Annotated in this window: 44 protein-coding genes (2 of these 44 cut by a window edge); 12 read left to right on the forward strand and 32 right to left on the reverse strand. The window is 63.5% G+C overall.

Annotated features, from left to right (window positions below; genetic code table 11):
* A protein-coding gene (locus AC1RJY_RS00280; RefSeq protein ID WP_238324560.1) for a histidine phosphatase family protein crosses the window boundary here: on the forward strand, positions 1-234 show its end. The gene continues 447 nt to the left of window position 1, outside the view; 234 of the gene's 681 nt are visible here — the last part of the coding sequence; the start codon falls outside the window, past its left edge; its stop codon occupies positions 232-234.
* 23 nt (positions 235-257) lie between these two features.
* On the opposite strand, the gene AC1RJY_RS00285 is transcribed toward AC1RJY_RS00280, so the two are convergent.
* From AC1RJY_RS00285 to AC1RJY_RS00305, 5 genes are read right to left on the reverse strand one after another with little or no spacing between them, the layout of a single operon-like run.
* A complete protein-coding gene (locus tag AC1RJY_RS00285; RefSeq protein WP_014921218.1) occupies positions 258-1,049 on the reverse strand; it encodes a DeoR/GlpR family DNA-binding transcription regulator in 792 nt (263 codons plus the stop codon).
* Between the two features lie 23 nt (positions 1,050-1,072).
* Positions 1,073-1,927 (reverse strand): class II fructose-bisphosphate aldolase, encoded by an 855-nt coding sequence (locus AC1RJY_RS00290; protein WP_498600866.1) that lies wholly within the window; start codon positions 1,925-1,927, stop codon positions 1,073-1,075.
* Positions 1,909-2,877 (reverse strand): 1-phosphofructokinase family hexose kinase, encoded by a 969-nt coding sequence (locus AC1RJY_RS00295; protein WP_014921216.1) that lies wholly within the window; start codon positions 2,875-2,877, stop codon positions 1,909-1,911. Before AC1RJY_RS00295 ends, AC1RJY_RS00290 begins: the two co-directional genes overlap by 19 nt.
* Positions 2,874-3,809: an ROK family protein gene (locus AC1RJY_RS00300; protein ID WP_014921215.1), complete on the reverse strand. Its 936-nt coding sequence runs from the start codon at positions 3,807-3,809 to the stop codon at positions 2,874-2,876. Before AC1RJY_RS00300 ends, AC1RJY_RS00295 begins: the two co-directional genes overlap by 4 nt.
* A gap of 10 nt (positions 3,810-3,819) precedes the next feature.
* Complete coding sequence (locus tag AC1RJY_RS00305; RefSeq protein WP_210064300.1) at positions 3,820-4,737, reverse strand: SIS domain-containing protein; 918 nt, start codon at positions 4,735-4,737, stop codon at positions 3,820-3,822.
* 275 nt (positions 4,738-5,012) lie between these two features.
* Here AC1RJY_RS00305 and AC1RJY_RS00310 point away from each other — a divergent pair, with 275 nt between their 5' ends.
* A complete protein-coding gene (locus tag AC1RJY_RS00310; protein ID WP_498600869.1) occupies positions 5,013-9,410 on the forward strand; it encodes an endo-alpha-N-acetylgalactosaminidase family protein in 4,398 nt (1,465 codons plus the stop codon).
* Between the two features lie 66 nt (positions 9,411-9,476).
* Here the strand turns inward: AC1RJY_RS00310 and hutI are convergent, their stop codons facing one another.
* From hutI to tdh, 4 genes are all read right to left on the reverse strand, one after another.
* Entirely contained in the window at positions 9,477-10,706 is a 1,230-nt protein-coding gene (gene hutI / locus AC1RJY_RS00315; protein ID WP_498600871.1) for an imidazolonepropionase, read from the reverse strand.
* Positions 10,707-10,717: 11 nt separating this feature from the next.
* A complete protein-coding gene (locus AC1RJY_RS00320; protein WP_498600873.1) occupies positions 10,718-11,815 on the reverse strand; it encodes an NAD(P)/FAD-dependent oxidoreductase in 1,098 nt (365 codons plus the stop codon).
* Between the two features lie 285 nt (positions 11,816-12,100).
* Positions 12,101-13,294 (reverse strand): glycine C-acetyltransferase, encoded by a 1,194-nt coding sequence (locus tag AC1RJY_RS00325; RefSeq protein ID WP_210064304.1) that lies wholly within the window; start codon positions 13,292-13,294, stop codon positions 12,101-12,103.
* Positions 13,295-13,372: 78 nt separating this feature from the next.
* Entirely contained in the window at positions 13,373-14,419 is a 1,047-nt protein-coding gene (gene tdh, locus AC1RJY_RS00330) for an L-threonine 3-dehydrogenase (protein WP_498600875.1), read from the reverse strand.
* A gap of 107 nt (positions 14,420-14,526) precedes the next feature.
* Here tdh and AC1RJY_RS00335 point away from each other — a divergent pair, with 107 nt between their 5' ends.
* On the forward strand, positions 14,527-15,444 hold the full coding sequence (locus AC1RJY_RS00335) for a LysR family transcriptional regulator (RefSeq protein WP_498600877.1): 918 nt from the start codon (positions 14,527-14,529) through the stop codon (positions 15,442-15,444).
* A gap of 11 nt (positions 15,445-15,455) precedes the next feature.
* Here AC1RJY_RS00335 and AC1RJY_RS00340 read toward each other — a convergent pair whose 3' ends face one another.
* From AC1RJY_RS00340 to AC1RJY_RS00360, 5 genes are all read right to left on the reverse strand, one after another.
* Entirely contained in the window at positions 15,456-16,649 is a 1,194-nt protein-coding gene (locus AC1RJY_RS00340; protein WP_210064306.1) for a Gfo/Idh/MocA family protein, read from the reverse strand.
* 17 nt (positions 16,650-16,666) lie between these two features.
* Positions 16,667-17,719: a LacI family DNA-binding transcriptional regulator gene (locus AC1RJY_RS00345; protein WP_498600879.1), complete on the reverse strand. Its 1,053-nt coding sequence runs from the start codon at positions 17,717-17,719 to the stop codon at positions 16,667-16,669.
* A 56-nt stretch (positions 17,720-17,775) separates the two neighbouring features.
* Entirely contained in the window at positions 17,776-19,434 is a 1,659-nt protein-coding gene (locus AC1RJY_RS00350) for a type 2 periplasmic-binding domain-containing protein (RefSeq protein ID WP_011774176.1), read from the reverse strand.
* 66 nt (positions 19,435-19,500) lie between these two features.
* Positions 19,501-20,424 (reverse strand): carbohydrate ABC transporter permease, encoded by a 924-nt coding sequence (locus tag AC1RJY_RS00355; protein ID WP_498600881.1) that lies wholly within the window; start codon positions 20,422-20,424, stop codon positions 19,501-19,503.
* Between the two features lie 41 nt (positions 20,425-20,465).
* Positions 20,466-21,500 (reverse strand): ABC transporter permease, encoded by a 1,035-nt coding sequence (locus tag AC1RJY_RS00360; RefSeq protein ID WP_498600883.1) that lies wholly within the window; start codon positions 21,498-21,500, stop codon positions 20,466-20,468.
* Between the two features lie 409 nt (positions 21,501-21,909).
* Here AC1RJY_RS00360 and AC1RJY_RS00365 point away from each other — a divergent pair, with 409 nt between their 5' ends.
* The gene (locus AC1RJY_RS00365; protein WP_498600885.1) at positions 21,910-22,923 is read left to right on the forward strand and encodes a formylglycine-generating enzyme family protein; all 1,014 of its coding nucleotides are present in this window, start codon (positions 21,910-21,912) and stop codon (positions 22,921-22,923) included.
* Here the strand turns inward: AC1RJY_RS00365 and AC1RJY_RS00370 are convergent.
* The 4 genes from AC1RJY_RS00370 to gatC all read right to left on the reverse strand — a co-directional run bounded on the left by AC1RJY_RS00370 (position 22,920) and on the right by gatC (position 26,963).
* A complete protein-coding gene (locus AC1RJY_RS00370) occupies positions 22,920-23,477 on the reverse strand; it encodes a DUF5666 domain-containing protein (protein ID WP_011774172.1) in 558 nt (185 codons plus the stop codon). The two genes, AC1RJY_RS00365 and AC1RJY_RS00370, sit on opposite strands and share 4 nt — an antisense overlap.
* Before the next feature lie 107 nt (positions 23,478-23,584).
* Positions 23,585-25,093 (reverse strand): Asp-tRNA(Asn)/Glu-tRNA(Gln) amidotransferase subunit GatB, encoded by a 1,509-nt coding sequence (gene gatB, locus AC1RJY_RS00375; RefSeq protein WP_011774171.1) that lies wholly within the window; start codon positions 25,091-25,093, stop codon positions 23,585-23,587.
* Entirely contained in the window at positions 25,093-26,661 is a 1,569-nt protein-coding gene (gene gatA, locus AC1RJY_RS00380; RefSeq protein WP_498600886.1) for an Asp-tRNA(Asn)/Glu-tRNA(Gln) amidotransferase subunit GatA, read from the reverse strand. Before gatA ends, gatB begins: the two co-directional genes overlap by 1 nt.
* 5 nt (positions 26,662-26,666) lie before the next feature.
* Positions 26,667-26,963, reverse strand: a complete 297-nt coding sequence (gene gatC, locus AC1RJY_RS00385; RefSeq protein ID WP_011774169.1) for an Asp-tRNA(Asn)/Glu-tRNA(Gln) amidotransferase subunit GatC — start codon at positions 26,961-26,963, stop codon at positions 26,667-26,669.
* Between the two features lie 511 nt (positions 26,964-27,474).
* On the opposite strand from gatC, the gene AC1RJY_RS00390 reads away from it, so the two are divergent.
* The gene (locus AC1RJY_RS00390) at positions 27,475-27,759 is read left to right on the forward strand and encodes a hypothetical protein (protein ID WP_210064308.1); all 285 of its coding nucleotides are present in this window, start codon (positions 27,475-27,477) and stop codon (positions 27,757-27,759) included.
* A 157-nt stretch (positions 27,760-27,916) separates the two neighbouring features.
* On the opposite strand, the gene AC1RJY_RS00395 is transcribed toward AC1RJY_RS00390, so the two are convergent.
* Positions 27,917-29,431: a CitMHS family transporter gene (locus AC1RJY_RS00395; protein WP_498600887.1), complete on the reverse strand. Its 1,515-nt coding sequence runs from the start codon at positions 29,429-29,431 to the stop codon at positions 27,917-27,919.
* A 198-nt stretch (positions 29,432-29,629) separates the two neighbouring features.
* Between AC1RJY_RS00395 and AC1RJY_RS00400 the strand changes: the two genes are divergently transcribed.
* Together AC1RJY_RS00400 and AC1RJY_RS00405 are read left to right on the forward strand one after the other, a co-directional pair.
* Positions 29,630-31,330 (forward strand): sensor histidine kinase, encoded by a 1,701-nt coding sequence (locus tag AC1RJY_RS00400; protein WP_498601240.1) that lies wholly within the window; start codon positions 29,630-29,632, stop codon positions 31,328-31,330.
* A complete protein-coding gene (locus tag AC1RJY_RS00405) occupies positions 31,323-31,982 on the forward strand; it encodes a response regulator (RefSeq protein ID WP_011774165.1) in 660 nt (219 codons plus the stop codon). Before AC1RJY_RS00400 ends, AC1RJY_RS00405 begins: the two co-directional genes overlap by 8 nt.
* Positions 31,983-32,052: 70 nt before the next feature.
* Here AC1RJY_RS00405 and AC1RJY_RS00410 read toward each other — a convergent pair whose 3' ends face one another.
* Positions 32,053-32,445 carry a RidA family protein gene (locus AC1RJY_RS00410; RefSeq protein WP_011774164.1) on the reverse strand — a complete coding sequence of 131 codons (393 nt, stop codon included), beginning with the start codon at positions 32,443-32,445 and terminating at the stop codon, positions 32,053-32,055.
* A 57-nt stretch (positions 32,446-32,502) separates the two neighbouring features.
* On the reverse strand, positions 32,503-33,015 hold the full coding sequence (locus AC1RJY_RS00415; RefSeq protein WP_011774163.1) for a GNAT family N-acetyltransferase: 513 nt from the start codon (positions 33,013-33,015) through the stop codon (positions 32,503-32,505).
* 457 nt (positions 33,016-33,472) lie between these two features.
* On the opposite strand from AC1RJY_RS00415, the gene AC1RJY_RS00420 reads away from it, so the two are divergent.
* The 5 genes from AC1RJY_RS00420 to AC1RJY_RS00440 are packed head-to-tail and all read left to right on the forward strand — an operon-like array spanning position 33,473 to position 38,655.
* Positions 33,473-34,582: an ABC transporter substrate-binding protein gene (locus AC1RJY_RS00420; RefSeq protein WP_498600890.1), complete on the forward strand. Its 1,110-nt coding sequence runs from the start codon at positions 33,473-33,475 to the stop codon at positions 34,580-34,582.
* A gap of 2 nt (positions 34,583-34,584) precedes the next feature.
* A complete protein-coding gene (locus tag AC1RJY_RS00425; RefSeq protein WP_011774161.1) occupies positions 34,585-35,517 on the forward strand; it encodes an ABC transporter permease in 933 nt (310 codons plus the stop codon).
* Entirely contained in the window at positions 35,493-36,221 is a 729-nt protein-coding gene (locus tag AC1RJY_RS00430; protein WP_498600892.1) for an ABC transporter ATP-binding protein, read from the forward strand. Before AC1RJY_RS00425 ends, AC1RJY_RS00430 begins: the two co-directional genes overlap by 25 nt.
* 32 nt (positions 36,222-36,253) lie before the next feature.
* A complete protein-coding gene (locus AC1RJY_RS00435; protein ID WP_011774159.1) occupies positions 36,254-37,621 on the forward strand; it encodes an LLM class flavin-dependent oxidoreductase in 1,368 nt (455 codons plus the stop codon).
* On the forward strand, positions 37,621-38,655 hold the full coding sequence (locus tag AC1RJY_RS00440) for an aldo/keto reductase (RefSeq protein WP_014921192.1): 1,035 nt from the start codon (positions 37,621-37,623) through the stop codon (positions 38,653-38,655). Before AC1RJY_RS00435 ends, AC1RJY_RS00440 begins: the two co-directional genes overlap by 1 nt.
* 21 nt (positions 38,656-38,676) lie before the next feature.
* On the opposite strand, the gene AC1RJY_RS00445 is transcribed toward AC1RJY_RS00440, so the two are convergent.
* The 11 genes in view from AC1RJY_RS00445 to AC1RJY_RS00495 are tightly spaced (at most 45 nt apart) and all read right to left on the reverse strand, a layout consistent with a single transcriptional unit that may run on beyond the window.
* The gene (locus AC1RJY_RS00445; RefSeq protein ID WP_498600894.1) at positions 38,677-39,885 is read right to left on the reverse strand and encodes an AAA family ATPase; all 1,209 of its coding nucleotides are present in this window, start codon (positions 39,883-39,885) and stop codon (positions 38,677-38,679) included.
* Between the two features lie 10 nt (positions 39,886-39,895).
* On the reverse strand, positions 39,896-40,720 hold the full coding sequence (locus AC1RJY_RS00450; RefSeq protein WP_498600896.1) for an inositol monophosphatase family protein: 825 nt from the start codon (positions 40,718-40,720) through the stop codon (positions 39,896-39,898).
* Entirely contained in the window at positions 40,717-43,023 is a 2,307-nt protein-coding gene (ligA, locus tag AC1RJY_RS00455; protein ID WP_498600898.1) for an NAD-dependent DNA ligase LigA, read from the reverse strand. Before ligA ends, AC1RJY_RS00450 begins: the two co-directional genes overlap by 4 nt.
* 37 nt (positions 43,024-43,060) lie before the next feature.
* Positions 43,061-47,503, reverse strand: a complete 4,443-nt coding sequence (locus AC1RJY_RS00460; RefSeq protein WP_210064314.1) for a type VII secretion EssC family protein — start codon at positions 47,501-47,503, stop codon at positions 43,061-43,063.
* Complete coding sequence (locus AC1RJY_RS00465) at positions 47,500-48,204, reverse strand: hypothetical protein (RefSeq protein WP_011774153.1); 705 nt, start codon at positions 48,202-48,204, stop codon at positions 47,500-47,502. Before AC1RJY_RS00465 ends, AC1RJY_RS00460 begins: the two co-directional genes overlap by 4 nt.
* 45 nt (positions 48,205-48,249) lie before the next feature.
* Entirely contained in the window at positions 48,250-50,022 is a 1,773-nt protein-coding gene (locus AC1RJY_RS00470) for a serine/threonine-protein kinase (protein WP_498600900.1), read from the reverse strand.
* Positions 50,019-51,902, reverse strand: coding sequence for an FHA domain-containing protein (locus AC1RJY_RS00475; protein WP_498600902.1), 1,884 nt, complete (start codon positions 51,900-51,902; stop codon positions 50,019-50,021). Before AC1RJY_RS00475 ends, AC1RJY_RS00470 begins: the two co-directional genes overlap by 4 nt.
* On the reverse strand, positions 51,889-52,815 hold the full coding sequence (locus AC1RJY_RS00480; RefSeq protein WP_011774150.1) for a PP2C family protein-serine/threonine phosphatase: 927 nt from the start codon (positions 52,813-52,815) through the stop codon (positions 51,889-51,891). Before AC1RJY_RS00480 ends, AC1RJY_RS00475 begins: the two co-directional genes overlap by 14 nt.
* Positions 52,812-54,416 (reverse strand): RDD family protein, encoded by a 1,605-nt coding sequence (locus tag AC1RJY_RS00485; protein WP_011774149.1) that lies wholly within the window; start codon positions 54,414-54,416, stop codon positions 52,812-52,814. The genes AC1RJY_RS00480 and AC1RJY_RS00485 overlap by 4 nt, the downstream gene beginning before the upstream one ends.
* On the reverse strand, positions 54,406-56,892 hold the full coding sequence (locus AC1RJY_RS00490; RefSeq protein ID WP_498600904.1) for a transglutaminase TgpA family protein: 2,487 nt from the start codon (positions 56,890-56,892) through the stop codon (positions 54,406-54,408). The genes AC1RJY_RS00485 and AC1RJY_RS00490 overlap by 11 nt, the downstream gene beginning before the upstream one ends.
* Positions 56,889-57,671, reverse strand: the 3' portion of a protein-coding gene (locus AC1RJY_RS00495) for a DUF58 domain-containing protein (protein WP_498600905.1). Its footprint extends 621 nt past the window's final position; the window shows 783 of its 1,404 coding nt (coding positions 622-1,404); its start codon lies off the right edge, out of view; it ends in the stop codon at positions 56,889-56,891. Before AC1RJY_RS00495 ends, AC1RJY_RS00490 begins: the two co-directional genes overlap by 4 nt.

A 57,671-nucleotide genomic window follows, 5' to 3' on the forward strand; every position in this document is an offset into this window, starting at 1 on the left:
TACGCTCCGAACACGCTCCTGGTGACGCACGGGCTGACCATGCGCCTGTTCTGCATGCGCTGGTTCCACTGGACAGTGGAGTACTTTGAATCGCTGAATAACCCTGACAACGCCGAGCTGCGCACCTTGATCAAGAACGACGACGGCCAGTACAGCCTGGATGTACCGTTCAGCCAGTGGGTGCCCAGGGAGGTAGACGACTCGGTGCTGCACGCACCAAGGATGCGCTTCTAGAGAGTGGTCAGCGGCCCAAAATCCTAGCCGGCAGGTGCGACGATGACTTCTGTGCCCTTGGCTTCGAACGCCGCTTTGTGCTCGGCGCTGATGCCGGAGTCCGTGATGAGGTGCCTGAAGTCGTAGCCTGCCATCGCGGCAAAGGAGCGACGACCCACTTTGGAAGAGTCGGCCACCACGTAGGATTCCGTGGCGCGGCGTGCCATCACGGTGTTGACCATGGCTTCGCCTTCATCGGTGATGGTGGGGCCGAGGTCCGGGTCCACGCCGTTGACGCCAATGAACGCAATGTCCAAAGCAACCTTCTGCATGATGACGTCCGTGTAGGGTCCCACCAGCTCATAGGAGCGCGGGTTGAGGATTCCCCCGGTGACCATGATCTTGATATTGGGTCGGACCGCAAGCTGCGAGGCGATGTTGATCGCGTTGGTGACCACGGTAAGGGTGGGCGTGTGGGATGGCGCGTTGAGGTCCTCGCGGGTGGACAGCAGCTGAGCCAACGCCGTGTTGGTGGTACCGCCACTGAGGCCAATGACTGCACCGGGACGGATCAACGCCGAAGCAGCCAGGGCGATTTCCTGCTTGGCCTCAGCATGGTCGTCGCGGTTGTAACGGCCGGGGAGGTCGTAGGCAACGGACCCGGTTGTGGCGCCACCACGTGTTCGGCTGAGCAACCGCTGCTTGGCCAGGCTGTCAAGATCCCTGCGGGCCGTGGCAGGTGACACGCCCAGGCGGGTCACGATGTCCTCGACTTCCACATGGCCGGACTCGGCCAGGAGGTCGAGTATGGCAGTCAGCCGATCGGTGCGGGTCATGACAAGCCTTTCGCGGGTTCCAGCTAATTCGCTTTGGCGAACAGCGTCAGCATACGTGCAGACTCCAGCACAAGGGCATCCCGGCCGGCCTTGATGTATTTCCGGGAATCCACCACTGCAGGGTTGGCATCGAGATACTCACGGACGGCGCGGGTAAAGAACCCGTTCAAATGTGTGGATACGTTGATCTTAGTCATACCCGCGCGGATAGCGGCTATGAGCATGTCATCTGTCACACCGGAGGAGCCGTGGAGGACCAGTGGTTTTCCCACTGCAGTCTTCAGCCTGGTGATGAGGTGCAGGTCCAGCGCGGCGCTGCGTTCGGTCATGGCATGGGAGGAGCCCACGGCAACGGCGAGCGCGTCCACGCCGGTTGCCTCCACGAATGTCTGGGCCTCGGCGGGGTCTGTTCGGACACCGGGGGCGTGGGCTCCGTCCTTGCCGCCCACTTTCCCGAGCTCGGCCTCCACGTACACGCCGCGCGCGTGGGCGTACTGTGCAACCCGTTGCGTGACTTCCACGTTCCCTTCGTAGGGCAGATGCGCGCCGTCGTACATGACGGAACCGAAACCAAGGTCCACTGCGGCCAGCGCGAGGTCTTCGGATTCTGCATGGTCCAGGTGGAGGGCAACAGGCACCGCGGCTGAACGGGCGATTGCCAGTGCTGCCGCCGCGATGGGCTCGAGTCCACCGTGGTACTTGGCGCAGTTCTCGGAAATCTGCAGGATCAGTGGAACACCGGCTGCTTCGGCCCCTGCCACCAGGCCTTCGGCGGTTTCGATGTGGATGATGTTGAAGGCGCCTTGACCCGTCCCCGCAGCCGCGGCCCTGTCCATGAGTTCCCGTGTATTGACCAGGGTCACCGGGTCTCCTTCCATGTCACGATCAATTGGTCTTGAAGTTCCTGGTACCGCGGCGAGATTTCCCCCGCGGCGGGCATGAGAACGGCTGCGGCCGACCACGCAGTGGCCCGGCGAAGAATTTCGCGTGGCTCGGTAATGCCTTCGGCGAGTGCGACGGCGGCAGCGGCCACACCGGCGTCGCCCGCCCCTGTGGGGTTGCCACTGAGCGCTTCCGGCAGACGGGCGCTCCAGTAGCCGCCCGGGGCGGCGTGGTCGAAGGCAAGCATGCCGTCCGCGCCGGCGCTGACGAGGACCATGCGGGCACCCATGTCGATCAGAGCCAGGGCCGCTGCTTCAAGGCTGGTTTCCCCCGTCGCTTCGGCGAGCTCGTGATGATTCGGTTTGAGGATGTCGGCGCCGGCTTTGGCCGCAGCGATGATTCCGGGCCCGGAGGTGTCGATGATGGCCGGGATTCCGGCGTCGTGGGCCAGGCGCACAAGTTCCGGGTAGAAGTCCGCGGGAGCGCCCGGCGGCAGGCTTCCGGAACCGACCAAGACGGAGGCCGGCAGGTTTCGGTTCCCGCTCACGGCCTCAACCACGGCGATCCGGAGTGAGCGCCAGTCGTCGGGAAGGAGCGCTTGGCCCTCCTCATTGAAGATGGAGGTCTCTCCCGCGACGGTATCCACCAGTGCGATGCTGCGGCGGGTCTCGGCGGCGACTCCCACCAAGGCATGCGGTACTCCGCTGGTCCATAGTTCAGCCGCGAGGGTCTGCCCCGCCGCACCGCCGGTGGGTGCAATGGCGAGCACGGGGTATCCGAGTTGGTGAGTGACCCGGGCTACGTTGATTCCTTTGCCGCCTGCACGGCTCAAGGGCGTGGGCACGCGGTGGCTTGAGCCCTCGGTGATCCCTTGAACCGTGTAGGTCATGTCGATGGCCGGATTGGGAGTGACGGTGATAATGCGGTTCACGTTGGCTCGCTTCATTGTGCGCCTCCTAACACTGCCCGGGCATTCAGGGCCGCACCGAGCAAGCCTGCGTCCTGTCCCAGCTGGGCACGGATAAGTTGGGGCCGACGCTGGAAGTCCAGGATCCCGTCAACCCGTTTGCGGAGCGGCTCGAGCAGTTCGTCGCCGGCTTCAGCGAGGCCTCCGCCGATTACCACGGCTTCAGTACCAATGATGTTCACGCATTGGCAGATGGTGAAAGCAAGGGCATCAACGGCATCGTCCCAAACGCGTGCAGCGACTGAGTCTCCTGCCCCTGCCCTGAGCAGTACTCCGCGTGCACCGTCCACCGTGTTTCCCGATGCCCGGTGGTACCGCTTGGCAATAGCCCCGGCTGAGCCCACTGCTTCCAGGATGGTGGAGCCGGTGGCGCCTGGGGCGGCGTCGGGGTCCGGTACCTGGGCGTGGCCGAGTTCGCCGGCGAAACCGCCGGCGGTAACAGCCTTTCCGCCGGAGAACACGGCTGCTGCGATGCCGGTACCTACCACCATCACCACAACATCGTTGAACTCTTTGGAACCGCCGAAGCTGTGTTCCACAGCCGCAGCGGAACGGACGTCGTGATCGAACGCGACGGGGATGCCGAGCCGTTTTTCGGCTTCGGCTTTGAACGGGAAGTTACGCCATCCGAGGTTGGCGGAGTAGATACCCACTCCGGCCACGGAGTCCACGATCCCGGGGACAATGATGCCTGCTGCCTTGGCGGGGGCTTCCGGAAACTCCGAGGCCAACTCTGCTTTAAGCTCAGCGAGCCTGTCCAGGACCGCTTCGCCGGGGCGGGCCGGATCCAGCGGCGTAGGGACGCGGCGCATGCCCAGGACAGTTCCCCGGGCGTCCACCAAACCAGCCTTGATATCCGTCCCGCCAACGTCGAATGACAGGACCGGTGATTTTGCGGCTCCGAGAACCATGACGGGATGCCTAGGCGGAGGCGTCGAGAATAACGGAGCGCGTCAGGTTGCGGGGCAGGTCCGGATTCAGGCCACGGACGCGTGCACGCTCCAGGGTCACCTTATGGACACGTGCCAGTTCAGCCAGAGGGTGCTTATCCGTGCTGATGTAGAGCGCGCCTGTGACGGCCATGTCAGCGTCCAAGCCCTCGGGCTGGTTTCCGAACAACCAGGTGACGCGGCCGGGGGCGGCGATGGAGATGGGGCCGTGGCGGTATTCCATTGCGGGGTAGGACTCGGTCCAGCCCTGCACGGCTTCGCGCATCTTAAGGCCGGCTTCGTGGGCCAGCCCAACCGTCCAGCCGGTGCCGAGGAAGGTGAATTGCTCGGCATCCAAGAGTTCCTGGGAAACCTCTGCCGTCACTGCGTCACGGGCATCCGCGATTGCCTGCTGTACATCAATGTCAAGGCTGGTCAGCAAGTAGACCAGCGCCGTGGTAGCGAATCTGGTCTGCACCACGGAGCGCTCATCGGCGTACTGAAGGCCGACTATGGCGTCTGCCAGGTCAATAATCGGCGATGAGGTGTCGCCGATGATTGCAACAGTGGGGACGATCCCCTTCAACTCAGCCAGAATCTCAAGCACCTCAGTGGTGGTACCTGACCGCGTGATGGCCACAACGGCGTCGTACTGGCGGTCGGGGCTGTTGCTGTTCAGGAAAGCCTCGGACGCAGCGAACGCATCCGTGACCCCTTTACCGGCGGATTCGCGGGCAGCGGCGTAGCTCTGGGCCATGAACCAGGACGTGCCACAACCGATCACGGCAATGCGCTTGCCGTCGGCGGGAAGCAGCTGTTCCGTACGGGCCTGCTCCACGGCGCGCTGCCAAACCTCGGGCTGGGAAACCAGCTCTTCTTCCATGAAGGCGCCCAGTGTGTTCTCGCTCATCGTGTGTTCCGCTCCCGCTCAGCTTAATGACGTTTTCTGATCTATAGAAACACTAAACGATCATTTTCGATCTCACAAGGATCATCCGAGCGCAAAGACCACTCGTTTGCCGGGCACGTGGAAGCGGGGCATCAAATGGAGGAAAACGTGTTCCCGTATGTGCATTTAAGTTAACTACCTGTTAACTCTTGTCAATTCATGTCCCATGCAGCAGTGTTGGTCGGGACCGCAAGAACATGATTGCTAATAGCTTGGAAAAATCAAGAAGGAGCATAATGCCCCGCTTGTCATCCCCCGGACGCCTCGCCTCGTTGAGTTTGGCCTGCGTCGTCGCCTCATCCTCGTTGGGCCTGTTGGCCATTCCGCCCGCTGCCGCAGCCCCGTCCACCCAACCGGCAGATATCGTCAGCGCCGCCGACACTGCCACCATCACGTCGGGCGACCTCCGCGTTGACGTCGGCACCACGTTCCCACAAGTCCTCGGCTACACCGACGCTGCAAGCAAAGCCCGCCTCGACGGCACCACCACCCGGCTGAGCACCATCACGCTCAACGGCACGGAGTACACAGTCTCCGGAACATCCGCCGCCTCCGGGAAAGACGCAAGGGATTACGTCCTTACCCTTCCCGACTTCGGCAACACCGTGATCAAGGCCCGGCTGTCAGTGAAGAAGAACGTGGTCTCCTTCAACATTACGGAAATCAAGGACTCAGCGGAGCACCAGGTCAGGACCCTGCAACTCCCCCGGTTGAACCTGGTGACCGTGGGCTCCACGCAGCCAGGATCCCAGGTGTCCACGGCCAACCTTTCCGTGGACCGGAGCGTGACGGGAGACGAGTTCACGCCGATCACGGCGTCCACTCCTTTGGATGCCGCTGCCAAGAGTTCGGCCTACGCGCTGGCCAACACTGCAACCCTGGGTGCCGCTGTCGAATCCAATGCCCTTTACGACACGTCCTCCGGCCCCGGCGCAAAGGACCGCGGCCGCTTCTGGCGCCAGGCAGTCAGTGACGGAGCCGGCGGGGTGAACATGGGGCTTGCCAGCGGCCAATGGCTCTACCGTGCCGAAGGGTCCACCACCACCGAGGAACTGCCCTGGACGCGCGTCGCCATCACCTCTGACGCCAACAACGACGGCGGTGTGGACTGGCAAGACGCCGCGATAGCAATGAGGTCCATCCAGGTCAGCCCCAACAAGGGTGAACAGACCCCGGACAATGTGATCACCCACATCCCGTTCAACTTCGCCTCGCAGGCAACCCACCCGTTCCTCCGCACTCTTGATGACGTGAAGCGCATCTCCCTGGCCACCGACGGGCTCGGACAAGTAGCCATGCTCAAGGGCTACACCAGCGAGGGACACGACTCCGCCAACACGGACTACGGCAACAACTTCAACACCCGCGCAGGCGGCCTCGAGGACCTGAATACGCTGGTCAAGGAGGGCAAGGAATGGAACGCCAGCTTCGGTGTCCACATCAACGCCACCGAGATCTACCCTGAAGCCAAGTCCTTCAGCGAAGACCTCCTTCGAGCCGATAAGGGCCTGGGCTGGAACTGGCTGGACCAGTCCTACTACATGAACCAGCGCGAGGACATTAACTCCGGCAAACTCGCCCAGCGCATCAAGGAACTCCGCGAATCCACCGACAAGAACCTGGACTTCGTCTACGTGGACGTCTACTACGAGTTCGGCTGGCTCGCCGAACGGCTACAGCAGGAACTGGTGAAGAACGGGTTCCGGGTGGGCTCCGAATGGGCTGACCACCTCTCGCGGAACAACACCTGGTCCCACTGGGCCAACGACGAAAAATACGGCGGCTCCACCAACAAGGGCATCAACTCACAGATCCTGCGCTTCATCAACAACACACAGTCAGACGTCTGGAACCCGGACCCGAAGCTCGGCGTAAGCCACATCGTGGAGTTCGAAGGCTGGACCGGCCAGAACGACTTCAATGCTTTCAGCGAGAACGTCTGGACCGCCAACGTGCCGGCCAAGTTCCTCCAGCACCACCCCATCACCAAGTGGACTGCCGAGCGGATCGAGCTCGCCGATGGTGTGGCCGTCACCGGGAACACCGCCGAAGGCCGCAACATCACCGTAGGCGGAACATCCGTGCTGCAGGGTGGAACCTACCTCTTGCCGTGGTCCTCCAAAGAAAACGGCAAGGTTGACAAGCTCTACCACTACAACCCCACCGGTGGCGCCAGCACCTGGACGCTTACTCAGGAGTTCCCCAAGTCCAGTTCGCTGGAACAGTTCAAGCTGACCGACAACGGACGCGTGAAGGTGGCCGACGTCCCCGTGGTCAACGGACAGGTCACCGTCACCGCGGACGCCAAACAGCCCTACATCCTTGCTCCCAAGAACAACAAGGCAGAGCTGCCCAAGAAGGCCGACTTCGGCGAAGGCACGGCCTTCAACGACCCCGGCTTTAACGGCACCGACCTTTCCCCGTGGAACCCCGCCGGCCCCGTCACCCAAGTCCGCGACGACAAAGGCCGCCGCTTCGCCGAGATGGGGGCAACGCCGTCGTCGATCAGCCAGGACGTGCAGCTCGACGCCGGAACCCAATCCGTGAGCGCCTGGATTGAAATCCAACCGGGCAAGACGCGGCCCACCACGCTCTCCGTCGACATCGACGGCAAGACCGAAAGCGTCACCATCGATTCGTCCAACGCCGAAAACTACGTGGCCGGCGACGAGAAGCACGGGACCGCATTCCAGCGTGTACGGGTGCTGGTGGACGTGCCGCGGAACAATACCAAGGCCACTGTTACTGTCCAAGCGGCCGACGGCGACGCCACCGTACGCGTGGATGACTTCCGGGCGGTGAAAACCACCCGGGTGCCAACCACCGGAGTCTTGAGCGAAGACTTCGAAAACGTGGACCAAGGCTGGGGGCCCTTCGTGAAGGGCGACGCCGGAGGTTCCACGGACCCGCGGACGCACATCACCGAACGCCACGAACCGTTCACCCAGAAAGGTTGGGACGCCAACGTCATCGACGAAGTGCTCGACGGAACCTGGTCGCTGATCGCGCACGACGAAAACCGCGCTCCCAATGGCGGACCGGGCATGGTCTACCGCACCACCGAGGCATCCGTGCCGTTCCAAGCCGGCCACAAGTACAAAGTGTCCTTCGACTACCAGAACTCCAAAGCCGGGCAGTACGCCTGGGTATCCGGCTACGACTCACAAGCAGGACCGGCAGTGACGGGCAGCCAGGCAATCGAAGCGAAAACCTCCACCACACGGTTCGAGCAGATCCTGGACACCGGCTTCTGCGGAGACTACTTTGTGGGACTGCAGCGCACGGGCAGCTCGAACGGTTCTGATTTCACCTTGGACAACTTCCTGGTAGAAGACCTGGGCGCCTCGGAAGCCGTCCCGGCCTGTGCCCAACTCTCGGCAGAACTTCAGGGCGACGTAGTCCAGCAGGGCAAGGCCCAGGATTTCGTCACCACGTTCGTTTCCGACGAACCTGCCGCCATCTCCGGTCTGGCCGTTGCTCTGGAACTGCCGGAAGGTTGGACGGCAACTCCTTCCACGTCTGCAACCGCTCCGACACTGCCCGCCGGAGGAACCCTCACCACCACGTGGAAGATCACCGCACCGGCTTCCGCTGACGGTGACTACCCCATCACCGCCAAGGCCAGCTACACCGTTGCTTCGTCAGGCATCGATCCGGCCGGCAGCCGAACCATCAGCACCACCACCACCGTGCGGACGCTGCCCAAGCCGCCGCAGGCCACAGTGTTCGCCAGCGACCACCCCTGGGTCAGCGCCACGAACGGCTGGGGGCCTGTTGAAAAGGACCAATCCAACGGCGGAACCGGGGCCGGCGACGGAACACCGCTCACCCTGAACGGAACCGTCTACGCCAAGGGCCTCGGCGCCCACGCCAACGGTACTGTCCGCTACTACCTCGGCGGCTACTGCACCGCCTTCACAGCAACAGTGGGAATTGATGACGCCCAGCCGACGCGGGGCAGCGTGAAGTTCTCCGTGGTAGCCGACGGCACAACCAAGGTCACCACCCCGGTACTCGGAGCGACCAGCGCTCCCCTGCCACTCACCGTGGACGTCACCGGCGCCCAGTACGTTGAACTGGTAGCCAACGACGCCGGCGACTCCAATGGCAACGACCACGCCGACTGGGCCGATGCCAAGTTCACCTGTTCGTCCACCTCGCAGGAACCTCCGGCACCGGTCCTCGCCGGCACCGTCTTCGCTTCGGACCTGCCATGGATCGGCAGCACCAACGGCTGGGGCCCAGCCGAACGGGACCGGGCCAATGGTGAGCAAAACGCCGGTGACGGACCAGCACTGCGGCTCGACGGCGTCGTATATTCCAAAGGCATAGGAGTCCACGCCGACTCGAAAATCAGCATCGCCACCGAGGCCAAGTGCACCGCCTTCACCGCCGTGGCGGGAGTGGACGACGCCAAGCTGAACAAGGGCCTGCACGGATCCGTGGTGTTCATCGTCAAGGGTGATGGCCGTGAACTGCTCCGGACTCCCGTTCTCAGCGCCGACTCAGCCGCACTCCCCCTCAACGTGGACATCACCGGTGTCCAAAACGTCGAGCTGATCGCTGACAAGAACGGCGACGACGCTGGCGACGACTGGGGCGACTGGGCGGACGCGAAGTTCAGCTGCGCATAGTCCATCTTTCCCTCAGTAAAGAAGGGCGGCGTTCCCACCGGAACGCCGCCCTTCTCTAGTGCTTTCTTAGACGACGCGCACGCCAGCCCGCCACACAGAACCCGTCAGCGGGATCCCGGGACGGTACGCCAAGTGCGTGGCCGACGGCGCCTTGAGCATGTGCAGGTCTGCGCGATGTCCGACGGCGAGCGAACCCACCGCCCGCTCGCCGTCGACGTCGTTCCCCGACTCCCTGCCCAACGCCAAAGCGCCGCCGTACGTCGCCGCACGGACGGCCTCGTGGACGCTCAAGTGCATCTGGAGCACAGCAGTGGTCACGCAGAACGCCATGGAACTGGTGTACGACGTCCCCGGGTTGCAGTTGGCAGCCAGTGCGATCTGCACGCCGGCGTCGATCAATTCACGGCCCGGGGCAAGGGGCTGGCGGGTGGACAGATCGCACGCGGGAAGGCACGTAGCCACCGTGCCTTTGATGCCCGCTCCCGTTGCAGGGTCCCAGCCAGCCCAGGTCCCCGCGAGCGCTAGGACGTCCTTGTCCGACAGGTAGTTCACATGGTCCACGCTCGCAGCCGCAAACTCCACGGCCAATGCCACACCGGGCCCCTCGCCCAACTGGTTGCCGTGGACCCGCAGCCCCAGGCCGGCGTCGCGCGCAGCCCTAAGGACCCGACGCGACTGATCCTCCGTGAAGGCGCCGCGCTCGCAGAACACGTCCGCCCAGCGGACGTGCGGCAGGACGGCGTCGAGCATGGGGCCGCACACCAGATCGGTGTACTCCTCCGGATCGGAGCCGTCGGGGACCAGGTGGGCGCCCAGATACGTGACCTCGTCCACTTCAGCTGCGGCGATACGGGCGCTGCGGGCCTCGTTCTCCACGTCCAACCCGTAGCCGGTCTTGCTCTCCAAGTACGTGGTTCCCTGCGAGACCGCCTCGGCCACGCGGTCCCGCACCAGGCGGGTAAGTTCGTCGTCGCTGACACTGCGCGTGGCGCCCGTGGTGACGGCGATGCCGCCGGCACTGTAGCTTTCGCCGGCCATGCGTGCCTCGAACTCGGCCGTGCGGTCTCCGGCGAACACCAGGTGCGAGTGTGAATCCACCCAGCCGGGCAGGACGGCGCGGCCCTGGGCATCGATGTTCTCATCAGCCGCGGGGGCGTCCTTACTGGACCCCAACCACGCGATGCGCTCTCCTTCGATCACAATGGCGGCATCCTTCAGGACCCGATGCTCCATGTCCTGGGTCATCAGTTCGCCGATGTTGGTAATCAAGGTGCTGGCAGAATTGGTTGCGCTCATGACCCTATTGTTCAGCGCCGAATGGACCAGCGTACGGCCGCGAGCTGCTCCGCTGTCCGGGATTCCGGACTGTCGGCATTTACCTCGCCGAGGATCAGGGCGGCCGCAAGCTCGGCAATGGCTGAAGACGTTTGGAAACCGTAGCCGCCTTGACCGGCGAGCCAGAAGAAGCCGGGTGCTTCGGCGTCGAAACCCACAACGGGGATTCCGTCCGCGGCTTCGGTCCGAAGGCCGGTCCAAGCGCGGTCCACGGATCGGATGCCCAGCGATGTTACGGCGTTGAGCTTGTTGATCAGCGCCTCCACATCACCTGGGTAGGGTTTCGCGTCCTCCGCGCCGCTGGGCACGGTTTCCGACGGCGATATCAGCACCTGGTTGCCCTCGGCGCGGAAGTAGAACGTATCGTCGGCAGCGCACACCATGGGCGTTTCCGGGGTCAACGGGTTCTCGACGTTTACGATCGCGGCGGTCCGCCGATAGGGTTGCAGGCCCAGCTTCTCCACGCCGCTGATGACAGCCAGTTCATCGGCCCACGCACCTGCCGCATTGACCACGACGCCGGACTGGAGGCCCTCGGTTCCGGCGCCCAGCTGCCAGCCACTCCCCAGCCGTTGGGCCGAGTGAACTTTGGCCCCGGTGATGATGTCCACACCTGCAGCTTCCGCGGATTGCCGGTGTTCCTCAAGCAACAGGGGCGCGTTGCAGCCGAAGGAACCGTTGTCCAGCCCTGCTGCAGCGAATGACTCGGGATTCAGGGCCGGACACAGTTGCATGGCTTCATCGTGGGAGATGGGGTGCATGTTTCCGCTGGCCTCTGCACGCACGGTTTCCTCGTCGCCCACCAGCATGAAGCCTCGCCGCGTCAGAATTGGTTCTGTTGCCTGGGCATCCCTTTCGGCCAGCATTTCCAATGTCCGGATAGTCAGGTTCTGCACCACGGCCGGGCCGTAACTGGGGATCAGCTGCCGGGCCGAGCGAGAGGAAGTGTGAAAGGCCAATGACTGCTCAGCCTCGACCAGGGCCACGCTGCACTTACCCGCCAGGGCCGCCGCCAAAGACAGACCGCCAATGCCGCCGCCAACGATTACTACGTCATAATTCGAAGCCATGGCTCCATCCTGTCAGACCCGGGTAGCCGCGGACAGGCTCCACCCCGCCACACCCTCTCTCACATAACCACCCCCAAACACCAACCCTCTCTCACATAACCACCCCTTAAACACCAACCCTCTCTCACATAACCACCCCCAAACACCAACCCTCTCTCACATAACCACCCCCAAACACCAACCCTCTCTCACTTCCCTTAGGGAAGTGAGAGAGGGCCGGCCGGAAGCCCGAGGGACGTGAGAGAGGGCCGGCCCGAAACCCGAGGGACGTGAGAGAGGGTTGGGCTAGGCGACCGCGGCGCGACTCTTGACGAACGCCTGAACGCAGGCTTCGACGTCGTCCGCGCTGTGCGCAGCGGAAAGCTGCACGCGGATCCGGGCCACGCCCTTCGGCACTACCGGGAAACTGAAGGCCGTGACGAAGACGCCGTTGTTGAGCATCTCGTCCGCGACTTGTGCAGCGACCACGGCATCACCGAACATCACGGGGATGATGGCGTGCTCGCCGTCGAGGAGCTCAAAGCCTTCCTCGCTCATGCGGCGACGGAACAGCGCTGCATTCTCGAACAAGCGGGTCCGCAGCTCGCCGGATTCCTGCACGAGCTCGATCGCCTTGATAGTGGCCGCAACAATGGCCGGGGCAAGCGAGTTGGAGAACAGGTACGGGCGGGCCTTCTGGCGAAGCATCGCCACGATCTCACCGCGACCGGAGACGTAACCACCCGAAGCGCCGCCGAGGGCCTTGCCGAAAGTGCCGGTGTAGATGTCCACGCGCTCAGAAACGCCGGCGTGCTCCGGAGTGCCAGCGCCGGTAGGGCCCATGAAGCCGACAGCGTGGGAGTCGTCCACCATGACCAGGGCGTCGTGCTTCTCGGCGAGGTCGCAGATGGCTTCAAGCGGGGCCAGGTAGCCGTCCATGGAGAAGACACCGTCCGTGACGATGATCTTCCGGCGGGACCCCTCAGCCTCAACCAGCTTGGCTTCGAGATCGGCCATGTCCTGGTTGGCGTAACGGAAGCGCTTAGCCTTGCTGAGGCGGATGCCGTCGATGATGGAGGCGTGGTTCAGGGAGTCCGAGATGATGGCGTCTTCGGGGCCGAACAGGGACTCGAACACGCCACCGTTGGCGTCGAAGCAGCTGGAGAAGAGGATGGTGTCCTCGGTACCCAGGAATTTAGAGACGCGGGTCTCCAGTTCAAGGTGCAGGTCCTGGGTGCCGCAGATGAAGCGTACGGACGCCATGCCGAAGCCACGCTCGTCCATGGCGGACTTGGCGGCGGCGATGATGTCCGGGTGGTCGGCCAGGCCCAGGTAGTTATTGGCGCAGAAGTTCAAGACCTTGTTGGCCGGCTGGCCGAGCTGCCCGGCTGCGATGTGGCTTGCCTGTGGAGAATCGATGTGGCGTTCGGTCTTGAAGAGGCCGGCGCTCCGGATCTCGTCGAGTTCGCCCTGCAGTTGGTCTTTGATGGCTGAGTACATGGGTGCTCCTAAAGTTTTTCGGGGGTCCGGTTGCAGTTCGGTCCGGTTACAGTTCGGTCCGGTTACAGTTCGGTCCGGTTACAGTTCGGTCCAGTCGAGGACCACTTTGCCGCCGGTGCCGCTACGGGCGATTTCGAAGCCCTTTTCCCAGTCGGCTGCGGACAGCTTGTCGGTGACGACGGCGGAGATGCTGCGGTGCAGTACGGGATTGGAGGACAGCATGGCGCTCATGGCGTACCAGGTCTCGAACATTTCACGGCCGTAGATGCCCTTGAGCGTGAGCATATGGGTGACAACCTTGCCCCAATCGATGTCGATGGATTGGCTGGGAAGGCCGAGCATGGCGATGCGGCCGCCGTGGTTCATGTTGTCGATCATCTCAGGCAGTGCCGTGGGGTGTCCCGACATTTCCAGTCCGATGTCGAAACCTTCGCGCATGCCCAATTCCTGCTGTGCTTCGCGGACGCGCATCTTGGACACGTCCACAGCGAGGTCAATGCCCATCTGGCGGGCCAGTTCCAGGCGCGGAGCGGACACGTCCGTGATGGCGATTTTGCGGGCACCCGCGTGTCGGGCGACGGCAATGGCCATCAGTCCGATGGGACCTGCTCCCGTGATCAGTACGTCTTCGCCGACCAGCGGGAAGCTCAGTGCGGTGTGGACAGCGTTACCGAAGGGGTCGAAGATGGCGCCGAGTTCCGGGGTGACGGACTCATCGTGGTGGACCCAGACATTGGTTTCCGGGATGACGACGTATTCGGCGAAGGCACCGTCGCGCTGCACGCCGACGGAGACGGTGTGGATGCACATCTGGCGGCGTCCTGCACGGCAGTTGCGGCAGATTCCACAGACCACGTGTCCTTCGCCGGAGACCCTGTCCCCTACTTTGACGTCGCGGACGTCCTCGCCGATTTCCACTACTTCGCCATAGAATTCGTGGCCGGCAATGAGGGGCGTTTCGATGATGCCTTGGGCCCAGGCGTCCCAGCTTTGGATGTGGAGGTCGGTGCCGCAGATGCCGGTGGTCATCACACGGATTTTGACGTCGCTGGGGCCCGCTTCGGGCTCGGGACGTTCGACGAGTTCGAACCCTGCGTGCGGTCCGGATTTGTAGAGAGCCTTCATGGAATTCCTCACTGCTGGGGCTGCTTCGCTGCTGCTGAGTCCATTAGAGCCCCGCCAACGATTTAGCACAACTAGATTCTTCTCAATCAACGATTTAGGATTTGCTAATGGAAATTCATCAGTTGCAGATGCTCCGTGAGCTCGGAGACTTAGGAAGCGTCAAGGCCGTCGCTGAAACACTGATGGTGACCCCCTCGGCAGTTTCGCAACAGCTCGCCCTGCTGCAGAAGTCCGTTGACGTGCCGTTGACGCGTAAAGAAGGCCGGGCACTGGTGCTCACGGATGCAGGCCGCGTCCTCGCTGAGGCGGGGGCCGCCGTCGTGAACGCCATGGCAGATGCCCGGGCGGCGATCGGCGCCTATCACGACGCTCCCGACGCGCCGGTCAGCGTGAGCGCCTTCCACAGTGCCGGGCAGGCGCTGTTTGCGCCGTTGGCGGCGCTGTTGGCGTCCGACGGCGGGAAGTCGCCACGCCTTCGACTCTCCGATGAGGACGTGGCCCAGGAAGATTTTCCGGGGTTGGCCGCCCGGTACGACCTCGTGCTGGCACACCGCATGGACAACAGCCCGACCTGGCCTGGGGACAAAGTAGCGGTGATTCCTCTCGCCGACGAGCCGTTAGACATCGCGCTCCCCGCGGCTCACCCGCTGGCATCCCGGCGCGAACTGGAGCCGTCCGACGTCGTGGATGAGCCGTGGGTGACCAGCCGCGATGGCTACTCGCCCGCGGACGTCCTTGCCGCCGTCGTTGCCGTGAGCGGACGGCCCGCAGAAGTGCTGCACCGCATCAACGACTATTCCACCGTGGCGGCGCTGGTATCTGCCGGTGCCGCGATCGGGCTATTGCCGCGCTTCACGGCCCGCCGTGTACTGGACGCCGGCGTGGTTTTGCGTCCACTTTCCGGGGTGAATTCGGTGCGCAAGATCGACATCCTGGCCCGGCCCGAGACGCTAAAACGGAAATCGGTCATGACGGTTTGCGAGTCACTTCAAACCGTCATGACCGAGCTTTCCTCACCCCGCTGACCCGCAAACGGTTAGTCGCGGACCAGGGCGGGCTGGCCGGCGTCGAAGTACTCCACGAGTTCGGCGGGGAGCTCTGGAACCTCACGCGCGGAGCCGTCACCGCGCAGCGATTCCGCCGCGAGGATACCGGCCACCACTGCCTGACGTGCGGCGATGGGGCTGGTCTGGGTCTGACCGCCTTCAGACGCGAAGCGGAGGAACTCCTCGATCAAGCGGGGGTCGGCACCGCCGTGGCCGCCTTCGCCGTCCTGGATGGTGATGACCTCGTCCGGCGCTGCATAACCCGACGTCCGGCTGGTCCACACATTGATGGTTTCGCCCGGCCCGTCGCCAAGGTTCTCAATCCGGCCCTTGGTGCCGATGACGGTGTAGTTGCGCCAGTAGTCGGGTGTGAAGTGACACTGCTGGTAGGAGGCCAGGACACCGTTGTCCAGGACCATGTTCATCATGGAGATATCCTCGACGTCGATCACCTCCGCAAGGTCCTTCTGTTCCATCGGCGGCCAGTTGTCCATGGAGAACCAGTCCCCCATGCGCTTGCCGGTGTTGTTGCTTCGGTTATTCACGTCACCGTAGACAGCAAGATCACCGACGGCGGCAACCCGCTTGGTGTATCCACCGGCCAACCAATGGATCACGTCGATGTCGTGGGCGCCCTTTTGGAGGAGAAGCGACGTGACGTTGGCGCGCTGGGCATGCCAGTCCTTGAAGTAGTAGTCACCGCCGTGGCCGACGAAATGGCGGCACCAGACCGCTTTGACCTCGCCGATCCTGCCGTCCTCGATCAATTGGCGCATCTGGACCACCACAGGCATGTGGCGCATGTTGTGGCCAACGTACAAACGAGTGCCCGTTTCGTATGCCGTGGTCAGGATCAGGTCCGCGGCCTCCACTGTGATGTCCAGTGGCTTCTCACAGAAGGTGGGGATGCCTGCCATGAGCGTTCGGACCGCGACGGCGGCGTGCTGGTTGTCGGGCGTCAGGACCAACACCGCATCGATCCCGCTGGTCAGCAGTTCTTCCAGGTCCCCCGTAACGCGCGCCGACGGAATGCGTTCTGCGGCGTCTGCCCGGCCGCGTTCACTTAGGTCACAAACAATGGTGACCTCCGAGCCTTGGCCCGGCTTATGGGCGTGCTTCCACAGCCCTGAACGCAGGCCGAAACCCACGATGCCGACCTTCAAATCCTTTTCCATGGTGTGCAATTTCCTTCTGCTGTTTCCTAATAGAGCCTGGTTGCGGCGCTGCGGTGCGGCGCCGATTCACGCACGAACAAATGCCAAGGGAAGTCAAGAACGCCGGGTTCAACTGCTGCCGCGTGGCCGGCCTGACCCGTTGCCCTACGCAGGAGCAGCCTGGCGAGTTTGTCGAAGAAATCAACGGGACCCACGGTGCTGAGGGAAGGCGACATCCGCGCACCCTCCACCGTGTTGCCCACACCGATGATGTCCACATCCGTACCCACTGCGAGGCCAAGGCGCTGGGCGGCGTTGATGGCGCTGACCGCGGCGTAATCCGTAGTGGCATAGATGGCCGTGGGACGGTCCGGCATGCTCAGCACCCGGGTTGCCGCGGCGTACGCCCCTGCACTGGTGCCATCGAACAAGCCCACATAGTCGTCCCGCTCCGGGACTTTCGCCGCGGCCAAGGCGTCGGAGTAAGCCAAGTACCGCGTCCCGCCGGAAGTGCCCGCGGCTGTTGCCGGGGTCAGGCAGGCGACCTTTCGGTGGCCGTGGAGCAAATGCTCCACGGCCATGCGGCAGCCGGGACCGGCGATGGAACGGATGACGTCAAAGCCGTCCGCTTGTACCTCTTCGTCAAAGACAACTAGTGTGGTTCCGTGCTCAGCGAGCTTGCGCAGGGCATCCCGCTGCTCAGGACGGACTGCATCCACGAACACAGCATCGGCATTGTGAGTGCCGAGTACTTTGACCCAATCGGCGTCACCCAAAATCATTGGGGTGATGCCCAGCGGAACGGCCGCCTTCTGCACGGCTTCGATGACGGACAGTGACCACGGATCGGACAGCATGGTCAGCGAGAGAATCACCGTGTTGGTGCGGCCCGTCCTGATCGCACGGGCCGCCTGGTTGGGGCGGTAGCCCAGCCGCTCGGCAGCTGCCTTGACCTTTTCCGCCGTCGGATCCGAAACGCCCGGTCCGCCATCGCCCCGGCGACCTGATAGCACGTAGGAAACCGTGGCCGTGGAGACGCCCGCCAGTTCGGCCACCATACGGATGGTTGGTCTGACTCCGGTGCTGCTCGCTTTTGCCATGGTTCCCCCTGCTGGTGTCCTTTGTATTTGCGCGTTGGTTCGTTGTTGGTTTGAGGCTAGCCTCTGAATACCGGCGCGTTGGGGTCCAACGCGGCCTGGTACTCATCGCGCATCTTGTCGCCGCCCTCGCTCTTCCAACGCTTCACCGCGTCCTTGAGCTCGTCGATCTTGGCGCGGCCAGTGATGATGTCCACCACCTTGTCGCGCAGCTGCTTGGTGATCTTGGCGCCCACCTTGGCATTGGTGTCCGAGTAGGAACCGTTGGTGGGGTTGCGCCACGCGAACTCGAGCAGCTTTTCTTCCTGCTGGCTGACGTACCGCGTGTCGTCGTCGAAACCCGGGTTGAAGATGACGTTTTCCGGGCTGGACATAATGTTCAACGCCGAGACCAGGCCGGGTGCGTTGGTGGTACCCGTCTCGGTGCGTGCCGGGTTGCCGGAGGCGTCGATGGTGTAGTCCTGGCCCAGCTCGCCGAAGTTCTTCTGCATGTACTCCACCGTGCCGAACGGCGCTGACAGGTAATTGATCAGCGAGAGCAGTTCGCGGATCTTGCCCTCTTCAGCCTTCTTGAACGGCGTGAAGCCTACGGTGCCGTAGCCCATGTCGTAGACGGGCTTGACCTTTCCGTCGGCACTGAACGGAATAAGGATGTCGAACTGCGTACCTTTGGCAAGGGCGCGGTAACCGCGGATGTCATGGGGTCCGGAGACAACCTGGGCTGCCACGCTGCCGTTGGCTACGCGCGAGCGGATATCCGTTGCTTTGGAATCCGGGTAGAAGACGCCCGCTGCAAACATCTTTGCCGTGAACTCCACGCCTGCCATATATTCGTCTGTTTCATAGAGGTGCGTGAGGGTGCGGTCCTTGTTGACGGCCCAGCTGTTGGGGGCGCCAAACCATTCGGTGACCATGTGGAGGGCATTGATATAGGCCGGTTCCAGGGCGTACTTCTGATCTCCCGGGCGCGTCAGCTCCTTGGCTTTCTCCAGGAATTCATCAGCACTTCCCGCCTCAAAGCCGCCCACCTGCGCCCACACGTCGTGGTTACCCACATACACCTGGCCGAACGGGGTGCTCGGGATGGGTGCGCCCCAGATCTTGCCGTTCACGACGGCGGTCTTCCAGGAATCGGGCTTCAGCGCCGCCAGGTTGGGGTACTCGAGCACGGCGTCACCGGAGAGGTACGGCGTCAGGTCCTGGAACTTGGCTTCGAGCATCGGACCGACGTTGGGGATGCCCTGGTTCGGCGGAACCCACATCATGTCCGGGAGATCGTTGCTGGCCAGGACGGTGGCGAACTTGGCCGGGTAGCCGTCCCCGATGTCTTCGGCGATCTGGAGTTCCAGGTCGCCGCCGAGTTTGGCATTGAGCCGCTGCCAGAAGGGGTTGTCGTGCAGGCCCGGGCTCATGGTGTCGAATGTTTCGGTCAGGCCGGTCACCTTGCCCTTGAGCGGCGGCGTCTTCACGGACTGCACAGCAGTGGGCAGCTTGAAGTAGCCGGCTTGGAGGCCCTTGGCGTTACCCGCGATGTCCGGGGTGAGGCCGGTGAATTCCTTATACGTGGGCAACTTGACCGAAGCGGAGGCAGCGGCGCCTCCGCTGCTCGCGGCTCCGCCGCCACCACAGGCGGACAAGCCTGCGGCGGTTACTGCCAGGCCTGCGAGGCCAAGGAAACCGCGGCGGCTGAATCCAGCCTGAGAGGTAGTGCTCGTCATGGCATAACCCTTTCTGGTTACTTGCTGAGTTTCTGGGTGTTGGGGCGTGTAAGTGTTGACTTGGGTCTAGCCCTTGACGGCGCCGGTGATGACGCCCTTGGCAAAGTGCTTCTGGAGGAACGGGTAGACCATCAAAATCGGGACGAGGGCTACTACCACCACTGCCATCTGGATGGACTGCGGCGGGGGCGTGGTGGTGATTCCCAGCTGGTCCGCTGCGCCGCTGCCCTGGACAACGAAGTTGCGGAGCAGCAACTGGATGGGCCACTTACTGTGATCGTTGATGTAGAGCAGGGCGTTGAAGAACGAGTTCCAGAAGCCGACGGCATAGAACAGCCCTACGACGGCGATCACGGCCTTGGACAGTGGCATCACGATGCGCCACAGGATTTGCCAGTCGTTGGCGCCGTCGATCCTGGCGCTTTCGATCAGTTCCCCCGGGATGTTCATGAAGAACGAGCGCATGACCACAAAGTTGAAAGCTCCGAAGATGCCGGGGAGGATCAGCGACCACAACGAGTCCAGCACGCCGAGTTGGCGGATCATCAGGAAGGACGGGATGAGGCCCGGCGCAAACAGGAGCGTGAACAGGACTGCGAGGATCACCGGCCGGCCAAACAGAACCGTGCGGCTGGTGGCGTAGGCCATGGTGATGGTCACGAACAGGGCCAGGATGGTGCCCACCGCGGTAACCAGCATGCTGACCCCGAGTGATTGCAGCACCATGGGGCCCTTGAAGATGGTGGCGTACGCCTCCAGGGTTGGACGTTCGGGCCAAAGCACAAAACCGCCGGCCTTTACGAGTTGCTCAGTGTCGGCTAGTGACGTGGAAACGACCAACAGAATGGGTGTCAGGATGGACAAACTGAACACGATCAGGACCACTGCTTTGACGGTCTGATACAGCGCGGAAGGCTTTTCCTTCCATACCGGGCGCTTGGGGTTGTACGTCAGTTCCCGGGGTTTCTTGGTGAAAAGTGTTGTTGCCATGGGATTCTCCTTGTGCGGCAGCCGCGCGGGCCATGTGGCTTTCAGCGCGCTTGTTTTGCGAAGATTCCGTCTTCGCCGAAGCGGTGGGCAAGTTTATTGGCGCCGTAGATCAGCAAGGCGCTGACAACGCCCTTGGCCAGGCCGGCTGCTGCGCCTGAGCTCCAGCCGCCTCCCACTACGCCGGTGTAGTAGGTGAAGGTGTCCAGCACCTCCGCGGCTCCGGCGCCTACGGCATCACGCTGCAGGATGAATTGCTCGAAGCCGACTGAGAGGATGTCGCCGATACGCAGGATCAGAAGGAGCACGATCACGGGTCTCAGACCGGGGAGGGTGATGTGCCACATCCGGCGCCAGCGTCCGGCACCGTCAGCCGCTGCAGCCTCGTAAAGCGAGGCGTCGATGCTGGCAAGGGCTGCCAGGAAGATGATCATTGCCCAGCCTGCGTCTTTCCAGATCATCTGGACCACCACCATGACCGGGAATGTTTCCGGGTTGGTCATGAAGGGAATGGGATCCATACCCCAGTCCCGGAGCAGGTTGTTGACGAAACCTGCACCGCCCAGCATCTGCTGGAAGAACGCGATGACCAGCACCCAGGAAAGGAAGTGCGGCAGGTAAGCGATGCTTTGGAATATTCGCCGGACCCGGGTGCTGATCAGTGAGTCCACAATCAGGGCCAACACCAGCGGCACCGGGAAAAGGAAGACCAACTGCCAGGCGGCCAGATAGAGAGTGTTCCAGAAAGCGTGGATGAAGTCCGGATTGCCGAACAGGTCCACAAAGTTCTGCCAGCCCACCCACAGGCTGTCCCCGATGCCCAGGTAAGGCTGGTAGTCCTGGAACGCGATGACGTTGCCCAGGATGGGGATGTAGAAGAAGAGCAGCAGGAAGGCTACACCCGGCAGCATCATGAGCAGCATCTGCTTGTCGCGTCGCAGACGGGACCGGAAACTCTGCTGCGGGACCTTGCTCTTCTTCCGTTTCTTCGGACCGGATCCGGAGGCGTTTCCACCCGGCGGGCCCTGGACTCGGCGAGCTTCGGGCAATGCCGGAGCCTGTTCCGTCGTCGAGTTCATGCTGTCTCCTCATGTGCTGAGCCAGGACCATCGTTGTGATCCAAACCACGCTCGTTAACCGTTTAACAAACCATAAGTGACCCGCATCTCTTTTTGCAAGAATATGATCGAAACTGAGCGCAGAAATCAGTTTTCATCATTCCCGGGATGGTGGCGGGACTCGATCGTGGTGAACAGGGCGTCCTGGGCTGGGTTGCTTGGCCCTCGCACCCGCTGCCACCAATCGCCCCCGTAACAACGGGAGCGCGCGGCCTAAAAGGGTGCGCCTCCTGGGAACAAGTGGCGCACAGAGTGGTAAAGGATGCGCCACTCACTAACCAAGGGTGCACCGGCAAGGTCGAGGCAACGTTAGGCACCCGACGCTCCCCCGATAAAGTACTAGCAGGTCCAATTCAGATAGAAGGTTGACATGGCAGATTGCTGTAGCCCGGGCGCTGGTGCCCGGGAACACTGGATGCCGGGGCTGAGGCTCCCCCTGCGAACGGTCAGCGATCATCCGGCGGCGAGCACCGCCGTCGAGCATTCCGCCCATGGTGCCGTGCCTCCAAAGGAGGCAAAGGACGCCGAGATTCCAGCGGGAACCTTCTCCATGGGTGATCCCTTCAATGAAGGCTACGACGGCGACGGCGAGTCCCCAGTGCACGAAGTATCCGTCTCGGCATTCCGGATCGGCGCCACCACCGTGACGAACCAGGAATTCGCTGAGTTCGTCGACGCCACCGGCTACCGCACCGAGTCGGAAACCTACGGAACATCCGCGGTGTTCCACCTTGCCGTGAAAGCAAACACGCACGACATCCTGAACCGGGTCAATAACGTCCCGTGGTGGCTCAACATTCGTGGAGCCGATTGGGCGCACCCTGCCGGACCACTCTCTAACTGGGCAGACATCCCCGACCACCCCGTCACCCATGTGTCGCACAACGATGCCCTGGCGTACTGCCAATGGGCGGGTCGCCGGCTACCCACCGAAGCTGAGTGGGAATACGCGGCCCGTGGCGGACTGTCCGGACAGCGCTACCCCTGGGGGAATGAACTCCACAACGATGCCCCAGGCGAGACCGCTCACAACTGCAACATCTGGCAAGGGGAATTCCCTTCCCGCAACACGATCGATGACGGCTACCTCACCACTGCGCCTGCCACGTCATTCCGCCCCAACGGCTACGGGCTGTACCAAACCAGCGGAAACGTCTGGGAGTGGTGCAGCGACTGGTTCCTGCCCAAGTATTACAAAACGTGCCACGCACAAGGAACGGTGGAGGACCCGCAGGGGCCAACCATCGGCCGCGGAAGGGTCATGCGCGGTGGTTCCTACCTCTGCCACGATTCTTACTGCAATCGCTACCGTCTCGCAGCGCGCAGCTCAAACACGCCGGACTCAGCCAGTGGCAACCTGGGCTTCAGGACCGTGGCGCTCTAGTTCTTGGGGCCGTGGCCCCTGTGCCCGTGGCCTTTCACGCCGGCCGGCAATTCGCCGGACACGATCTTGGCTGCGGCCACCGAATCGCCATCTTTGGTGCCGCTGACTCTAACCGTGTCGCCGGTCTTGAGGTCCGCAGCTGTGGCCGACGGCAGCGTGGGCTTACCCTTGCCGTTCCTGAGCTCCGACAGGTCTGCGGGAACGTTGGTGATCCGCGTATCCGCAGTCATCGAATAGCGTTGCGTGAAGCCGTCTTCGCTCTTCACAGTCATCTCGGTTTCGCTCACCGATTCGATGGTGCCGGTTTGCGTGACGACCGTGCGGTAGGTCCCGTCCTGCTGTTTCACGACGTGTTCGCCGTGGATAGCCTGGCCGCGGCCTTCGGTGGCCTTGGCTTTCGCCGATGCGGACGGGTTGGGTGACGCAGAAGAGCTCGACGGCGAGGGGCTGGGCTGGGTGCCCGCCCACACGGCGGCGGCCCCGCCGCCGGTCAATGCAACGGCGATCCCGCCGGCGAGAAGGCCTTTACGGAGGCCTGGTGTGAGGGTGGCCATGCATCCATTGTGCACCCCTCCCAACAAAAAGTAGCCCGCAGGTGTGGTTGTTCTGAGCTCTCAAAACAACCACAACTACGAGCTACTTGGGCGTCAAACTGCGGGACTTAGCCCTCGACGCCGAGCTTCTCCAGGATCAGTTCGCGAACGCGGCCAGCGTCAGCCTGGCCACGGGTGGCCTTCATGACTCCGCCAACAATCGCGCCAATGGCTTGGACCTTGCCGCCACGGATCTTCTCAGCGACGTCCGGCTGCGCAGCCAATGCAGCGTCGATGGCTTCCAGGAGCGGACCGTCGTCGGACACCACTGCGAGACCACGCTTCTCCACGATCTCAGCCGGAGTACCTTCGCCTGCGAGCACGCCGTCCAAGACCTGGGTTGCCATCTTGTTGTTGATCTTGCCGTCTTCAACCAGCTTGTTCAGCTCGACAATGACCTGCGGCGTGACACCGAGTTCGGAAGGATCGACGTCGGCAACCTTGGCACGGCCCACGATCTCACCCATCCACCACTTCCGGGCAACATCGGCGGACGCACCGGCTGCGATGGTTTCCTCGATGGAGTCCATGACACCTGCGTTGACGACGTCGCGGAATTCCAGATCCGAGTAGCCCCATGCTTCCTTGAGGCGCTTGCGGCGCTCGGCCGGCGGCTCGGGAAGGGTAGCCCGGAGTTCCTCCACCCACTCACGGGAGGCGACGACGGGAACCAGGTCAGGCTCCGGGAAGTAGCGGTAATCGTCAGCGTCGGACTTGGGCCGGCCCGACGTCGTCGAACGCGTGTCCTCGTGCCAGTGGCGCGTCTCCTGGATGACGGGCTCGCCGGAATCCAAGACGGCAGCGTGGCGCTGGATTTCGTAACGGACGGCATGTTCGACGGCACGCAGCGAGTTCACGTTTTTGGTCTCGGACCGGATACCGAACCGTTCCCGGCCGTGCGGGCGCAAGGAAACGTTGGCATCGCAACGGACGTTGCCGCGCTCCATCTTGGCATCGGAAACACCAAGGTTTTTCACGATCTCACGGATTGCCGCGACGTAGGCCTTGGCCAATTCAGGTGCACGGCTACCCGCGCCCTCGATCGGCTTGGTGACGATCTCAACCAGCGGCACACCTGACCGGTTGTAATCCACCAGAGAGTAGTCGGCACCCTGGATACGTCCAGCAGCACCACCCATGTGGGTCAGCTTTCCGGCGTCTTCTTCCATGTGGGCGCGTTCGATCTCCACGCGGAAGACCGTGCCATCCTCAAGCTCGATGTCAAGGTAACCGTCGTAGGCGATCGGCTCGTCGTACTGCGAGGTCTGGAAGTTCTTGGGGGTATCCGGGTAGAAGTAGTTCTTCCGGGCGAAGCGGCAGTACTCGGCGATCTTGCAGTTCAGGGCAAGGCCGATTTTGATGGAAGATTCCACAGCCGTCTTGTTCACCACCGGCAAGACACCAGGCATGCCCAAGTCGACCTCGTTGACGTTGGTGTTCGGCTCGTCACCGAAAACGTTCGGGGCAGAGGAGAACATTTTGGTCTTGGTGTTGAGCTCCACGTGGACCTCGAACCCCAGGACGGGATCGTACTTCTCCATGGCCTCTTCGAAGCTCAGGGTTGCGTCGACGGACATTAGTTGGAACCTCCGGCGGTGGTGGATACTGCACCGAGCACAGCAGTTTTCAGGTCCGGCGCCTGTGCAAGGATCGGGCCGCCCCACTTCTCTTCAAGGATGGATTCGAGCACAGCGCCCACGCGGTACAGGCGGGCATCCTGACGGGCAGGAGCCAGCAACTGGATGCCAACGGGCAAGCCGTCTTCGTCGGCCAAGCCACCCGGCAGGGACAGACCCGGGATACCGGCAAGGTTGGCCGGGATGGTGGCGACGTCGTTCAGGTACATCGCGAGCGGATCGTCCAGCTTCTCCCCCAGCTTGAACGCCGTGGTGGGCGCCGTGGGCGAGATCAGGACATCGGCCTTCGCGAACGCGGCGTCGAAGTCGCGCTGGATCAGCGTACGGACCTTCTGTGCCGAGCCGTAGTAAGCGTCGTAGTAGCCGGCGCTCAGTGCGTACGTGCCAAGGATGATGCGGCGCTTGACCTCATCGCCGAAGCCGGCGGCACGGGTTGCACCCATGACGCGCTCGATGGTCATGGGACCGTCCTTGGGCAGAACGCGCATGCCGAAGCGGACGCCGTCGAATTTGGCCAGGTTGCTGGACACCTCGGACGGCATGATCAGGTAATACGCACCCAAGGCGTACTTCAGGTTGGGGCAGGAAACCTCAACGATTTCAGCGCCGGCATCCTTGAGCAGCTGAAGGGATTCGTTGAAACGGTTCTCGACGCCGGCCTGGTAGCCCTCGCCGTGAAGCTCCTTGACGATGCCGATCTTCATTCCGACAACATTGCCCACGCGGGCAGCAGCAACAAGGTCATTGAACGGATCGGTCAGCGACGTGGAATCAAAGGGGTCGTGGCCGCCGATGACTTCCTGCAGCAGCGCCGAGTCCAGCACCGTACGGGAGACCGGACCGATCTGATCCAGCGACGACGCCATGGCAATGGCACCGTAACGGGAAACAGCACCGTACGTGGGCTTCACGCCAACAGTTCCAGTGACGGCACCCGGCTGGCGGATGGAGCCACCGGTATCCGTGCCAAGCGCCAACGGCGCTTCGAAAGCGGCGACGGCGGCAGCGGAGCCACCGCCCGAACCACCAGGAATCCGGTCCAGGTCCCACGGGTTCCGGGTGGGGCCGTATGCCGAGTGCTCGGTGGAGGAACCCATGGCGAATTCATCCAGGTTGGTCTTGCCCAGGATCGGCATCTTGGCCGCGCGCAGCTTCTTAACCACCGTGGCGTCATAGGGGCTGTGCCAGCCCTCAAGGATCTTCGAACCGGCCGTCGTCGGCTGGCCGATGGTGACGATGAGGTCCTTCACCGCAATCGGCACACCGGCGAGGGCGTGCAACTCTTCGGCGGCGGAACCGCCGGCAGCGCGGGCAGCGTCAACCTCGGCCGCAACAGCCAGAGCCTCTTCACTGTTCACGTGCAGGAAGGCATTAACCTGACCATCGACGTCGGCAATGCGGTCAAGGTGCGCTTGCGTCACCTCAACGGCGGTAACCTCGCGGGAAGCCAGCTTGGCCGCAAGATCGGCAGCGGAGTGGCGGATGAGTTCGTTCTTCAGCTCAGTCATAGTGATTAGTCCTCATCCAGGATTGCCGGGACCTTGAAACGGTTCTCGTAAGAATCCGGAGCGCCGGACAACGCCTGCTCAGCTGTGAACGTGTGGCCCACAACGTCCTCACGGAACACATTGGTCAACGGAATCGGGTGCGACGTCGCCGGGACGTCCTCACCCGCAGCTTCGCTCACGCTCTTCACCGAATCCACGATGACAGCAAGCTCAACAGCCATCCTGTCCAGTTCTTCGGCACTCATTTCAATGTGAGCCAGACGCGCAAGATGCGCGACGTCGTCACGGTTGATCGCAGCCATGGATCTCCCCTGCAAAGTTCAAATGGTTTTCCGAACCAGTCTACTTGGCTTGGGTGTGCCGGGCAGACGGTGGACAGGTGCCATGGCTCGGTTAGCCGTCCCTCCAAATCCTGGGTCCGCGGCTAGGACTGGCACATAATACTTCAGGGTTGATTTCCGCCTGCGCCTCGATCTCTCGTCATGGGCCGGCCGGAAAGGACACGTCATGGGTACATGCTCATCGCCGAATTTGTCATTTCGATCGATTAACGAGGGTGGCTAGGGCGTATTGGAAGGCAGGTGTTTTGGCGTACGACATTGATACCGGCAGGGCGTTGGCCGTGGTGGCTGCATCGAAGCAGCGCAGTAGTGGGCTTGGCCCGGTGCAGGCAAGTGTTCGGCATGTCCGTGATGGATTGAGCGGCGCTCTCCGCAGCGGCCCTGTCTATGTTTCTCTCCAGCTTTACGGCGAGACCGTGCTGATGCCTGGCCTGCAGGCCTTGGCGCGGATTACGTGTCAGAACCTTGCGGGGTGCACGCGCGGGCTGACGGTCGGCTGTATCAGCGCCAGATAGACGGCGGTCCCGTCGATGATCCGCCGGCTGCTGTGGAACGAATGAAGGCCCACTTGGAGGCCAAGGGATACACGATTGGAAACATCTTCGACAACATGGGCGGAAACATCACAGGCATCCAGCTCAATGCGGAAAGCCCAAGAAGGCTCCTCGTACAGTTCACGCCGTCCAAAGAAACAAGCTTCATCAAGGTGGTTGGCGAGTGCACCTTGGACCCGGCCGCCAGGAAGAAGACCACCTGAATGGGTGTCTCATCCCCAATCCGCTCACCCCACCTCAGACGTCCCCTCACGCCAAATCGCGGGTCCGCTGCACAATACGCCGTTGCCAAACGGCGAATTGGAGACGAACCCGCGAACTCGACACCGAGACACTCGGATGTGTTGAGGTGGCGGCTCGTTAGCCGATGCCGATGGCCCCGGTCAGAACACCGACTGCCAGCATGACCACCGAGATCACGGCCGTGCGCCAGAGGACCTTCTTGTGGTGGTCGCCCAGATCCACCTTGGCGAGGGAAACCAGCAGGAGGATAGCCGGCACCAGGGGGCTCTGCAGGTGGAAGGGCTGCCCGGTGATGGAGGCGCGGGCCATGTCCACTGCATCCACGCCATAGTGAGCGGCGGTTTCGGAAAGGACCGGCAGGACCCCAAAGTAGAAGGCGTCGTTGCTCATGAAGAACGTCATCGGGATGCTCAGAAGCCCGGTGATGACTGCCATGAACGGTCCCATTTCGGCGGGAATGATTTGGACGAGCCACTCGGACATTGCCTTGACCATGCCCGTGCCGTTGAGGACACCGGTAAGGACTGCGGCGGCCATGACCATGCTGACGACGGCGACGATGGACGGTGCGTGGGCGATCAGCTGGGCGCCCTGGTCCTTGACCTTGGGGAAGTTGACCAGCAGTGCGATCGCGGAGCCCACCATGAACACGAACGGCAGCGGGACAATGTTGGCCACCAGGACCACCATCACAGCGACGGTCAGGCCAAGGTTGAACCAGAACAGCTTGGGACGCAGCGTAGTGCGGTTGGGGTCCAGGGCGGTGTCTGCCATAGCGGTGTCGTGATCGTCCACCAGCGTGGCCGGGTCTTCAAGAACCGCGACGCCGGAACCTCCGCCGGTGCCCGGCTTGGCTGCAGTTGTGGCAGAGGAGTTGCGGCCGAAACTGAAGCGGCCTCCGCCGACGCCGAAGCCCGAACCCGAACCCGAACCCGCGGCAACCGAACCGCCGCGGCGCGTGCCGCCGTCGAACGCTTCCGAAGGATCAGCGACGTCGCCCCAGATCTCGGGAGCGGTGGTGCGGAGGCGGTTGCGTTCCTGCAGGCCGAGCAACCAAGCGAACACCAGAACCACGATGAGGCCAACGATGAGTGACGGGACCATGGGAACGAAGACGTCGTTGACATCCAGGTGAAGTGCGGTGGCCGCGCGGGCCGTAGGGCCGCCCCAGGGCAGGATGTTCATGGTGCCGTTGGCGAGGCCGGCCACGCAGGTGAGGACCACGGGGCTCATCTTGAGCCGCAAGTAGACGGGGAGCATGGCGGCCGTGGTCAGGATGAAGGTGGTGGATCCGTCGCCGTCCAAGGAGACTGCCGCTGCCAGGATGGCGGTGCCGAGGACCACTTTGGCGGGGTCGTTGCCCAACTTGCGCAGGATGAACTTCACCAGGGGGTCGAACAGTCCGACGTCGATCATCAGGCCGAAGTAGATGATGGCGAACATGAGGAGCGCGGCAGTGGACGTCATGGACTTCATTGAGTCCATCACCATGTCGCCGATGCCGAGGCCCGCTCCGGCGAAGAGGCCGAAGACTGTGGGGACGATGATCAGCGCCAGTACTGGCGTCAATTTTTTGGTCATGATCAGGACCATGAATACCGCAATCATTGCGAATCCAAGCAAAACCAGCACGGCCGGCTCCTTACTACTGTGAATGGCGCCACGTCGGTGTGATGCGCACTACAGACAATATGGTGGCCTCCGTCACGGGCAGGGGTTTCGGGGAATTGTTGGGAATACTGCTCGTTGCGAACGTTTTGCGCATTGTGCTCAGTGATTCAATGGATCAGGAGGAAAGGAGCGAAGGTGCCGCGCAACAGCCGGGTCAGCATGCGTTTCTCCACCCAAACCCTTCTCCTCCAGCTAGGGGTTGTCCTGCTGGTGGTCCTGCTCAGCGGGACGGTCCATGCGTGGCTGGTCTATGAACGCATCGGCACCGAAGCCGAAAACCAAGCACTCACCCTTGCCAGGACCGTCGCCGCGGATCCCGAGATCAGGTCCGGCGTGCAAACCATCAGCAAAGAAGAAGGAACCCCTCCCCCGGATGTCCTCGCCGCCGGAACACTTCAAGCGGCGGCCGAAGCTGTGCGAGTGCGGACTGGGGCCCTGTTCGTGGTGATTACGGACGAAACCGGCCTGCGCCTGGCTCACCCTGAGACGGCGCGGCTGGGTGAACGCGTCAGCACAGACCCTTCAGTGGCGCTGGGCGGGCAAGAGATCACCACCCGCAACACGGGAACGTTGGGGCCATCGGCGGGGGCGAAGGTGCCGGTGTACGCTCCGGAGAACTCCACCACAATCGTGGGCGAGGTCAGCGTTGGCTATTCCGTGGAGTCCCTCAGCAACAGCCTTGCCCGCGACATTGTGCCCATTGCACTCACCGCCGGCGGCTCGCTGCTTGCCGGCGTCCTGGCCTCCTTCCTGCTCCGTCGCAGGCTCCAACGACTCACCCTCGGCTTGGAACCGGAAGAGATCAGCACCTTGGTCCACGACCAAGTGGCGGTGCTCCAAGGCGTGGATGATGGTGTGATCGGCGTTGCCGCAGACGGACGGATCTCCGTGTTCAACGCCGCCGCAGCAAGGCTCTTGGACATGCCGGATGCCACCGGCCAGGACTGGGCATCGGCGGCCGTCCCTGAACAGCTCAAACAGCTCACGCAGCCTGCGGCCCGGGACGCCGAGGCCGTGGAAGTCGTGGCGGGCGGACGCGTTCTGGTGGCCAGCGCTCGCAAAGCCTGGCATCGGCAAGAGGATCTTGGCTGGGTGGTCATGCTGCGGGATCGCACGGAATTGCAGCAACTCACCCGCCAGCTCGACGCCGTGGGGACCATGTCCACAGCCCTGCGCGCCCAGCGCCACGAGTTCGCCAACCAACTCCACACCATTGCCGGTTTCATGAGCATCGGCCAACACCACGCCGCCAAGGAATACCTGGCCCGGATCTCGGCCACTGGTCCGCTGAAGTTCCCCGTGGAGCAGGCCGAATTGCTCCAGGACACGTATCTGCAGGCCTTCGTTGGCGCGAAAGGCGTGGAGGCTTCGGAGCGCGGCGTGGCCCTCCGCATCGGCCCCGAAACACTGGTCCGTGGGCACGTGGCCGATCCACAAGACGTCACCACGGTGCTCGGCAACCTGATCGACAACGCGGTGAGTGCCGCCGTTGCCGGCTCGTCAGCGGAACGATGGGTGGAAGTCGAACTGCTGGACGACGCCACTGAGAACGGCGGGACCCTGCACATCCTGGTGGGCGATTCCGGCGACGGTTTGGGGAGCCTGGAACCGGAAGAGGTTTTCGCCGAAGGATTTACGACGTCGGAACAACCGGTACGCTCAGGGGCTGGACAAGGTTTGGGGCTGGCGCTGGTGCGGCAGCTTGCGCGGCGGCGTGGCGGCGATGTCCGCGTCCTGGAGCCCGGCAGCAGCGGCGGTCCCGGCGCCGTGTTCATGGCGACCATCCCCGGCGTCATGGATTCCGCGGAGCATGCGGGCACAGGTGCCGACTCAACGTTGAGGGAGGACAGCAATGGCTGAGGATTTGCGGGTGTTGATCGTGGACGACGACTTCCACGTGGCACGGCTCCATGCAGCCTATGTGGATTCCGTGGCCGGCTTCATGGCTTTGGCGCCGGCTGGGTCGGTTTCACAGGCACTGCAGGCGATTCACAGCCTTCGTCCGGATCTGGTGCTGCTGGACGTGTATCTCCCGGACGGCTCCGGTTTGGATCTGTTGGGTCAACTGGACGTCGACGCCCTCATGCTGACAGCGGCCTCTGACGCGCAGTCCATCAGGGTTGCCCTGCGGCGCGGCGCGCTTGGGTACATGCTGAAACCGTTCACCGCTGAGTCACTGTCCCAGCAACTCCGGTCCTACGCGCGGTATCGGCGGATCCTGGGGCAGCAGACAGCCGTTGACCAAACCACCATTGAGCGCGCCAAACGGTCGCTGATTCCGGGCGATGTCACACCGTCAGCCAAGCCCCGTTCCGCCACAGAGGCTGCGGTCCTGGAATCGTTGCTTCCCGGGGAGCAGTACTCAGCTGCCGAGGTTGCGGAGAGGGTGGGCGTTTCCCGGGCCACGGCGCAAAGGTACCTGTCCTCGCTCGCGGATGATGGCGCCGTCGAGATCCAGCTCCGCTACGGAAGTACGGGCCGTCCGGAACACCGCTACGGCATCCCCGCCTGACCCAAGTAACTGGCATTAGTGGTTGTTCTGAGCGCTCAGAACAACCACTAATGCGACTCAGGCGGGTGCGCTACGCGGACTTTTGCGCCACGAGCTCGATTTCCACGAGCATCTGCGGATCGAGGAACGGCAAGACGTGGACCAGGGCAAGCGTGGGGCGGATCTCGCCGAAGACCTCACCGTGGGCGCGGCCGGCGTCTTCCCACTTGCTGATGTCCGTCAGGTACAGCTTGGACTGAACCACGTCCTCGTAGGAGAACCCGGCGTCTTCCAAAACAGCGCCGAGCTTCTCAAGGATGTACTTGGTTTGCGAGTAGAAGTCGTCGCCAACGATCGCCTGTTTGCCATCAACGAGCCCTGAAGCGGCCGTGGCGGAAATGAAAAGAGTGTTGTCCACCTGGACTGCCCGGGAATAGCCAAGGGTCTGCTCCCAGACCGAACCCGTGCCGAATGTCTTGCGCATGCCGCGCCTTTCCTGTCGCTTCGCCCGATCCGGTGACCGGCGTTTACGAAGGAAACTTTATGACTGCGGGAGGTCCAGCCGGTAAACGAACAGCTTTATGTCGGTGCCGGGCACAAACCAGTCACGGTGCGGGGCGCGGTCAAAACCTGTCCGCGCGTAGAGGGCGTTGGCGCTTTCCCACGTGGCTCCAGTGGTCAGGGACACGGCGTTGATTCCGTCCATGGCCTTGGCTTGATCGATGACAGCCTGCACCAAGGCACGTCCCGCCCCGGATCGCTGAACTGCCGGATCCACCACCAGGGTACGGAGTTCCAGTTCGTCGTCGAGGCCGATGTCGGAAAAGCCGCCGCCTGCCGGGGCTGCCGTCACTGACCCGATGACCTCGCCGTTGCGCTCCGCCACCAGGATCTCAGCGTGCTCCGCGCGTCCGGCAACGTCCTGGAGCTTCTGCAGGTACGGGTGATCAGCGTCGCCGTAGTACCCCGCGGTGACGTAGGAGTCCTGCGTGATGCGGGCAACGGCGTCGTAGTCTTCGGGCAGGGCGGGACGGACGGTAATCGGCGAAAGCACCTACCAATGCTAGTCGTGCTGGCGGCGCCCGCCGCGCCAAAGGCCCCTTTCCGTGATGGAACTATCAGTCACGTCTGGAACGCACGACGCCGAATGGTTGGCCCGCGCTGTTCAGGCGGGTGCCTCTGGGCTGCTTTTGTGTTGCCTCCCGTGGCGTCGAATTGAGCCGCGTTGCGTGCGGTGAACCCCGGTTTCGTGCTGTTGCGCGTAGATGTCGAAACGCTGGCGCGGGGCAATGCGGGCGTGCTTGAGTTACCACACGGCAAAGCCCGGCCGTGAAAACTTCGTGCACACAGAACAGGAGGAACCGATGCCCAAGACCGATGTCCCAGCACACGTAACTCAAGCTCACTCCTGCTGTCCGTCCTGCCTTCAGAACTAGCGATCTGTACCGCTGCGCCGTCGATGCCCTTGGCTCCGGGCAGCAGCGACCCCTCCCGCACCTGAAAGGCTTTGCATGTTTTCCGCGTCCCTCCGCGCCCAAAAACTCCCCACAACACCCCCGAACCGCCGCCAAATCCTCGGCACCCTTCTCGCCATTCCCGCCCTGGGCCTGTTGACCGCTTGCGGCGGACCAGCAGCGGCCGGAGGCGTAGCCACGCAGGCGGCACAGGTCACCGCCCCGCTAGCCACCACCGTTCCGGAAGGCACCACGCTGGTAGTGGGCGACCCATCCGTGCAGGTGGCCCTTGAACTTTCCGGCCTGGACAAGAAGCTCAGCTTCCCCGTGAAGTTCGCCAACATCTCCGGCGGCCCTGCCACTACTGAAGCGTTCCGGGCCAACGCCCTGGATGTAGGTTCAGTGGCGGACATTCCTCCCATCCACGCGACGTGGACGGGGCTGGAGGTCCGCATCATCGCCAGCGTCTACCGCCAGAATGCCGTGAACCACCCGTTGTACGAACTGGGTGTGGCACCCGGTGCGGGCATCACTGACCTCCAGGGCCTTCGCGGCAAGAAGATCGCGTACAGCCCCGGCCAAGCGCAAGGGGCCCTGGTGCTGCGCATCCTGGAAAAGGCCGGCCTGCAGCAAAAAGACGTGAAGCTCGTGGAACTACCCAGCACGGGTGACACCTACTCCACAGCCCTGTCCAGCAAGCAGGTGGACGCAGCGCCTTTGGGCGGCGTCCAGATCAAGCGGTACCTGGCCAAGTACGGCGCCGACGGCGGAACAACGCTGCGGCACGGCCTCAGGGACGATCCCGGCCACCTGTACGCTCCGGCCAAGGTGCTTGACGATCCGGCAAAAGCTGCGGCGCTTGCCGAGTACGTCGAAATCTGGGGACAGGCCCAACGCTGGATCCAGGACCACCCCAAGGAATGGCTTGAGGGCTACTACGTCAAGAACCAGGGGCTTTCCGCCGAGGACGGCCAGTACCTGATCGATGCCGCCGGCGAGCGCGACCTCCCCACGTCCTGGACCGAGGCCATTGCCCGGCATCAGCAGACCATCGACCTCCTCGCCAAGGAACAGCAGAAGCCCAAGCTGGATGCCGCCAAGCTGTACGACCTCCGCTTTGAGGCCATCGGCGGCACGGCTTACGCGGCCGCTGGAAAGGGGGCGTAGCCATGACCACCACTGCTGCCCGGCGCACGGCTACGGTCACCGCTCCCCCGCCAGGAACCGCACCTCCGCCAAGAAGCGACGTCGCTACTCACCCGGGTTCCGGCGTCGAACCTCACCTCGATCCGAACCTCACCGGCAGGCCGGATGTCCGCCCGGCGAGCCGCCGCCTGGGCCCCGGGAAGCGTCGCCGCTTTGCGGGCTTGGTGGGTCCTGCCGCGTTGATCCTATTGTGGGTGGTTGCTTCGGCGACGGGCCTGCTGGATCCCCGGATCCTGTCCGAGCCTTGGACCGTGGTCTCCACGGCGGGCGAATTGATCGCAGACGGCCGACTCCAGGAGAACCTGGCGATCTCGGCCCAGCGTGCAGGTTTGGGATTGTTCTTCGGGATCGTGGTGGGTGCCGTACTGGCGGTCCTTTCCGGGCTGAGCCGCGTAGGCGAGTCGCTGATCGACGGTCCAGTGCAGATCAAGCGGGCCATTCCCGGACTCGCCCTGATCCCCCTGCTGATCCTCTGGTTCGGCATCGACGAAACCATGAAGGTCCTCACCATCACTTTGGGCGTGTTCGTCCCCATCTACCTCCAGACCCATGCTGGTTTGCGGGGCATCGACCTGCGGTACGTCGAACTGGCGCAAACGGTGGGCCTGAGCCGGGCCGGGTTCATTCGCCGCGTAGTACTACCGGGAGCGTTGCCGGGATTCTTCCTGGGGCTTCGTTTCGCCGTCACCGGCGCCTGGGTGTCCTTGGTGGTGGTGGAACAGATCAACTCCACCAGCGGCATCGGCTACATGATGGAGCTCGCCCGCACCTACGGACAAACAAACATCATCGTCCTCGGCCTGGCGGTCTACGGCGTCCTGGGACTGGTTTCCGACGCAGCCGTCCGGCTCCTGGAACGAAAGGCATTGTCGTGGCAACGCACACTGGCGGGCTAAGCACCCTCCGGACCGGCCCCTCCTACGAAGTATCCGTCCGGAACCTCATTCGCAGCTTCGGCCCGAAAGGCGTACTCAACGGGGTGGACCTTGATATCGCACCGGGCGAGTTCGTTGCCCTCCTCGGCCCCAGCGGCTGCGGCAAGAGCACCCTGCTGCGTGCCCTCGCCGGACTGGACGGTGACGTCCGCGGCAGCGGAGTGGTGAAGGTCCCGGAGCAGGTGTCCGTGGTGTTCCAGGACTCGCGCCTGCTGCCGTGGGACACCGTGTTGGGCAACGTCACCTTGGGACTCAGGGATCACGACGCCGATGCCCGCGGCCGCCGCGCGCTCGCCGAAGTGGGACTCGCCGGTCGCGGAAAGGCGTGGCCACACGAACTGTCCGGCGGGGAACAGCAGCGCGTCGCCTTGGCGAGGTCGCTGGTGCGCGAGCCCAAGCTGCTGTTGGCCGATGAACCTTTCGGTGCGCTGGATGCCCTCACCCGGTTGAAAATGCATGCACTCCTTAAGGACCTGGTCGCCGCGCACCGCCCGGCGGTCCTGCTCGTAACCCACGACGTCGACGAGGCCATCACCTTGGCCGACCGCGTCATCGTCCTCCAAGGCGGCCGTGTAGCCCTTGAGCGCAAGGCTGGAACCGCCGTCGACCATTCAGCGCTGAGGGGCGAACTGCTCGAAGCCCTCGGCGTCCATTCTGCTGCCTAACCCCCCTCGTATTCGAACCAAGGAGAAACCCCATGACTGAACCACAGCGCAAGCTCCACCTGAACGCTTTCCTCATGAGCACAGGCCACCACGAGGCCTCGTGGCGCTTGCCCGAAAGCGATCCTCTCTCCTCCACCAAGGTTGAGCACTACCAGCACCTGGCCCGGGCGGCTGAACGAGGAAAGCTGGACTCCATCTTCTTCGCGGACTCCCCCGTCCTGTTCGGCGAGGTGGGCCGCCGCCCTGCCGGCAAACTGGAACCTACAGTGCTGCTGACAGCCATCGCCGCGGCAACGCAGAAGATCGGCCTGATCGCCACCGCTTCTACTACCTACAACGACCCCTTCAACCTGGCACGCCGCTTCGCGTCGGTGGACTGGGTCAGCGGCGGCCGCGCTGGTTGGAACGTCGTCACGACGGCGGGACCGGACGCTGCGAGGAACTTCGGCGTGGATGACCAGCCGGCACACGCTGTCCGTTACGAGCGGGCAGCCGAGTTCATCGAGGTAGCCCAGAAGCTGTGGGACAGCTGGGAGGACGACGCCGTGCTCGCGGACAAAGCCGAGGGCGTGTGGGGTGACGACAACAAGATCCGGGCTATTGAACACGAGGGCAAGCACTTCCGTGTGCGCGGCCCGCTCAATGTTCCCCGCTCGCCGCAGGGCCACCCACTGATCGTTCAGGCAGGGTCCTCCGAGGACGGCAAGAAGCTTGCTGCACAGTACGCCGAAGCCGTGTTCACCGCGCACCAGACATTGGCTGACGCCCAAGCTTTCTACTCAGACCTCAAGGCACGAACCGCAGCTGTGGGCCGCGACCCTGAAGGCATCAAGATCCTCCCGGGCATCGTCCCGGTGATTGGTTCCACGGAGGCCGAAGCCCTGAAACTTGAGCGTGAACTCGACGAACTTATCAAGCCGGAGTACGCCCGGGAGCAGTTGGCCAAGACCTTGCGTTTGAAGCCCGAAGACCTTCCTCTGGACCGCCAACTGCCCGCCGATCTTCCCTCCGAGGACGACATCGAGGGTGCCAAGAGCCGCTACACGCTGATTGTGGAACTGGCTCGTCGCGAGCAGCTCACGGTCCGGCAGCTGATCGGCCGCTTGGGCGGTGGACGTGGCCACCGCACGTTCTCCGGAACGCCGGAGCAGGTGGCGGACGCCATCCAGGACTGGTTCTTCGCGGGCGCGGCCGACGGCTTCAACATCATGCCCCCGGTCCTCCCCTCCGGCCTGGAGATCTTCGTGGACCAGGTAGTACCGATCCTCCAGCACCGCGGCCTGTTCCGTACCGAATACACCGAGTCCACTCTCCGCGGACACTACGGGTTGGCCCGTCCCGAGAACCGTTACGCCGGTTCCGAGGGACAGCAGCTCACGTCCATCGGATCGGCGTTCTAATGACCGAGTACCGGAACCTGGGGCGAACCGGCGTCAAGGTCAGCCAGCTGACGTTGGGGACCATGATGTTCGGGGCCATCGGCAACCCTGACCACGACGACAGCATCCGCATCATCCACAGGGCGCTGGACGCCGGCATCAACCTGGTGGACACCGCCGATGTGTACTCTCAGGGCGAGTCCGAGGAGATCGTGGGCAAGGCACTGAAGGGTCGGCGCGATCAGGTTGTCCTGGCTACCAAGGTCCATGGACGCCTCGGCGACGACGTGAACCAGGCCGGCAATTCGCGCCGCTGGATCATCCGCGAAGTTGAGGACAGTCTCCGCAGGCTGCAGACAGACTGGATCGACCTATACCAGGTGCACCGGCCGGATCCCGACACGGACATCGACGAAACACTGGGTGCGCTCAGCGACCTCGTCAGCCAGGGCAAGATTCGTTACATCGGTACGTCTACGTTCCTTCCCGGCCAGATCGTCGAGGCCCAGTACGTTGCCCGAGAACGCCACCGGGAACGGCCTGTCACGGAGCAGCCGCCGTATTCCATCCTGGCTCGTGGCGCAGAACGGGAGGTCCTGCCGCTGGCGCAGCAGCACGGACTCGGGGTGCTTCCGTGGAGCCCGCTCGCCGGAGGCTGGTTGTCCGGCCGGATCAAGGCCGACGGCGCGCACCTTCCGTCTAGCCGCGCGGGTCGCCAACCAGCCCGGCACGATCCGGACCTGCCCGGGAACGCCCTCAAAACGAAGGCCGTGCTCGAGCTGACGGAGCTGGCCGATCAAGCAGGACTGTCGCTGATCCACCTCGCGCTGGCCTTCGTCCTCGAACACCCGGCGGTGACCTCTGCGATCATCGGACCGCGCACGCTGGAACACCTTGAAGCAGCCCTCGGGGCGGACAAGCTCACCCTGTCACCCGATGTGCTGGACAGGATCGACCAGATCGTTCCTCCAGGGACCACCCTCAACACCGCTGATGCGGGCTATGAACCGGCGTGGCTGACGGAGCCGGCCCGGCGTCGTCGTTCATTGCGGTAAGTACCTCCGCGAAGGGCGCGATCAGCGCTTGGGCCAGCTCCACAGCGGACCTTCCAGCGCGCCCAGGCCCTTGATCCTGGTCTCGCCGAGGTCCTTGTAGAGCTCATGCTCATGGGCGGCCCCGCTTTCGCGAAGTGCCTTAAGCAAGGCCTCGGAGTGGGTCACCACGATCATCTGGCTGTTGGCACTGGCTTGGACTATCAGTCCGGCCAGTGCCGGCATCAGGTCGACGTGGAGGCTGGTCTCAGGTTCGTTCAGGACCATGAGCTCCGGGGGCCGCGGCGTCAGCAAGGCCGCGGTGAGCAAGAGGAACCGCAGCGTCCCGTCCGAGAGTTCGGCTGCCTTCATGGGCCGCAGCATGCCCGGCTGGCGCAACTCCGCACTGAAGCGGCCGTCGCTGACGGCGATCTCCAGCCGGCTTCCCGGAAAGGCGTGATCGACGGCGGCATCCAACTGCCGCTCGAATCCCACCTCGCGCAGCGTTTGGAGTGCGGCCGCGAGATCCTTGCCACTGTGGTGCAACACCGGGGTGCGTGTTCCAAGCTGCGCCTGGCGGGCGGGAGCCTCTGCATCTGTGCGGAAGTGATCGTAGAAGCGCCATGAACGAACCGAGTCCCGAACCCGCAGCACCTCGGGTGCCCGGTCCTGATCCGAAACCTCAGTCAGCATGCTCTGGAACGTGTCCAGCCGCCGGGACAACTCTGTCCATTCGCCGTCTGGTCCGCGCAGCTTGGCCAGGCTGCCCTTGCGGTCCACCAACAACGAACCCGGCCGTGCCACGGGCCCGGAAAAGATCTGCTCCCGTTTGATCTCAGGATCCAGGCTGAACGCCGAAGGGCGGGAACGGCCGGTTTCCTGGTCAAAACCCGCCCCGCTGGAAACCGGCATGCCAAGGTCCACCAAATATCCAAAGTCGTCGCCGGAGTACCCCAGTTTCAGGTTCACGGACTCCCGACGAACAGTTCCCTGGACAGGTACCTCGCCACGGCGCATGGCCTCACTGATGGACTCCGGCCCGGCCCACAGCGTGGACGCCAAGCCTCCATCCCTGGCCAGAGAGCCCACCACGTTCCCCGAATCACCCCCGGCACATTCGGCGAGCAGCCGAAGCGCCCGGTAGAGGGAAGACTTACCACTGCCGTTGGCCCCGGTCACGATATCCAGGCCATGCAACTCGATGGCGAGATCCCGGATGGAACGGTAATTGGCGATGGCGAGTGCTTTGATCACTGGTTGATGATCACAACGGGAATTTGCCGGACAGTTCCAAAGCCCCGGCGCACATCCACGCCGCCAAACGGTCCTCTGTGGTGGGACCGCCATCCAGCGGGCTCTCCAAGCGCGGCCGGCGCACCCAGCAACCAGCCTCTTCCGCAATCAGCGCGCCTGCCGAAAAGTCGTGCTCGTTGAGGCCCCGCTCCCCGTAGGCGTCGAAAGTACCGTCTGCCACCAGGCAGAGATCCAGCGCAGCCGACCCGAGACGTCGGACATCGGCAAATCCATCCATGAGCCCGGCGAGGCCTTCAGATTGGCTGGCCCGGGTGGCGGGATCGTAGCTGAAGCCGGTGGCCAGGATAAGCCCCGTCCGCCCGGGAACGGGACCCGTCAGGCGCGTCCTCTCTCCACCTGTTTCCACCCATGCACCCTGACCGCGGGCTGCCGAATAGATGCGGCCCAACGCCGGTGCGTGAACGACGCCCGCCTGCCAGACGCCGTCGGAGTCCGCTACCGCAACGGAGGTGGCGTAATAGACGATGTTGCGGATGAAGTTAGTGGTCCCGTCCAAAGGATCGATGGACCAGCGGTACCCGGAAGGCTGTTCGGGCCGGGTAGTGCCGTGTTCCTCCCCCGTGATGGCGTCGTGCGGCCGCTGGGCAATGATCGCTTCGCGGACCGCATTCTCGGCCGCGACGTCGAAAGCCGTGACCCAGTCGCCGGCCTCGCCCTTGTTGCTGGTTTCCAAACCATCACCACCCGTGCCGGTGGCAGACCGCTGGGCGAGCACAGCAGCGCCCGCAGCCGCGGCACGTTTCGCGACAACAAGGAGTTCGGCGGCGTCCGTCATTCGGTGGCTGCTTCCGCTGCTGTTTCATCCACTACGGTAGCTTCATCCGTTGCGGCTTCAGCTTCCGTCCCGGTCTGTGCCGGTCCGTTGGCCAGGAGCTCGCGGAAGCCGTCCTCGTCCAGCACTGGTACGCCCAGTTGCTCAGCCTTGTCCAGCTTGGTGCCGGCGCTTTCACCGGCCACCAGGTAACTGGTGTTCTTGGAGACGGAACCGGACGCCTTGCCGCCACGGATGATGATGGCCTCCTTGGCTTCGTCGCGGCTGAAGTTGGGCAACGTGCCGGTGACTACCACTGTGAGGCCCTCAAGGGTCCGCGGTACCGAAGCATCCCGCTCGTCCTCCATTCGCACGCCGGCAGCGGCCCAGCTGTCCACGATCTCGTTGTGCCAGTCCACTGCGAACCATTCCTTGAGCGCCACGGCGATGGTGGGTCCAACTCCGTCAACATGGGCCATTTGCTCTTCGGTGGCGTTGCGGATGGCGTCCATGCTCCCGAAAGCGGTGGCAAGTGCGCGGGAGGCTGTTGGTCCAACGTGCCGGATGGACAGCGCCACCAGCACTCGCCACAGTGGCTGCTGCTTGGCTTTCTCCAGCTCAGCGAACAGTTTTTCCGTGGTGGCGGTCGGTTTGGACGGAGACTTCGCCGTTCCCTTGGTATAGAAATACGGAACGAGTTCATACTCTCCCGTGCCCACACCCTTGGAGCGCTTTTCCCTGCGGATCAGGACATCCGCCAGATCTTCCCGCGTCAGGCTGAACAGGCGGGCCTCACTGGTGAGCGGCGGCGTCTCCGGCTCTGCGGGTTGGGTCAGTGCCACAGCCGCTTCCCAGCCCAGTGCTTCGATGTCGAAAGCACCCCTGCTGGCAACGTGGAACACGCGCTCCCGCAGCTGCGAGGGGCAGGACTTGGCGTTGGGGCAACGAATGTCCACGTCGCTTTCCTTGGCCGGAGCCAGCGGCGTGCCACAGGACGGGCATTCGGTGGGCATCACGAATTCACGGACGGGCGGTTCCTGCTTGTCACGCAAGGCAAGGACGGGTCCGACGATCTCGGGGATGACATCGCCTGCTTTGCGGAGAATCACGATGTCGCCGATCATCACGCCCTTGGCCTTGACCACGTCCTGGTTGTGCAGCGTAGCCATGCCCACCGTGGAGCCGGCCACCTTCACGGGTTCCATCAGGCCAAAGGGAGTCACGCGACCGGTGCGGCCCACGTTGACGGCGATGTCCAGGAGCTTCGTGTGGACTTCCTCGGGCGGGTACTTGTACGCGGCAGCCCATCTGGGCACGCGGGACGTGTACCCAAGGGCGCGTTGAGTGGCAAAGTCATCAATCTTGACCACAATGCCGTCAATCTCGTGCAGGAGCTTATGCCTGCGCTCACCGTAGTCGGCAATGAACTTCAGGACGTCGTCGAAGGTCTCCAGCACCTTGAGGTATGGGCTGACAGGGAGCCCCCATTCCTCGAGGAGCTTGTAGGTTTCCGATTGGCTCTTCGCATCCAAGCCTTCACGGGCACCGATGCCATGGACAAACATGCTGAGGGGCCGCTTGGCCGTTTCCGCGGGATCCTTCTGGCGAAGCGAACCAGCGGCGGCGTTGCGGGGGTTGGCAAGCGGTGCCTTGCCGGCAGCCACCAAGGACTCATTGAACTCAAGGAATGCCTTGGAAGGGATGAACACCTCGCCGCGGATCTCCACTTCCGATGGGTAGCCGGAACCACTGAGCTGCCGTGGGATTTCCTTGATGGTGAGAACGTTGTGGGTGATGTCTTCACCGGTGGTGCCGTCGCCTCGGGTTGCGGCACGGACCAGTTTCCCGTCCCTGTACAGCAGATTGACGGCAAGGCCATCGATTTTCAGTTCAGTCAGCCACGCGATGGGCGGGACGGAATCGCCGAGCTTCGCCACTGACGCTTCAGCTTTGCGGACCCAGGCTTCGAGCTCATCCAAGGAGAAGACGTCGTCAAGGCTGTACATCCGTTGCAGATGCTCCACCGCCGCGAAGGCAGATGAGACCTCGCCTCCAACCTCCTGAGTGGGCGAGTCGTTGGACACGAGCTCCGGGTGGAGTGCTTCCAGTTCCTCCAGCCGGCGGTACAGTTCATCAAACTCGGCGTCGGAGACTGTTGGCGAGTCTTCCTGGTAATAGGCATACCGATACTTGCGGACAAGGTCCGCCAGTTGCTCGTACTCATCCCGCAGGGACTCCGACGGCGGAGTCCCTGCCTCTGCGACGATGGCCGCAGCGGTGTCCTGGGTTGTGGTGTCGACCGGATCCGGATTCTCTGGTGTGCTCACAGCTCTATCTTGCCGTAACCCACGGACATTAAAGGTCCTAGCTGCGGTTTTCAGGCGGCATGGCGATTTGGAGCTTGCGTACCTTTCCTCGTCCCACAATGTACCCGCGGCCGGGAATGAAGTCCTTGCTGATGCGGCCCAGGGAGGTGTTGAGGAGGCTGTCACCTTCCACATCTCCTGGGTTGAGCAAGAGCCCTCGGCGTCCGGATTTGAACGGCTGGGCAAGGGACCAGGCCTGAGACCAGGTAGAGGTCTCGGACTCGCCCACCACCCACTGATCTGCCTTGATTGCGGCAGTAACCAGCCGTCCCACGCCGGATTCCGCCAGCGTGTCGGTGAACTCTGTCAGGCCCTCGATGAAGATCGCCATGGTGCCGGGGTTATCCGAGGCCTTGTCGATCAGGTCATCCACCACATCCGAAACTTCGTCCGGCCCCACCAGCGACCTGCTCCAGATATTCAGCGACGCCACGGCAGAGCGGCGGGAACCGATGTAGATCAGGTCGGTGCGCGGGTTGGAACGCCGCAACGCGTATGCCAGGGTGACCAACGCGACTGTACGTCCGGCGCCTGGAGGGCCGGCCAGCAGGAGTGATCCCTTGGCGGCGATGGCCGCCGAACCCAGCGTTTCGTCGTCGACGCCTATCACAGGATTGTCCGGCGCGCCGGTGGGCAGGATGTCCAAGTCCACCAACTCCGGGAGCCGCTGAATCTGAGGAGCCTGCTCGAGGCCCTGGCGCAGCATCGCCTGGCTGAGCTTGGCCACTTCACGGGCCTGGAGCGCGAGGTTCGAGTTGCCTCCCAGCACGGCGAGCTGAACTTCGAGTCCGTCCAACAAACCACGCCCGGGAGGTGAAGCTGCGTTGAGAACGTCCTTGGGGACGTCCAGAGTCATGTAGTCATCTTCGGAGCTGAGGCGCAGGACCAGCCGCTTTTGGATGGAAGCAAGGAGCGACGCCGGAACGGAGTTGGTGCGGTCACCGCTGACTACCAGGTGGATGCCCAGGGGACGTCCGTCTGTTGCCAGCGTTAGGAAGATGTCCCACAGCGCGGACAGGTTGCTGTACTCGTAGGATTCGCGGAAGGAAGACATACCGTCCACCAGGATGAAGATGCGCTTTTCTTCGGGACGGTTGGCCAACTGCCGGTATTCGACGATAGTGGACGCCCGGACCTCAGCGAAGCGCGCTGCCCGATCGTCCGCCACGTCCTTGAGCCAGCGCAGCAGTCGCCCGACGCGCTCCACGTCGTCGCCGTTGATGATCTCGCCAACATGGGGAAGGCCATCAAGCATTTTGAGTCCCGACGAACCACAGTCGATGCCGTAGACGTGCACCGGACCACCGCGCGGCGTGACCGCGGCGGCGATGGCGATTCCGCGCAGTGCTGCCGACTTACCGGATCCGCCCGTGCCGTAGACGGCCATGTTGCCGTCCTTGTCCGGCTCATAGAACACAGTGGGCTGGTCCTGGTGGGCGGGGTCGTCCGCCACGCCGAGCAGGAGCCGCTCATCGGTCCGCGGGTTGGGAAGCTTGGAGAAATCGTAGGTAGTGGCGAGCTCGTTGAGCCATGGCTTCCGGGGAGGCTCGATGGACAGGACGTCAGCTGCGCGGATGATGTTTCCTGTCATCCTGGCAATGTCGTTGGGTCCGGCGGGCTCTTCTTCCACCTGTGACACCAGGGGCGGTTCCCAGGTGGGACCGGATCCGAACGCCATTTCCACGATGTCGATCCGGGGGCGCTGCGGCTTTTCAGTGGTCCAGCCACCGGCGTATCCGGTCTGGAAGCCTTGGATACGGCCGGGACCCGTCTTCGCGGCACCGCGGCCAGGGATGGACGGATCGAAGTAAGCGGCCGTCGGAACACCCAGGATGTCCGTTGCGTCCACTTCATCGGCCATGCGCAAGGCAACGCGGAGGTTGGTGTTGGCGCGCAGGTTGTCTTTAATGACGCCGGCGGGCCGCTGTGTGGCCAGGATCAGGTGCAGCCCCAGGGACCGGCCGCGGGCGGCGACATCCACCACGCCATCAACAAACTCAGGAACTTCGGTAGCCAGCGCCGCGAATTCGTCCACGATGATGATGAGGTACGGGGGCGCCTCCGGATCGGCTTCGCGTTGCAGCGCCAGGAGGTCCTTGGCTTTCTTACGGTTCAGGAGCCTTTCGCGGTAGTGCAGCTCTGCCCGAAGCGACGTCAGCGCACGGCGCACCAGGTGCGGAGACAAATCGGTCACCAAGCCAACGGTGTGTGGGAGGTGCAGGCAGTCGGCAAACGCAGCTCCGCCCTTGTAGTCGACGAACAGGAAGCTGACCCGGTCCGGGCTGTACGCGGCTGCCATGCCCATCACCCAGGACTGCAGGAACTCGGACTTGCCGGCACCTGTGGTTCCGCCCACCAGCGCGTGCGGACCTTCGTTCTTGAGGTCCAGGTAGAACGGCTCCACACCTTTGGAGCCGACCAGTGCGCGGAGGCTGCCGTTGTCCTTCCGGTTGGGCACAGCTGTGGCGTGGACAGAATTGTTCTCCTGCCAACGCTCCGCCACGGCCTGTGGGTTGTCCATCAGTTCCTTGCCGATCAACGTGGCGTAGGAGACGGCGCGCGGGAGGTCGGAATCGTCGTCGAGCGGGTTTCCAACATCCACCAGCGGCGACATCATGCGCGCAAGCTGCGTGGCAAGGTCCGCATCCAGGCTTTCGCAGCTCACGGGGTACGTGTGGCGGCCCAAGCGAACCTGGCCCGTGGTGGTGCCGTGATCGCCGTCCACCGAGAGGAAGTCGCGGCATGCTGCGGGAAGTGATTGCACGTTGGCCGCCACCCACATGATGTGCACGCCGTAGTCGGGGCCGCGTTCCACCAAGCGCGTGAGGCGGCCCCGGTCCACGGGGGCGTCGTCCTCAACGATCACCAGGACGGCCGGAACCACGGGACCGGGAACTTCCTCGTGTTCGTTCTTGAGGCCTGGACGCGGATGCGGGCCCGGCTCCTTGGCCAGTGCTTCCCGCTCTTCCACGAGGTTTTCGAGTCGGGACAACAAGGCAGCACCGGCACCTGGGCCGGCAGCAAGGTGATCGCCGGATATGGGGCTGTGCCCTGAACCAACGTGCGGGAGCCACTGCAGCCAGTCCCAACGCTCACGGGAACGGGCCGAGGTCAGTGCCGTGAGGACAACTTCGGCCGGCGAATGGAGCCCCACCAGCTGGAGCACCATGCCACGGGCCACGTCATCCACCACGCTGCGGTCCCCTGCCACGCCAAAGGAGCCCGAGGTACGCAACTGCGACACGATCGGAACGCCTTCAATGACACGGACCTGCTGCAGGCACTCCTGGATTTCCCGCATGTACTGCGGTTCGGTTTCGTTGGCGCCCGGTTCGTCGAACTGTATACGCGACGGCGCGGAGCCCAACCCGAAGCGAACCCCCAGGAAGTGCTGGTGTTCGGGCCGGTGGGTCCAGAGGAGGGGCCCGAGCTTGTAAATCGCATCAACCGTGTCGCTCACGGAGGGTGCTTCCTGGAGCCTGACAGCGCGCTCAATATTCTGCTGCTTGTCAATGTCCTCTCGGAACGCCAGCATCGCGGCTTTGAACTGTTTGTGGCCCTCCTTGGCCTGCCGCTTGCTCTGCATTTTGTGGTCCACGTAGTGCCCAACGATGAAGAGCGGCATCATCGCCATGAAGATCACGGACAGCAGGTTCTGTGTGAACGCAAAGAGCACACCACCCATCAGCAGCGGCGCGATGAGCATGATGTAGGGGAAGGGCTGGTGTTCCGGGCGCTTGGGGCCGGCCGGAGGCACGCGCTTTGGCGACTCGAACCTGGGCAGCACCCGCGGCGAACGGTTGAAATCCACCAGCGGCGACGACGGGCCACCGCCATGGTTCCGTGACAGGGCGACGACCCCCACGGAAGTATCGCCCAAGGTAACGGTGTCGGAGGATTCGAGCGTTGCGCGGGTAACCGGCAGCCCGTCCATGAGGAGTCCGTTCGCGGAGTTCGTGTCCACGATTTCCACGGTTTCGCCAACGGTGATCCGCGCATGGCGCTTGGAGGTCAGCGGGTCCGACAAACGGATGTCGGCGTCCCGGTCCCGGCCGATGTAGCTGGTGCCGAATGGCAGCGAAAATTCGCGTCCGACGTCGGGCCCTGACATCACACGCAACGTCGCCGCTGCCGGTCCCCTGCTGTGGCCGTTGGACGCGAACTGCTCGCTGACCTGCGCGAGCGAGACCTTGGAACCCGGGCGCAGCCCGGACTCCAACAGGTTGTCCGTAGGCCGGAGGACGTGCCCGGAGAGGCCGCCGCCAACGAAAGCCTCGTCCACGCTGATGGACAGGTTCGACGGCGGTTCGGTCCCCTTTCGTGCGGGGTCGGCAGCCCAAAGTTCGGTGGCTATGTCAGCCACGGTGGCACGACCATCCACCGTTACGGCGAGGTCCTTTGCTTCCGCAGGGTCACGCCGCAAGGTCAGGCGGAACTTCATCCTTCGTCGACTCCACTCATTTTTTCAAGAAGATGCAGGTCAGCCGGCGTCACCAGGTGAGACGTCACGGCATGTTCCACCAAGCGCGCACGGCGGTTGGTGGCAAGTTTTCCCACGCCGCCGCGCAGGCCCACTACGCCTACGCGGTCCAGTTTGTCGCAGACGTTGTCCAGCTTGCGGTTGAAACGGGTGAGGGCCCATCCCAGTCGCTTCGCAGCCTCGGCAGACGACGGAATTGCGCTGAAGCCGGTGCCGTCGCGCCGCAGCATGGGCTCGGCCAAGGCAACGATCAGCGCCTTTTGGGAATCGGTGAACACCACGGGTCCTATGGTGGTGTCCCCTGCCTGGTCCTCGTCGCGTGCTTCGTGCCGGAAGGACGGCGTCTTCAAGTGCACAGCGAACTCGTAGGTGGTGGGTCCGGCGGTAAAAATCACGTTGGTGTGGCTGAACACCAACGGGATCCGCGCCCCAGGCGCCAGCCAGGCCTGCATACCGCCCGAACCGTCAGCAATGGTGGCGGACAGCATGCTCCCGACGTTGCTGAGCCACCACATGCCGTCGTAACGGGCGATCTGCAGGAAGCGTCGGTGCAGGTAGGGATTGTCGTCCACTTCCAAGTCACCTTCGCGTCCAATATCAAAGATGTCCTCGTCGGATGGTTCGTACCATTCCCCACAGAAATCTATTGCTAGATCCCCCATGATCTGTGCCTCCTCAGTCGGCGATAAGTAAGTCTCATGTGCCGGCTACTGGTCCACGCAGGCGATGGATCCCGTGTCTCCAGGCGAGGAAGTACCGTCACGACGGACAATAATGACCTGGATGCAGAGTTGCTTCTCCCCGCCGAAATAGGGTCGTGCGTGGGGCTCCGTTACGGCCTCGTAGTCGCCTTCCGGGATGAGGGCGGTCCGGTAACGCCACATGTACATGTCGCCGGACTGCGGTTGAGGGTTCGTCCACCGGAAATCAGCGAAATCCGGCTTTTCGGGGTCCTTCACGCCAATGAGGCCCTCCACATCCGGTACGCTGCCGTCACCCAAGGCGTCTGCGGGCGGCTTGCTGGCTGCCTCCGTGGGGACAACTTTCGGCTGTGCCTGGGCACCAAGGACTACACCCACCACGATGGCGACCACCAGCACGGCTGCCCCCGTTGCGGCGAGCCAAAGATTCCGCTTGCTGTGATCTGCGGGCCGGGCGTCTTCCCGAGTGGCCGGTGAGGCACCTGCGGGTGAGTTGGATCGGCTGACTGTGGCGCCAAGATCGTCCTGTGGACGCGAAGGCTGCCAGCCGCGCAGGACTGTGGACTCTGCCGTATCGGGCTCGGCGGTTGTATTGTGGCTGCCTGACGCCCTGTACGTTCCCTGGGCCGTGTACGATCCCGGAGCCGTGTACGATCCCGGCGCAGGGGCGTGAAACTGAGGCGGGGCCGATGACCCGGCGTGGGACTGGACAGTTTGCGGAGGGTTGGTGGGCTGGGTCGGCTGCCCAGAGGCGCCCGTAACGGTGGTCGGGAAGGTTCGAGCCGGGAACGTGGGCGCCGAACCCGTGGTGGCCGTTCCGGAAGCATCGGGATCGATTGAGGCAATACTCCGGACCCGGGTTTCCTCGAAGTTGTCATCGGGATGCTGCTCATCCCCGTGCCCTGGTTCTTCAAGCACCTCGAATGGCGTTACGGACAGGTTCAGTTCAGCCTGTATCCGTTGGAGCGCCAAAGCGAAAGCGTGGGCGGACGAATAGCGGGACTCCGGCGACTTGGCCATGGACGTTGCCAGAACGAGTTCCAAGGACTCCGGAACGTCGGCACGGCCCAGCCTGGGCAGGGGCGAGTTGGTGATCCGGGAAATCAGTTCCCGCTGTGAGTTGTCCTGACCGGGAAGGACGAACGGAGACCGACCCGCAAGCAGCGTGTAAAGAGTGGCGCCCAGTGCCCAGATGTCCACGGGCACCCCGTCCACGGCACCGCCGCGGAACTGCTCGGGCGGAGACCACGGGATGGACATGCCGGCGTCGTCCTCAGTGTCCGCGCCAATGGTTCCGGAGATGCCAAAGTCCGTCAGGGCCGGCCGGTTGTAATCGGTGACCAGGATGTTGGCGGGCTTAATGTCCCGGTGCACAATGCCTGCCCGGTGGGCGGTCTCGACGGCGGAAGCCACTTGGATGCCGACGGCCAGAACTTCGTCCACGCTGAATCGCTGGCGACGATAGCGGACGTCAAGGCTCGGTCTGGAGCAGTACTCCATGGCCAGGTACGAGTGCCCGTTCTCGGTAATTTCAGCTTCGAAGATCGTCACGATGTAAGGGTGCGACGACAACTGCGCCATAAGGTTCGCTTCGGACTCGAAGCGGCGGCGGGCCCCTTCAGTCTTCAAGTCGGACAACAGGACCTTGACCGCTACTTTTCGGCGCGGCCGGTCCTGCTCATAAAGGTACACATCGGAGAAGCCACCGGAGCCGAGCAGGCTGATGTACTTGAAACCCGGGATGGGTGGAGGCGGCGCGGGGGGCCTCTTGGAACTCAAAGAATCTCCTCGAAACGCAATGAAATGTTGTCGCCCAGTTCGGCGATATCGCCGTCCAGGAGGATGGCCATCTCGTTTTGGGCAAGCCGGCGGGGTGCCTGGCCTTCCCGTATGAGAACGGTTCCGTTGGTTGCCTTCAGGTCGCACAGCATGACGTGCCAACCCTCCAGCCGGACCTCCACGTGGGAGCGCGAAATGTCCCCTCCCGGGCTGTCCACCTGAACCAGGCGGGGCATGGTGCCGCCTTGCACGCGGGAAACAGACGGCTGCCGGCCAATAATGAGCGACTGGTCAAGATCTATCAACTCACCTGTGGAAAGCCGCATTCTGCCCAGACGGGGACGCGGGACATGCGCGGCGTCACCGGTGACGGCCACCCCGCACACCGAGCATTGCGGGTAGGTGGGCGGGTTGGCGTGCCCTTGGGAGCACATGCGTGCCAAAACGCTTGGCCCTTTGACCGCGGGTGCGTCCGCGCCACTATCAACAGTTTTGGCGCCCGCCGGCTCCTCAGTGGGGAGACTGCTCTTCATGATGGTCTGCCCGTCATGGTCGGAATCCTCGTCCGCGGCCTGAGGAGCCGACGACCAAGCGGCCGGTACCTGGGCCGGAGGATCGGCTAAGGGCTTGGACGGAGCTGCCTGCTGGTCGCTGACCGCCGCAGGGGTGGAAGAACCGCTCCGCAGCCACGGGACCGAATCGATCAGGCCACCCGACGACGGTGCGGCGGACGCATTCTCCTGTGGAACGTGCGGGGGCGTCAGTGGCGGGGAATCCGGTGCCGGCGGCGTTTGGGCTGCCGGCGTCGGCAAAGCAGGTGAGTCGTGGTCGTCAGACTCGTCCTCCGTGCGGACAGCGGCGTCCTCAATGTTGCGCATCACTGTCTTGTCCCACAGATGGTCATAGTTTGTGGTGTTTTCCAGCGAGGGAACTATTGGATCAGTGGTACTCGTGTGGACGGAGACCCCGGAAGGTTCCGGTTCTGTCGCGGTGTCTGGTTCACGCTCCGCCAACGGTTCTGCAGGCACCACGGAATGCTCGGGCGAGGGCGGTTCCTCATCAGCGGTTTCTCCCGTTGGGGCCGCAGCTTCCTCAGGAGCAGGTACGCCAGCGAAGTCGGGTACAGCGGTGAGAGGCTCATCGGCACTGGGTGACTTGGCAATGGGAGCCGCGCTCGAGGGAGACGCGCCTTCGGAAGGCTCGGTGGAGGAAGCCTCGGTGGTGGGAATCATGTGGCCGGGTGCGATCGTCAGACCAATGTCCGCCTCCGTGTAACCGATCATGGTTTCATCGGACACGGCTACGGGCCGGACTTCAGGTTCACTGTCCGCGTGGCTGGCAACTCGTGCCGAGGCCTCGAGTGATGCCAGGAGTACCACGCCCTCTCCCAAAGGGAGGCTGTTCGTAGGCGAGCTGTTCAAGGGCGAGCTGTTCAAGGGCGAGCTGTTCAGCGGCAGGCTTCCACCCGACGTCGGACTTCCCGCGGACGGGGCAGTGCCCTCCCCGATCCGAACGCTAAAGGAGGCGGCATCCGCGATCCGGCGTTCGGTCCACGTGGTGACGTCACGTCCCGTGATGCGTTCCTCAGCCCCACCCAGCCGCACGTGAAGTTCGAGGTCTCCCCGGAGGAACACACGGAGTGCGTCTTTGGAGTCGATGATCCCGAAGGGCGGGATGCGGCTGAGGGAAACGCCAAAGGCGTCTGTAACTTCGTGGAGGACTTCGTGAGCTTCGGGCGCGGAGGCCAGCAACTCCCAGACGGTGTGGATCAGTGCGTACGGCGTGTCCGGGCCAAGGAGCACCACAGTTCCGTTCCGCACAATACCGAACCACTCACCCTGCCGGTAGCGGGTCAGCGACAGGTGGTTACTGCTTGCCATCGACGCCTTCCTCCCGGCCAGTCCCGGCAACCTCGTCCGTACCATTCACCCAAGCCCGGGGAAGGGTGTCTTCTTCAACGTCTGACGTAACTTCCGGGCGGGGCGCAGTGGTGGCGATGCCGGCGTCGTTCAAGACGTTCTTGGCGTCCACAACTATGACTGTGACGTTGTCTCTGCCACCGCTACGCAGGGCGGCCTGTATCAGCGCGTCCACAGCATCCTGTGGATGGCCCACGGTGCTGAGGATGCGGAACATGTGGTCATCGCCCAGTTCGCCGTTGAGACCGTCCGAGCAGACCATGATCCGGTCGCCTTCCTGGATGGGAAGCAACCAGAAATCGGCCTCGGTCTCATCGCCGGTGCCCAAAGCACGGGTAACAACGTGGCGGCGAGGATGGACCGTTGCCTGCTCCGCGGTGATATCCCCGGAATCCACCAGTTCCTGCACCTCGGAGTGGTCGACGCTCACCTGTGTGAACTCCCCCTGGCTGAGGCGGTACGTTCTGGAATCGCCGATGTTCATCACCAGCCAGTAGGGCAGGCCCATCTGTTCCACCACCACAACGCCGGACAGAGTGGTCCCCGCCCGAGCGCCTGTCGCGTTGCGGATGGCAGCATCGGCTTTCAACAAGCACGACTGAAGATCCGCCGCTGAAGCGGTGCGCACGCCGGCCGACAGTTCAGGGGCACTGCCCAAAGCCCGGACGCACATGCCGCTGGCAATCTCCCCCGCTTCATGTCCGCCCATGCCATCGGCAACAGCGAAGACTGGGTCCGATGCGATGAACGAGTCTTCATTCAGTTCGCGCCGTAGCCCGCGGTCCGTTCCATACCCGTAACTGAGTCGAAAAGAGGATCCGCCTGCAGCGGGACCCGCTTCGGCGTTGGCGGGGGTGGCCGGCTGTGAATTCATGCTTGTCCTAGGTGGAAGGAACGGTCCCCAAAGTGAACGGTGGAACCGGGACGGACAAAGCTTGCTTCGCCCGGGTGGAGCCTGGTCTGTATTCCGTCAGGCGTAGTGACAGCGCTGCCGTTGGTGGAATTTCGGTCCGTGACCCAGACGCCGTCGCCATCAACACGCAAGTGCAGATGCGTTTTGGAAATGGACCGGCCGGGGTCTGACACGGGCAGTAATTGCTCCACGGATTCCCCGGGCTGCGGTGCCGGATTGCGGCCCAAGAGCACTGAACCGCCGAGTTGGATGTCCTGTCCATCGTCAATTCGGATCCGCAGGACGGCCTGGGCACGGGCTGCGCCCGGGCGCATCTGGGTGCGTTCCACGTCGTCGTCAGGGTGGGCGGCGGCGGCCGTAGGCTGCTGCGGTGCGACCGTCACGGAGTGGGGTGCTGGTGATCCGTTCTGTGCTGCCGGAATGTGCGGAGCCGGAGTGTGCGGTGCCGGAACAGCGGGAGACGCGGCGTTGGGATTCGCGGCGTTGGGCGTCGCCGGTGTGAAGGGGGCCGTGGGTGGTCGCCACTGGTTCGGATCATGCGAAGGCTGCACGGCCGGTGCCACGGGGGTAGCGTGCGCGGCAGTAGCGGGCGCGGGAGCGGCCTGCGCGTTCAGACGCGGGCCGGGTGCCGGACCGGAAGGCACCGGGGAAGCGACGGGTTGAACCGGCGGGAGATCCATCGGGGCGAAACTGTACGGACCTTGGATGCCTCCGGTGGTCACGGGATTGCGGCCTGAATTCACGTCGAACACCAAGGACTTTGCCGCTTTGTCATGCCAGCCGCGGACCTTGCCGTTGTTGTCCCAAGCGTTGGAGATGACCACAAGGACGGCCCAAACAACACCAAGGAACATCAGCGGCAGGGCGATCCACAGAACCAGGCCGATTGCGCCAAGCGCGGACAGGATGACGGCAACGATGAACCCCAGCACCAGCAGGCCGCCGGTAAGAATCCCACGGACGAACACCACGCCGGCGCCGGGCGCATAGCCGTCGGAATCCGCGCTGCGGATGCCCATGAGCTGGTTGCCGACGGTGTTTCCGGACTTTGCCTCAATTCCAAGGAGGACAAAGGTGTAAATCACGGTCACGCCCAGGCCGATGCTGCCCAGAAGGACCAGCAGACCCGTGTCATAGACAATGAAGCCATTCCTGCGGGTTTGCGTGATGCCGGCAATGCCGATTGCGAACGTGGTGGCAAGCACGGCAACGGGACCCAACCAATCCAGTACAGCTGCGCCCAGGCGCTTCCCGGCAGAGGCGGGCGCCAACTCAAGCTTGGTGGTCATAGTGGTCCCTCCCCCTGGCCCTGGCATACGGTCCGGCATGCTTTTCGTGCCGTGCTGCATCGGCGACGCCGGCGCCGACACTACCGAGATACTACCGGGATCGGGCGAGCCCTGCCGGTTAGCGAACTCCAGCGCCGCCTTTTGGGCATGGTTGATGTTGCCTTCCTTGCGGGCACCACGGTTGTTCAGCGGTGAACCGCACTGGGTGCAGAACGTCGCTCCCGGACGGACCCCGTGCCGGCATGCCGGGCAAAGTTCTGTCTCATTGCTCATGGGTGGTGTCTTTCTTGAATGGCAACGTAAAGCGGCGCTTTGCCGGGTCCTTGGCCGTCTGTTGCCGCTGGCGAAGGGCCGCGCGGCCATCGGACAGCAAGGAGCGCGGCGAGAACCGTGCCTGCTGCCGTTTCCAGAATCCGACGCTTCCCGTAATGTCGGTCAGCGACGTATCAACGATTTCCCAGTACTCCTTGACCTGGTCCTCGCTGGGCTGGCCGGCACCGAAGACGGCGGCATCGGCCCGGTGGGCAAGCATCGTGGTGGTAGTCCCGGCGGTAGGGAATGCATCAGCGATGACCGTGGCCGATTCGCGTCGGGTGGACTTTGTGTCGATTGAGGCCCCCATGTCGGTGGCCAGGCTCAGCACTTCGTTCCACCCCCCGCCCACACGCTGGGCGGGGTGGCCATCACGGAAACGCGCCTTCCGGCGTCGTGATTTCAGCAGGAGGATCAGCAGCAGCGGCAAGGCGAGGATCCCCAGTGGAATCAGCGCCACGCCGATGGCCGCCAGCAGCGGACCCCAGAAGAGCCACGGGTTGTTCTTCTTCTCGTCAGCGTCCAGGGCGTCCGGTGTGGAATCCGGCGGCAGATCCGCGGGTTCCTGAGGCGGGGGCGGCGGCTGAAGCACCTGTGGTTTGGGTTTGGACTTGTTCTCCGGGTCGGGCGGGATGGGCACGTTGTCCTTGGGCGGAGTGGGATCGAAGGCGACCCATCCCACGCGGTCGAACGCCACCTCAACCCAGGCGTGGACATCCTTGCCCGTGATCTTGATGTCACCAGCACCGTTTTCTGGGCTCTTGGGGTCCGGATAGAACCCCATGACCACGCGGGACGGAATACCCAGGTGGCGGAGCATGAGGGACATGGATACGGCGTATTGTTCGTCGTCGCCCAGCATCTGCTTGGCGGAGAGCATGGTGCGGACGCGCGCTGCGCTGTGTCCGGGAAGGCTCGGGAGCTGCCCTTCGGCTACCAGGCCGTTGCTGAAAGCACCGCTCTTCTGGAAGTGCGCCTCCACCTGCCGGACGCGGTCGATGGCCGTAGGTGCATCCGCGGAAATCTGATTCGCCTGCGAAGCTACGATTGGCGGCACTTCCTCCGCCTCGGGCAGCGTGAGCTTCGCGAAGTCGTACTGTGTGAGCTGGCCGTGCTCCAGGGTCCCGGGGTCCGAGACCTGCACGGTGTAGTTGTCGCCCTTGGCCAGGCCCTTGGTGGTCACGGCGGTGTCCGTGCCGGCGTTGAAGTAGAGCCCGGAAGCGGCACCGGACGTATCCGCGAAACTCATCCCGGTGGTGTGACGACCACCCGGCACGAAGTAGCCCTGATAATCCTCCACGGTGATGTCCAGCGTGTAGTTGGTGCCCTCCACCGGGCTCCCGGAGTCAGCCAAGGTGTTCAGCGAGCGGGCATCGCCCACCTTGCTGAAGTTGCCGGAGCTGTTGGGGTCCATGGTGTAGTTCAGGCCGTTGAAGGCATCCAGTGCCGCCAGGCGGACGCGGGCATCCTTGGGCAGTCCCTTGACCGTGAACAGCGTCTTGTCCTTCTCATCCTTGACAAAGCTGCGGAAGCTCGCCAATGGCGTGATGTAGTCCCGGGGATCGAAAGGCGGGACAATCGTGTTGCGGAGGACCTTGCGGTCATCACTGGCTGTGACCAACGGCGAGGCGATCGCAGTAACACCCACCGCAACGGCGATCACTGCTGCAGCAGTTCCCAGCCGGCGGAGCTGCCCGCGGCGGGCCGTGGCGGCGTCGGAATCCGGCCTGTTGGCCGAAACCGCCTTGGTGCTGTTCCGGCGGAGTACGTCGCGGCGGAACGTCGCCCACACAATGGACACAATGGTCAAGGAGACGCCGCGCTCCACGTTCAGGAAACCCGCACTGGTACTGAAGGCAATGCCCGTAACAAAGAGAACCAGCACGGGAAGCAACGGCCAGTAGGGGCTCTTCAGACGCCACGTGAGCAGACCGGCAGCCAGCGCAGTGACCAAGGAACTCAGGAACGGCACAATGAGCATGCCGTTCGCGGTCCCCACAGGCACGCCAACAGTCAGCATGTCCTTCCAGGCAAAGACGACGCCCAGCAGGAGTGTGCGCAAAGAGTCGAGGCTGGGAAGGAATCCGAAAACTGCCGAGTCCGGCACTGCAAGCGCCGACCCGAAAACCATGTACGCGCCGAACGCCACCGCTGTGGTGATCAGCAGCCCCAAACGGAGGTGCGCGTTGAGGACGGCGATACCCAGTCCCAGCAGCACGCCACCCAGACCTGCGACGATGTAATGAGCGTCGCCCCCGAAGCTCAGGGTGAACCCGAGGACACCAAGGAACAGCAGCACCAGGAGCGCGCCGCAGTCAACGGCGAAATGCCACAACGGCCTGCCGTCGTCGAATATGGATCCTGCCGCGGCACGGGAGGCGGACCTGGAGCCTTTGTTGGCGCGCGGACGCACCCGGAGATTTGGCGCGGTGCTCATGCTGCCGCCTTTCGAAGAACAATGGCGAGATCGTCCAGGTCGCCTACGGTGAGAACCGTCAGGTCCGCGATGTTGGCCCTCGACGGCGCTGCGCCGGGTTGGACACGGACCGCGAGGCTTCGCACGCCGGGAGGTACGGAGGCAGCGCAGGTGCGCAGCTGGGTTGCCGTCACGTGGCTGCCTACGACAAAGAACACCACGGAGGCATTCGGGACGGCGTCGGACAGGTTCCGTGCGAGGTCGACGGCGGTCTTCCGCATGGGTGCCCCGACAACCCGGGTCATGTCGTCCAGCATGTTGCGGCCCGTCTCGCAGCGGAGCGGCCCCTTCTGGGTCAGGACGTCCAGGTCACGTTGTTCACTGATCGCTTGGCGTCCGATGGATGCCGCCACGGAGATGGCCATTTCGAACTCCGCCTCGGAATCATACTCATCGGTATTGATGGACAAAGAAATGGCAAGATGCGCGCGCCGGGTTTCCTCGAACTGGCGGACCATGAGCTTATTGGTGCGGGCCGTGGTCTTCCAGTGGATGTGGCGCCGATCGTCACCAGGGACATAGTCGCGCAAAGCATGGAAAGAAACATCCGCACTGGACAGTTCCGTGGTGGGCATGCCCTCAAGGTCACGGATAAAACCTGCTGCCGAGCTGCCAAGCGATACCGTCCGGGGGTGAACGAACAAGTCCACAGGATCGGTCCACATCACGCGACGGCGCAGCAAGTGAAGGGGGTCAGCACGCACAGAACGGACCGGGCCCACCACAATCACTGCACGCCG

Source organism: Arthrobacter sp. GW822-FHT05G07 (genome assembly GCF_058799755.1).

Excerpts from the sequence above, each read along its gene's own strand:
- AC1RJY_RS00285 (WP_014921218.1), bottom strand. The coding sequence starts at position 1,049 with ATGACCCGCACCGATCGGCTGACTGCCATACTCGACCTCCTGGCCGAG.
- AC1RJY_RS00290 (WP_498600866.1), bottom strand. The coding sequence starts at position 1,927 with ATGGAAGGAGACCCGGTGACCCTGGTCAATACACGGGAACTCATGGAC.
- AC1RJY_RS00295 (WP_014921216.1), bottom strand. The coding sequence starts at position 2,877 with ATGAAGCGAGCCAACGTGAACCGCATTATCACCGTCACTCCCAATCCG.
- AC1RJY_RS00300 (WP_014921215.1), bottom strand. The coding sequence starts at position 3,809 with ATGGTTCTCGGAGCCGCAAAATCACCGGTCCTGTCATTCGACGTTGGC.
- AC1RJY_RS00305 (WP_210064300.1), bottom strand. The coding sequence starts at position 4,737 with ATGAGCGAGAACACACTGGGCGCCTTCATGGAAGAAGAGCTGGTTTCC.
- AC1RJY_RS00310 (WP_498600869.1), top strand. The coding sequence starts at position 5,013 with ATGCCCCGCTTGTCATCCCCCGGACGCCTCGCCTCGTTGAGTTTGGCC.
- hutI (WP_498600871.1), bottom strand. The coding sequence starts at position 10,706 with ATGAGCGCAACCAATTCTGCCAGCACCTTGATTACCAACATCGGCGAA.
- AC1RJY_RS00320 (WP_498600873.1), bottom strand. The coding sequence starts at position 11,815 with ATGGCTTCGAATTATGACGTAGTAATCGTTGGCGGCGGCATTGGCGGT.
- AC1RJY_RS00325 (WP_210064304.1), bottom strand. The coding sequence starts at position 13,294 with ATGTACTCAGCCATCAAAGACCAACTGCAGGGCGAACTCGACGAGATC.
- tdh (WP_498600875.1), bottom strand. The coding sequence starts at position 14,419 with ATGAAGGCTCTCTACAAATCCGGACCGCACGCAGGGTTCGAACTCGTC.
- AC1RJY_RS00335 (WP_498600877.1), top strand. The coding sequence starts at position 14,527 with ATGGAAATTCATCAGTTGCAGATGCTCCGTGAGCTCGGAGACTTAGGA.
- AC1RJY_RS00345 (WP_498600879.1), bottom strand. The coding sequence starts at position 17,719 with ATGGCAAAAGCGAGCAGCACCGGAGTCAGACCAACCATCCGTATGGTG.
- AC1RJY_RS00350 (WP_011774176.1), bottom strand. The coding sequence starts at position 19,434 with ATGACGAGCACTACCTCTCAGGCTGGATTCAGCCGCCGCGGTTTCCTT.
- AC1RJY_RS00355 (WP_498600881.1), bottom strand. The coding sequence starts at position 20,424 with ATGGCAACAACACTTTTCACCAAGAAACCCCGGGAACTGACGTACAAC.
- AC1RJY_RS00360 (WP_498600883.1), bottom strand. The coding sequence starts at position 21,500 with ATGAACTCGACGACGGAACAGGCTCCGGCATTGCCCGAAGCTCGCCGA.
- AC1RJY_RS00365 (WP_498600885.1), top strand. The coding sequence starts at position 21,910 with ATGGCAGATTGCTGTAGCCCGGGCGCTGGTGCCCGGGAACACTGGATG.
- AC1RJY_RS00370 (WP_011774172.1), bottom strand. The coding sequence starts at position 23,477 with ATGGCCACCCTCACACCAGGCCTCCGTAAAGGCCTTCTCGCCGGCGGG.
- gatB (WP_011774171.1), bottom strand. The coding sequence starts at position 25,093 with ATGTCCGTCGACGCAACCCTGAGCTTCGAAGAGGCCATGGAGAAGTAC.
- gatA (WP_498600886.1), bottom strand. The coding sequence starts at position 26,661 with ATGACTGAGCTGAAGAACGAACTCATCCGCCACTCCGCTGCCGATCTT.
- gatC (WP_011774169.1), bottom strand. The coding sequence starts at position 26,963 with ATGGCTGCGATCAACCGTGACGACGTCGCGCATCTTGCGCGTCTGGCT.
- AC1RJY_RS00400 (WP_498601240.1), top strand. The coding sequence starts at position 29,630 with ATGCGTTTCTCCACCCAAACCCTTCTCCTCCAGCTAGGGGTTGTCCTG.
- AC1RJY_RS00405 (WP_011774165.1), top strand. The coding sequence starts at position 31,323 with ATGGCTGAGGATTTGCGGGTGTTGATCGTGGACGACGACTTCCACGTG.
- AC1RJY_RS00410 (WP_011774164.1), bottom strand. The coding sequence starts at position 32,445 with ATGCGCAAGACATTCGGCACGGGTTCGGTCTGGGAGCAGACCCTTGGC.
- AC1RJY_RS00420 (WP_498600890.1), top strand. The coding sequence starts at position 33,473 with ATGTTTTCCGCGTCCCTCCGCGCCCAAAAACTCCCCACAACACCCCCG.
- AC1RJY_RS00425 (WP_011774161.1), top strand. The coding sequence starts at position 34,585 with ATGACCACCACTGCTGCCCGGCGCACGGCTACGGTCACCGCTCCCCCG.
- AC1RJY_RS00435 (WP_011774159.1), top strand. The coding sequence starts at position 36,254 with ATGACTGAACCACAGCGCAAGCTCCACCTGAACGCTTTCCTCATGAGC.
- AC1RJY_RS00440 (WP_014921192.1), top strand. The coding sequence starts at position 37,621 with ATGACCGAGTACCGGAACCTGGGGCGAACCGGCGTCAAGGTCAGCCAG.
- AC1RJY_RS00450 (WP_498600896.1), bottom strand. The coding sequence starts at position 40,720 with ATGACGGACGCCGCCGAACTCCTTGTTGTCGCGAAACGTGCCGCGGCT.
- AC1RJY_RS00460 (WP_210064314.1), bottom strand. The coding sequence starts at position 47,503 with ATGAAGTTCCGCCTGACCTTGCGGCGTGACCCTGCGGAAGCAAAGGAC.
- AC1RJY_RS00465 (WP_011774153.1), bottom strand. The coding sequence starts at position 48,204 with ATGGGGGATCTAGCAATAGATTTCTGTGGGGAATGGTACGAACCATCC.
- AC1RJY_RS00475 (WP_498600902.1), bottom strand. The coding sequence starts at position 51,902 with ATGGCAAGCAGTAACCACCTGTCGCTGACCCGCTACCGGCAGGGTGAG.
- AC1RJY_RS00480 (WP_011774150.1), bottom strand. The coding sequence starts at position 52,815 with ATGAATTCACAGCCGGCCACCCCCGCCAACGCCGAAGCGGGTCCCGCT.
- AC1RJY_RS00485 (WP_011774149.1), bottom strand. The coding sequence starts at position 54,416 with ATGAGCAATGAGACAGAACTTTGCCCGGCATGCCGGCACGGGGTCCGT.
- AC1RJY_RS00490 (WP_498600904.1), bottom strand. The coding sequence starts at position 56,892 with ATGAGCACCGCGCCAAATCTCCGGGTGCGTCCGCGCGCCAACAAAGGC.